Source organism: Streptococcus salivarius, from assembly GCF_002094975.1.
Classification (GTDB): domain Bacteria; phylum Bacillota; class Bacilli; order Lactobacillales; family Streptococcaceae; genus Streptococcus; species Streptococcus salivarius_D.
Map to the genome: position 1 here is coordinate 2,109,287 of NZ_CP015283.1, position 57,671 is coordinate 2,166,957.

Below are 57,671 nucleotides of genomic sequence, written 5' to 3' on the forward strand. Positions count from 1 at the left end.
TTTTGAAACTGATACTCATATCGAGATTCAAGCAAAACTCGATTCCCCTGCACCATCATGTCCTCATTGCCATGGAAAGATGATCAAGTACGACTTTCAAAAGCCTTCTAAAATCCCTCTTCTTGAGCAAGCTGGAACTCCAACACTACTACGTCTGAAAAAACGTCGTTTCCAGTGTAAAAGTTGTAGACGAGTCACGGTAGCTGAGACATCTATCGTTGAGAAAAACTGCCAAATCTCCAATCTAGTCCGACAAAAGGTTACACAACTCCTAACTGAGAAGGTGTCATTAACAGATATTGCCAGAAGACTTCGCGTGTCAACGTCCACTGTCTATCGTAAGCTCGACCAGTTTACTTTCAAGGAACACTATGACAAACTCCCAGCTATTATGTCCTGGGATGAGTTTGGATTCAAGAAAGGGAAATTGGCTTTTGTTGCGCAGAACTATGAGACAAACAAACTCATAACCATCCTTGATAATCGTCGCCAAACCACTATACGAAACTACTTTTTGAAGTATCCATTGAAAGTCCGACAACAGGTACAGTTTATCACGATGGATATGTCGGGGACCTATATGCCACTAGCCAAAAAACTTTTTCCAAACGCCAAAATCGTTCTTGATCGTTTCCACATTATCCAGCACCTTGGTCGAGCATTTTTAAAGACAAGAATTGCTATTATGAACCAGTTTGATAAGAAGTCACTACCCTATCGAGCCTTGAAAAATCACTGGCGACTCTTTCAAAAGGACAGCCGTAAGCTATCGCTCAACTCTTTTTATTCAAAGACCTTCCGACAAACTTTAGTACCACATGAAATCATTGAGAAGACATTGGTCTTTTCAGAAGAGCTCGCTAATGCCTACAAACTTTATCAGCTTTTGCTTTTTCACTTTCAGGAGAAGAGGGTAGATGAGTTTTTTGAGTTAATAGAGGAGAACATGAGCAAGGTCAATCACTACTTTCAAACGGTCTTTAGGACTTTTCTTAGACACAAGCAATACATCAAGAATGCGCTAGAAACTGACTATTCAAACGCGAAACTCGAAGCGACTAACAAGTTGATTAAAGACATCAAACGGTTGGGCTTCGGTTTTAGAAACTTCATCAACTTTAAGAAACGTGTCTTCATCACTCTAAACATAAAAAAAGAGAAGACCTATCAGGTCCTCTCTAGATGTTAGCTTTTCGTCACCCACTACAGTTGACAAAGAGCCAAAAATGCCTTCATTGATTTAGAAAGGCATCTTTTACTGTGATTACTTGTTAATCAAATTTGCTTGCGACTTGTTTTCCAAGGCACCATTTTTAAAGTTAAGGGTAAGGCTACCTGTTTCACCCTTCTTAGCGACAAGGTTCGAAGACCAAAGTGCTTGTGTCATTGTTGCATCTGAAGAAACAGCAATCGAATAAACATCCGGTGTACCAAGAGTTTTGACAGCATCGTCATAGCTAGTTCCATTTTTGAGATTTTCGTACATCTTCAGTGTGATTTTAGGATCACGGACGTAAGAAAAGTTTGAAATTGACTTAACAACAGTGCTATTGTTAAAGAGTTTCGCTGTAACAACAACATTGTCATACTGCCAATTATAAACATCAAGCTTAGCATCTCCTGCCTGCTCCTGACTCGTTGATGAGGGTTCACCAAACCAGCCCTTCAAGCTATCAAGATTTGAGCCTCCTGAAAATTCCTGAGAAGCATTTGCCATGGTAATCTTATCAAAGTTCTGGCGAACATTCCCATGCTTAACGGTTAAAATCTTTGAGGCTTCATTATCCAAAGATCCCTTCGTCTCTGTCTTAGACGAAGATTTTCCACAAGCAGCTAGAGTAAAAAGTGAGAGACCTAAAACGGTCAAAGACAAAAGTTTTTTCATAATAAATTCCTATATATACAAATAAAAGGCTGACGCCTCTGGTTTTTATGGAGCCGGTGGGAGTCGAACCCACGTCCAAACACCTGCCAACATATTCGTCTACAACCATAGGTTATGTCTTTCATTTAACAGATAGACGACACATAACTCAAGCCTTCTATCTGCGAGCCTATAAATCTCTTTTCAACCAGCTAGGCAATGGTCAAACGTAGCTTATAAATCAATAAAACCTCTAAACAAACATAAGCAATCTGCTAGAAGTCACGCGAGCAGGTGTTTAGGCTGCTACAGCGTAAGAATTAGTATTTTTTGCAGTTATATTTAACTGAGCGTTTACGTCGCCACACGAGTCGCAGAATATGCCTCATAATGCCTGTCGAATCCGTAACGACCCCAATATGAGATACTGAGTATTATAGCAAATTTTTTAATCAATTGCAAAAGATTAGCCAAACTGCCTCCCCAATAAATCAACCATGGAATTGCTAATAAAGTAGCTTACTTTGGTTTTAGGATAAGCTAATAACTTTTTTCTGTATGCTTGTCTTTTCCCTTTCAATGCTAAAAGATTTTATAAAATACTTTCACTAAAACTTACCGAGTAAAAAACGTTGAGAGAACAAATCTTTCAACGCTTTTCTTTTTGCACCCTAAGGGAATCGAACCCCTATCTCAAGAACCGGAATCTTACGTGATATCCATTACACTAAGGGTGCTAACAGTATACTATTATAGCATACTCTAAAATAGAAAAAAAGACATGTTTCCATGCCTCTTTTTTTATCTTACAATTCGATATCTCCGAAAAGATCCGCCATTGAGAATCCAGATTGAGTTTCTGGAAGTTCGTAGTCACGTTTTTCTTGACGTTTTGGACGACGTGGACGTGATTGACGTTTTTCGTTGTTTTCGCCTTCAGCGTTAGCTGGACGTTCTTCAAGAGCTTTGATTGAAAGTGATACACGTTCTGCATCAGCGTTTACTTCAAGAACTTTAACAGTAACGTCTTGACCTACTGAAAGAACATCTTTTGGATTTTCAACACGTTTGTGTGAAATTTGTGAGATGTGAACAAGTCCATCGATACCTGGCAATACTTCAACGAAAGCACCGAAGTCAGTCAAGCGTTTAACTTTACCTTCGATAACATCACCAGCAGCAAGTTTTTGTTCAACGCCATCCCATGGTCCAGGTGTTGTTGCTTTAAGTGAAAGTGATACACGTCCTGCTTCTTCGTCGATAGCAAGAACTTTAACTTCAACTTCATCACCTACAGATACAACTGATTTAGGTGAAACGTTACGTTCATGAGACAATTCAGTCACGTGAACAAGTCCGTCAACACCACCAAGGTCGATGAAAGCACCGAAGCTTGTCAAACGAGCAACTTTACCAGTTACGATTGAACCAACTTCAAGTTTAGAGAAGACTTCTTTACGAGCTTCTGCAGCTTCTGCTTCAACAACTTCACGACGTGAAAGGATGAAACGGTTTTCAGCTGGATCAACTTCTTTAATTTTAGCGTCAAATTCTTGACCTACAAATTGTTCAGTGTTACGAACAAAACGAGTATCGATCATTGAAGCTGGAATAAATCCACGAAGACCTTCAAATTCAACTGAAAGTCCGCCTTTAACAGCACGTGTCCCTTTAACAGTAACAACTTCTTCTTCACGACCAACAAGTTTATCCCAAGCTTTGCGAGCTTCCAAGCGTTTTTTAGATACAAGGTAAGTTACAGTATCAGTATCTTTACCAACAACTTGACGAAGAACAAGCACTTCAAGTGTTTCACCAACTTTAACAAGGTCTGCAACGTTTGCGTCACGGTCGTTTGTCAATTCACGACGTGTCAAAACACCTTCGATACCAGTTCCTTCGATAACAACATTTGCTTGATCATTATCTACTGAGATAACTTCAGCTGTTACAACGTCACCTGTGTTAACTTCGCTAACACTGTTTAGCAATTCTTCAAATTCGTTCATTCTAAAAAGATCCTCCAACAAGAGCCAGCCAATTCTGACCCTTGATAACAATATATTTTTAAAGGTACCCGCAAAGACAATGGTTAACATAGACGGTGCCAATGCACCCGATACCTTTTACTGGGGTAGCTGGATTCGAACCAACGCATGAGGGAGTCAAAGTCCCTTGCCTTACCGCTTGGCTATACCCCAATAGCAAAATGCTATAAAAAAACATCTAAGTACTTGATATCGACTATCCCGATTCAGTTTCTTAGACATGGAGAGAGAGGGATTCGAACCCCCGAACCCGAAGGAGCGGATTTACAGTCCGCCGCGTTTAGCCTCTTCGCTATCTCTCCTTAAGAACAAGAAATAGTATATCACAGTTTCTTGACCAAAGCAAGCCTTTACTTTGGATTTTAATGATTAAGATTGTATGATTCAATAATGGCAGCTACTGCATCATCCATTTTCTTGTGGAAACCTACAACATTTTCCTTGTCAACAACGGCAAACTTACCATCAATTTCCACAATTTGTCCGATGACTTTCTTACCAACAAGAAGTTCAAAACCTTCAATAGTTGCTTTATTGACGACTACTTTAGCATCATTAATTTGGATTTCAATTTTTTTATCTTTTTTACTCATAGATTTATACCCGATCCTTGGCTCGAGCCATCCTTTCTTAATGTATCTTCTTAATTCTACCGAAAAAGAAAAAAGCTTGCAAGAGCAAGCCTTAAAATAATCATTTATCTATTAAGAATTAGTCAACTTTGACAATCCATCCTTCTGGTGCTTCAACATCACCAAATTGGATACCTGTCAGCTCATCATAAAGTTTGCGTGTCACAGGACCTACTTCTGTTTCTGAGTAGAAGACATGGAAGTCATCACCATGTTGTACCCCACCGATTGGTGAGATAACGGCAGCTGTACCACAGGCACCTGCTTCGACAAATTTATCCAATTCAGAAATCTTAACATCACCTTGGATAGCTTTCATACCAAAGCGATTTTCAGCCAAGTAAAGCAATGAGAACTTAGTGATAGATGGCAAGATAGATGGGCTGAGTGGTGTAACGAATTCGTTATCGGCTGTGATACCAAAGAAGTTTGCAGAACCCACTTCTTCAATCTTAGTGTGAGTTGCTGGATCAAGGTAGATCACATCAGAGAAGTTATGGTCATGTGCAATCTTACCTGGCAACATACTTGCTGCGTAGTTACCACCAACCTTAGCAGCACCTGTACCATGTGGAGCAGCACGGTCATAATCATCTTGGATAAGGAAGTTTGTTGGAGCCAAACCACCTTTGAAATAGTTACCTACTGGCATAGCAAAAATGGTAAAGATATACTCATCTGCTGGATGCACACCAATGATATCACCAACCCCAATCAAAAGTGGGCGAAGATAAAGTGTTGCACCTGTACCATATGGTGGAACATATTCTTCATTTGCACGTACAACTTGTTTACATGCATCTACAAATTTGTCAACAGGAACTTGTGGCATCAAAAGACGATCCGCAGTACGTTGCAAACGTTTAGCGTTTTCATCTGGACGGAACAATTGAATAGAGCCATCTTTAGTACGGTAAGCCTTGAGTCCTTCAAAAGCTTCTTGACCATAGTGAAGGGCTGGAGATGCTTCTGAAATATGCAAAGTCGCATCCTCAGTCAATTGCCCCTCATCCCATTTACCGTCTTTGTAATATGAGATATAACGGAATGGAAGTTTACGGTAATTAAATCCTAGATTTTCCCAGTCTAAATCAACTGTCATGTGTATGTCCTCTTTTCTGTTACTATGTGCTTTCTAGTATAGTCCTTTTCATTGAAAATTTCAAGGTTATGTTGCAAAATTCTGACAATTCTTTTAAAAACACTTATTTTGCCCATCAAAGAAAAAAACTCTGCCCTCTAGTAAGAGAACAAAGCTTTCTTATCTTTATTTTTCAATAATCTTGGCAGAAAAGACTTCTTTGTCTGCTAATCCTTCAATGAAACTACCGTTGCTAGTACGGTCTGAAAGATTTAGAAGGGACAAGTCAACCTCTGCCGTTTCACCTGTTGTAGCTGTTACAAGCAAGGTCTGAGGAGTCTCTTCCACTGGTGTTGCTAGAAGATCTATCTCACCACCAGCATTTTCCGTAAAGACTGGACCCGCAGTAAAGACACGATGTGGTTTCGTCTTAAGCTCACGAAGAACTTGGAGACCTCGACCAGCTCGCTTAGCCTGTGGAATATCTGCTGTAGCCACACGTTTGAGACTAGCTCTTTGTGTCAGAAGGTAGAAACTTTGAGTATTTGCTACAAAAACAGCCTGAACGGTATCATCATCCTTAAGATTGATTGCCTTAACACCTGCTGCCTTGGCACCAACTACTGGCACTTCGTCCACGTTAAAGCGAAGGGCATAACCCTTTTGAGTGATAATCATGATATCATCCAATTGAATCGGAGTGACTGTAACAATAAAATCACTATCATCCTTGAGTTTAGCGTATTTAACCGACTTAGACTTGTAGGTACGCCATGGCGTAAATTCCTTGCGTTCGAAACGTTTAATCTGACCCAGCTTGGTAGCTGCTAGGTAAGTACCTGTTTCAAAATCATCCAGGATTTCTGCGTAAAGCACTTCTTCATCCTTAGATAAATTGGTGATAGTTTGTGATAAATGCTCTCCCAAATCCTTCCAACGAATGTCTGGTAACTCATGGATTGGACGATAAATCACATTGGCCTGATTAGTGAAAATCAAGAGGTGTTGTGTCGTCTTAGCTTGCTGAACCAGAATCAAATCATCATCATCACGTTTTCCGACTTCGTCAATCGTTGAAGCATTGAAAGAACGTGGGCTTGTACGTTTGACGTAACCACCACGAGTGATGCTGACATAGGTTTCTTCTTCAACAATCAAACTTGCAGTATCAATTTCAATAGTCTTGGTTTCTGCTTGCAACTCTGAACGACGGTCATTACCAAATTTCTTCTTAATGTCACGGAGTTCACGTTTCATGACATTAAACATGGTACGCTCATCACCAATGATAGCAGCCAAGGTCGCGATTTGTTCACGTAAATCAGCTTCCTCATTTTGGAGGGTGACAATATCCGTATTGGTCAAACGATAAAGTTGCAAGGTTACGATAGCTTCTGCTTGTTCTTCTGAAAAATCATAGCTGACCTTAAGATTTTCCTTAGCATCAGCTTTATTTTCAGAAGCTCGGATAAGAGCGATAACCTCATCTAAAATAGAGATAACTCGGATCAAACCTTCGACAATATGAAGACGTTTTTCAGCTTTTTCCTTGTCAAATTTTGAACGAGCAACGATAATATCACGACGGTGGGCAATGTAGCTAGATAAAATCTTTTGCAAGCCTACTTGACGTGGGGTGAAATTATCAATAGCCACCATGTTGAAATTGTAGTTGACCTGAAGATCCGTATATTTCAAAAGGTAGTTAAGAATAGTTTGGCTGTCAGCATCCTTCTTAAGTTCAATAGCAATACGCAACCCTGTACGGTCAGACTCGTCACGAACTTCTGCAATACCTGGAACCTTGTTATTAACACGAACATCATCGATTTTTTTAACAAGAACTGCCTTATTGACATCGTAAGGAATTTCAGTAACTATGATTTGTTCCTTACCACCTTTGAGTTGTTCGATCTCAGTACGTGAACGCACAACAACACGACCCTTACCGGTTTCGTAGGCCTTACGAATCTCATCCTTGCCCTGAATGATAGCCCCTGTTGGGAAATCTGGACCAGGCAAGAATTCCATCAATTTATCCAGTTTAGCAGATGGATGGTCAATCATATAGACAACGGCATCGATGACCTCTGACAGATTATGCGGTGGAATGTCTGTGGCATAACCAGCAGAAATCCCTGTAGCACCATTAACCAAGAGGTTTGGAAAGGCTGCAGGTAAAACGGTTGGTTCCTTCTCTGTATCATCAAAGTTCCAAGCCCAAGGAACGGTGTTTTTATCAATATCTTGAAGAAGGTAGCCAGCAATCTCTGACAAACGCGCCTCTGTATAACGCATAGCCGCTGGCGGATCACCATCCATAGAACCGTTGTTACCGTGCATCTCAACTAAGATTTCACGATTCTTCCAGTCCTGAGACATACGCACCATGGCATCATAAATGGAACTATCGCCATGTGGGTGAAAATTACCCATAATGTTACCCACCGACTTGGCAGATTTACGATAGCCCTTGTCATGGGTATTGCCATCCTTATTCATGGAATAAAGAATACGACGTTGAACGGGTTTCAAACCGTCACGAATGTCAGGAAGCGCACGCTCCTGAATAATGTATTTGGAGTAGCGTCCAAAACGCTCCCCCATGATGTCCTCAAGGGACATGTTTTGAATATTAGACATAAGATTTCTCTTTATTTTTTAGTTTAAGTAATGATTTGAAATAATGTGAAAGACAAATAGTAACTTTCCTACCTAACTGCCACGCTTCATAATGTCTTTCCTTGACTTTGCAACTGTAGAAGAATGGTTTTCACCTTCCTAATTTCTATTTCACCAACCACAAATTGAACGACTGTACTTATCACAATTAAAATGAAAAATACACAAGATAGTGTCAATGAAGTAGAAAGTTCTCCAAAGAATAAGATAAAGTTTAAGAGTGATAAACAAGTCATTAAAGAGGCGTTGATTACGAGAACAGTAGCTAGCGGTATACGAAACAATCTATAATGATAGATACTTTTTAAAAGTGATGTGATACTACAAGCAACACTTAGGGGAGAAAAAACATAGACATGATAGAAAGCCAATAATAAACCCGAGTAGGTTCTATCTGAGAATGGATTATCTATCAAAGATAGAAGGAAGGTTACCACTACTAGTATAGGCAGAAGTAAAAAGCGTGTTTTTATTGGTCGCTTTTTATAAACACTTAAATAAGCTATTGCTCCCCCACAAACAGGAAAGACTACTTGAGAATAGTGAAGTAAAAAACTTAATACCTTAGATAACATAGGTCTACCTCACATTGTCTTTTCCTGACTCAACCATATAATCTTTATTTTTTTCGTTTTCCTTTCTCCCTATTATAGTTTGAGCAATACCACTTGCCGCTAGGAGGATAAAAATAAGGTACATGGATGAATTTGGGAGAAATTCCAAAGCCCCTTGTAAAAAAAGTAGGTTGAGGAGAGCCAGTAATGTAGCGAAAAAACTATTAATCGCTAATAAGATTGAATAATTGGTTTGAAAGCGTGTTAAATGTAGAAGACTTTTTATAAAAGCTATTAGTGAGAATGGTACATAAAACACTGAAAAGACCATCAGGTAGTAAAAAACAAATAATAAGCCTGAGAATGGACTTCCCAAATAATAATAGAGGGGGTTATCCAGCACGAAGATTATGAGGGAGACTATAGATAAGAGAAAAAGGATCAAAAAGCGTGTTTTTATAGGACGTATACCATAAAAAATTAAGTATATAGCAGAAACAATAACCATAAGAATAATAGCAGGAACAGCTACATCTGCATGGTAAGCTAGGTAATCCATAACATTAAAATCCATTTTTCTACCTCCATTGATTTCTAGTCAATGACACTGCAAATAGTTAATAAACGATGTAGAAAATAATCAACTTGTTTCTTTATAATCCCAAATATCTATTGATAGTAAGCGCTCTCCCTAACTCTATCTTATTACATTCCCTTCTGGCCTGCAACTTAAAATGCGCCACTTTCTTCCAAGGTAAATTTAACGTTATCTTCGATCCATTGACGGCGTGGTGCTGCCTTATCTCCCATAAGAACGGAGACACGACGTTCGGCACGCGCTAGGTCGTCAATAGTCACTCGGATAAGGGTTCTTGTCTCTGGATCCATGGTTGTTTCCCAAAGCTGGTCAGCATTCATCTCACCAAGCCCCTTGTAACGTTGAAGAATAGCTCCACGACCAAATTTTTGACGAAGTTCCTCAAGTTCCCCATCCGTCCAAGCATATTCAACAACTTCCTTCTTGCCTTTTCCTTTAGACATCTTGTAAAGAGGAGGCAGAGCAATATAAACGTGTCCCGCTTCAACCAGTGGACGCATATAACGATAGAAGAAAGTGAGCAATAAGGTCTGAATGTGAGCCCCATCGGTATCGGCATCGGTCATGATGATAATCTTATCGTAGTTGATATCGTCAAGGTTAAAATCAGCTCCAACCCCTGCACCAATGGTGTAAATCATGGTATTGATTTCTTCATTTTTGAGAATGTCAGCCATTTTCGCTTTCTCAGTGTTTAAGACCTTACCTCGAAGAGGCAGGATAGCCTGGAATTTACGATCACGACCTTGTTTGGCTGATCCACCGGCAGAATCCCCTTCGACCAGATAAAGCTCATTTTTCTTAGCATTTTTAGACTGGGCTGGCGTCAATTTTCCTGACAAAAGACCCTTGTCTTTTTTATTTTTCTTGCCGTTTCGACTGGCATCACGCGCTTTTCGGGCAGCTTCACGGGCATCACGAGCCTTGATAGCCTTACGCACCAAGTTAGAAGCTAAGTCCCCATTTTCCATAAGGAAGTAAGTCAGATGCTCTGAAACAATACTATCAACAATCGGACGAGCTAAAGGAGATCCAAGTTTGTCCTTGGTTTGTCCTTCAAACTGAAGGTGTTCTTCAGGAACCAAAAGCGAGATAACTGCTGATAAACCTTCACGGTAATCTGACCCTTCAAGGTTCTTATCCTTTTCTTTGAGAAGACCCGTCTTACGCGCATAATCGTTAAGAGCCTTGGTAATGGCAGACTTGAAGCCTGTTTCGTGAGTACCGCCATCCTTGGTACGGACATTATTGACAAAAGAAAGGATATTGTCAGAGTAACCGTCATTATACTGAAGGGCTAATTCCAAGTGAAATTCCTGCTGGTCTCCATCAATATAGATGACTGGTGTCAGCGTTTCCTTGTCCTCATTCAGGTATGACACAAAGTCTTGAACCCCATTTTCATAGTGGAATTCTTCACGAACTTCTTCTTCGCCACGTAAGTCTGTCAATGTCATAGTGACATTCTTAAGAAGGAAGGCTGATTCTTTGAGACGCTCTGAGATGGTGTTAAATTTAAAGTCAGTCGTTGAAAAGATGCTCGCATCAGGCATGAAGGTAACTTTTGTACCTGTCTTATACTTAGGCGCTTTACCAATCTTTTCAAGCCCTGTTACAGGGTGACCACCATTTTCAAAACGTTGGCGATAGACACTACCATCACGGGTAATTTCTACCTCAAGCCAACTAGACAGCGCATTAACAACTGAGGAACCCACACCGTGAAGACCTCCAGAAGTCTTATAACCACCCTGTCCAAATTTACCACCTGCGTGGAGAACAGTGAAAATAACTTCAACTGTTGGCTTCCCCATGGCATGCATACCTGTCGGCATCCCACGTCCAGAGTCAGAAACAGAAACGGAACCATCCTTATTTAGGGTAACAGCGATAACATCACCAAAACCAGAAAGAGCTTCATCGACTGCATTGTCAACAATCTCCCAAACTAAGTGGTGAAGTCCTGTTCCATCTGTTGAGCCAATGTACATTCCAGGGCGCTTGCGAACCGCATCCAACCCTTCTAGTACCTGAATGGCATCATCATTATAATTATTTACATTAATTTCTTTTTTAGCCAAGAGTGACCTCCAAAATTTTCATCCTTATTATTTTATAAGTTTTCAAAAGAATTTGCAAAGGAAATCAGAAAAGTTAAAAGGATATCTTAAGACTGACTGACTTTGTCAATTACTAGGCTGTATGCTATAATTATCTCATGAAAATCTTATTGTTAATCCTAATCGCCTACTTGCTAGGTTCCATTCAGACCGGCCTCTGGATTGGGAAACTTTTCTTCCATACCAATCTTCGTGAGCATGGCTCTGGAAATACTGGAACAACCAATACCTTTCGTGTTCTAGGTAAGACTGCTGGTACCATCACCTTCTTGGTTGATATGTTCAAGGGGACCTTGGCTGTTCTTCTACCTATCTGGCTTGGTGTTACAGAGGTTTCACCTCTAATCATTGGTTTCTTTGCTATTATCGGACATGTTTTTCCAATCTTTGCTGGATTTAAAGGTGGGAAGGCCGTTGCGACAAGTGCTGGGGTTCTTCTTGGTTTTGCCCCACTCTACTGTGTCTTCCTACTCTTGGTCTTTGCCCTAACACTCTATCTAACCAGCATGATTTCATTTTCTAGTGTCACTGCTGCAATTGTTGGACTGATTACCTTGGCTGTCTTTCCAGCCATCCATTTCTTGCTAGATGGCTATGACCTTATTTTCACTGGGGTACTTACCATCATGGCTTTGATTATTATCTTCCGCCACACTGAAAATATGGGGCGAATCCGTAGGCATCAAGAAAACTTGGTACCTTTTGGACTTAATTTAACCAAACAAAATCCAAATAAATAATACAGATCTATCAACCACTAGCAAAAGGCTAGTGGTTTTCTTGTTCTCCTAATCAAACAATGCTTCCCAAGTCAAAGAATAAAGATCCGAAGTCTACACCTCGGATCTTTTTTAGGCTTAAGCTTTAAAGCTGACACCATTTTCTTTCAATTTTTTAACTGTCGCAGGTCCGACACCCTTGAGGGCAAGAACTTCTTCTTCAGTCACAGTAGCAAAAGCCTCTGCTGAAGTCAAACCTTCATTGTAAAGAGTCTCTACAAGGTTTGAACGAAGGCCTTCAACTTCTGGAAGTTCTGCAAAGGCTTCAAGACTAAGGTCTTTAGCTGCTACTTCTTCCTTAGCAACTGTCTTAGTTTCAGCAACAGGTTGTGGTGCTACTGGTGGCACTGGTGGAACAGGCGCAACTGGTGGGACAGGGGCTTTAACATTATTGAAAAGTCCTTGTTTTTTCAAACGGTGTTTAAAAGCTTTCTTTTTATTTTTTACTTTAGCCATGTTTAGTATTCTCCTATTTTAATCGGCGACACCTTTCCATAAAGTACTGTCGCCATTTTCTTTTTCATCCTCTATTAATAGTGACGTTCCCCGAACAAGCCATCTGGCATATCATGGAAACCTTTGCCAGCACGATAGTTGGCAAACTTACCAATTAGGAAATTGTAAGCATCCAATTTGGCTTCATAACGGTAACTTGCATCACGTGCACGCTCATCGCCATCTTCTTCCCAGATTTTCTTGCTAGCGGCCAAGGCCGTTTCGTTTACTTTAACTTGGGTAACAACCCAGGCTTCGAAGTCTTTTAGAAATTCTTGTTCGTAGGTCATATTTTCCTCTTCATTTTAAAAACCAGCTTAACGCTGGCTTCATTTTCTACTAATAGTGTGTAGAGCTCATAGCCTTACAGTCTCCTATTATAACAAATAATTAGAAATTTGACTAGGTTCTAAACTCTGCATATAAGGCTTTAATGTCATTTGGACGTGTGCGGCAGCAACCACCTAAAATCTTAACCCCAAACTGAGCATGCCAATCCTTGCTGTGTTCAACTAAGGTCAGAGCATCCTTATCCTTAGGTTTCCAAGTCTGCGTACTACCATCATAAACCTCACCTGAGTTGGGGTAAGTAATGAGAGCTTTTCCAGCATTTTTAAGAACAGTAAGAGCCTGATTATACAGCAGAGGCGAACTACAGTTAATTCCTAGAGCCAAGATTTGGTCTGACTGGGCAACAAGCTGGGCAATCTCATCTAGAGAAGTCCCATCACTGATAGTTCCTGGTTCTTGGACTGTAAAACTGATATAAGCTTCAGCTTCTGGAAATTCTTCAGCCAGAAGTTCAATCAAAGCTTGTGCTTCCAGACGATTCGGAATGGTTTCCAAAGCCAACAAATCGACACCCTGGTCTAGGAGAATTTGAATTCGAGGACGATGAAACTCCTTGAGAGCCTCTATGGTAATCTGACCATAATCACCAGTGTACTCAGAACCATTGGCCAAATAGGCTGCGTAAGGACCGACATCACCAGAGATCAATGGATAAGGACGATTAGCTTTCTCACTGTCATCCAAAGTTGCCCAGACCTTATCGCGTGCATTCTTTGCCAACTGAACTGTCAAGGCAATAATCTGCTCCGCTTCTTTCTCATTAAGTCCAACGTCTATCAAGCCTGGCAAGGTTGCCTGATAAGACGATGTGGTAATCAAATCAGCCCCAGCAGCTACATAGGTTTCGTGGATTTTTTGAATAACTTCTGGCTTTTCAAGCAGGTACTTGGCTGACCAGAGTTTGCCAGAAATATCATAACCCAAGCTCTCCATCTCTGTTCCCAGAGCCCCATGAAGAATGAGGGGAGATTTATTCTCTAAATAGTCTTTAAATATTGCCATACAAGGCCTCCTTACCATTTTTTAAAGCGAAGGTAGTGATAGAGGTAGCAGAAAATCATGAAAGGAATACCAAAGTAGAGTCCTGCACGCTGCGAACTATCCCAAGCAATCCCGAGAACAGAAATGGCCAAGAGAACGATTGTAATATAAGGTAGGATTGGGTTAAACGGCGTCTTGTAGTCCAACTCATCATCAGAATGTTCTAAATTCCACTGTTTACGGAAGTTGATTTGTGCCATAGGAATAGAGAGCCAGACAACAACAACTGCAAATCCAGCGATTGATACCAAAGCTAGGTAAACTGTATCTGCTGCATAGATACTTGAAAAGAGCGATAAAACTGCTCCTGCCATAGAAATCAAAAGAGCTGTCATTGGAACACCATGCTTATTAATTTTCACTAGCTTTTTATTGAGCATCCCCTCATTGGCCAAAGACCACAGCATACGGCTTGACGCATAAAGTCCTGAATTTCCAGCAGAAAGGATAGCTGTCAAGATAACAAAGTTCATGATGTCCGCCGCAAATGGAATTCCCATCTTGTCAAAGACATCAACGAAAGGTGCTGAAGAAACTCCTGCTTCTTTCATTGGAAGTAGCGAAGCCAAGACCACAATAGTCAAAACAAAGAAGATCACCAAACGACCAATTGTTGTTTTAATCGCCCGAGGAACTGCCTCTTTAGGGTTGTCCGTTTCACCAGCCGCTATACCGATTAACTCTGTTCCTGAAAAGGCATAGTTAACAGCCAACATAACTGACACAATGGCAATACCGCCATTTGGAAAGAGACCATTAGCCGTCAAGTGCTTGAACATAATGGCCTCATGGTGACCATCAAAACTCACCAATTCAAACATAGCCCCAAGACCTAGTATGATGAAAACTAAAATAGCAATGACTTTTATTGACGAGAAGAAGGACTCTGCTTCCGCAAAAGACCTCACACTCAGAGCATTAATCCCAAAAATCACCAAGGCAAAGAATGCCGCAAAAATCCAAGCCGGAACTGATGGAAACCAACGTTGCATCAACATGGCAGCACCGAGAAATTCTGTTCCCAGGGCTACCGTCCAACAAATCCAATAAAGCCAAGCTACCGTAAAGCCGGTTCCCGGACTGATAAATTTAGTAGCATAGGTGTGAAAGGATCCTGTTACTGGCATGGCAACAGCTAGCTCACCTAATGAAAGCATGACCAAGTAAACAACAATAGCTCCCACAAGATAAGATAGGATAGCTCCAAGGGGTCCAGCTTGTGCAATCGTATAGCCTGAACTCAAGAAAAGACCAGTACCAATGACACCACCCAGCGATAGCATAAAGAGGTGTCGAGAAGTCATCTTCCGTTGGAACTGACCCTCATTTTCATAATTATGGTTTTCCATAGATTCCTCCAATATATGTGATAAAACAAGCTTATCACAATATCATTTCCTTGGATAATAAGTGAAAACTATCAAAGAGATAGTTAAAGACTATCACAAGAAAAAAACTCGGATTTCTCCGAGCTTTTCTTACAATTCTGCCAAAATCGTATCCCATGCTTCATCATAACCGTCACGTGTGACAGATGAAAAGACGATGAAATGGTCATTTTTATCAAAATTGAGTTTTTTCTTAATGATAGATTCGTGCTTATTCCATTTTCCGCGAGGAATCTTGTCAGCCTTAGTCGCCACAACAATAACTGGAATTTCATAATACTTAAGAAATTCATACATTTGGATATCGTCTTGAGTTGGTTCATGTCGGAGGTCAACCAAGCTAACAACCACACGAAGATTGTCTCGAGTCACGAGGTACTCCTCAATCATTTTCCCCCATTTGGCACGTTCTTTTTTAGAAACACGGGCATAACCGTAACCTGGCACATCCACAAAGCGTAGCTTGTCGTCAATATTGTAGAAATTGAGCAACTGGGTTTTTCCTGGTTTCCCAGAAGTACGTGCTAGGTTTTTACGACCAAGAAGTGTATTGATAAAGCTTGATTTACCAACATTCGAGCGTCCTGCTAGGGCAACCTCAGGGAGGTCATCCTGGGGATAGTGACTCTTATTTGCTGCACTGAGCAAAATCTCAGCATTGTGCGTATTTAGGACTTGTTCTTCAGCCATAGGTCCTCCTTACGCTGTTTCCAAAACTGGAGCAGCTGTACCGTCAACGGCTTCTTTAGTAATACGAACCTTAGTCACATCTTCCTGGCTAGGAATTTCAAACATGACATCCATCATGACTTCTTCAATGATAGAGCGAAGCCCACGCGCACCAGTCTTACGTTCAATCGCCTTACTTGCAATAGCTTCAAGAGCATCCTGGTCAAACTCAAGTTCAACCCCATCATAAGACAAGAGGGTTTGATACTGTTTAACCAAGGCATTTCTAGGCTCTGTCAAGATACGAACCAAGTCATCCACCGTTAACTGTTCAAGGGCCGCAAGGACTGGCAAACGTCCGATAAACTCGGGGATAAGACCGAATTTTTGGATATCTTCAGCCACAATTTCTTGCATGTATGATGAGTCATCATCAATAGCCTTATTATTTTGACCAAAACCAATGATTTTCTCACCAAGACGTTGCTTAACGATATCTTCGATACCATCAAAAGCACCACCTACGATAAAAAGAATATTCTTTGTATCAATTTGAATCATCTCTTGGTTAGGGTGTTTACGGCCACCTTGAGGTGGAACGCTAGCTACTGTTCCTTCGATAATCTTCAAGAGGGCTTGTTGAACCCCTTCACCAGAAACGTCACGAGTGATTGATACGTTTTCACCTTTTTTAGCAATCTTATCAATCTCGTCGACATAGATGATGCCACGTTCCGCACGTTCAATATTGAAGTCTGCCGCTTGGATCAGTTTGAGGAGGATATTTTCCACGTCCTCACCCACATAACCTGCCTCAGTCAATGATGTCGCATCCGCAATCGCGAAAGGAACATTCAAGCTACGAGCCAAGGTCTGAGCCAAGAAAGTCTTCCCTGAACCAGTTGGTCCAATCATGAGAATATTTGATTTTTGCAAATCAACATCATTGTCTTCACGACTTTCTGTGAAGTTGATACGTTTATAGTGGTTGTAAACAGCTACCGCCAAGGCACGTTTAGCACGGTCTTGCCCCACGACATAATTGTTCAAAATATCCAAAAGTTCTTTTGGCTTTGGTGTTTCAGCCAAGTCAGCCAAAACTTCTTCTGCCATTTCCTCACGAATGATTTCTTGTGACAAGGCCACACATTCGTTACAGATAAAGACGCCATTGCCGGCAATAATTTTCTTTACTTCTTCTTGGTTTTTGCCACAAAATGAACAATAAACCATTTCTTCATTACGATTTCCAGCCATTTATTCCTCACTCTTTTCTAAAATAGGGTGCCATAGAAGGCGTGAATAGTATTGACAAGGTTGGTAAAAGCATTTAAAAAGAGAAAAACTGCTAACCCATAACGTTTCTTGCGAAAGGCAGGAATGGCAGAGAGCACACAAAGTACCCCCAATAATGCAGTAAATAACCCAAAAACACTACGTTGCATGAACCTAGTCTCCTTCTTTTTCATAGCGACTTATGATAAAGTCGTAGGCATTTTTATCATCCTTGGCCACACGTTCGTGTGATACCTCTTTAAATGCCGTCATATCTAGTTGTGGAAAATACGTGTCTCCCTCTAAATCAGCCTCAATAGTTGTCTTGATGAGTGCATCATAATGTCCATCAAAAGCCTTGTAGACACCAGCACCACCAGCAATATAGAGATCCTTATCTTGCTGTTCAAACCAGGCTAGGGCTTCCTCAACACTCGTAACGGTCGTTACACCCTCACAGTCGAAGTCCTCGTCTCGTGTCAAAATCAAGGTTTCACGTCCTGGCAGGCAACGACGGTTCATGCCATCAAAGGTCACACGCCCCATGAGAATTGCTGAGCCCATGGTCGTTTTCTTGAAATGTGCCAGTTCAGCAGGCAAATGCCAAGGCATGGTGTGATTCTTCCCAATAACATGGTTACGAGCTTCCGCCCAAATAGCAATGAGTTGTTTAGACAAAGTATTTCCTTTTCTTTTTAAGTTTACAATCCATTCTAACAAAAAAAGAGAAAAAGAGCTTGGAAAAAACTTTGCCAGCTCTTTATGGACTTAAATTATCAACGTTTATTAAATTGCTAAGTCAAATTTGAGTTGAGGCTTAACAGGATCATAGTCAACCAATTCAAAATCTTCCGGTTTGATATCAAAGAAATTAGTTCCATCAGGAATATTGAGGACTAAACGTGGTTGGCAATCAGATGGCTGACGTTTGAGAAGTTCTTCAGCTTGCTCAAATTGATTGTCATAGATATGGAGGTTGTTGATGAAATAAAAGAATTTACCAACTTTCCAACCAAAGTGCTTGGCAATCATCATCTGAAGAGCCACATACTGCATGGCATTAATATGATGAGCCACCAACATATCGTTAGAGCGTTGCGTCAAAGTGGCGTCCAAATAAATGTCCTCACCCACACGACGAACATCAAACATGGTTTGGAAAGCACAAGGCTGAAGTCCTGCTGTCTCCTCGAAGGCCTCGTAATCCCAAAGGGAGATGACATTGCGACGATTCCATGGATTAGCCTCCAACTGAGCCAGCAAACGGTTAATGATATCGTGCTTCTTAACGACCGCCCCATAACGCTGACCAATTGAACGCTTGTCCCCATTATTGGCAGGCACGCCTTCAACTTCCCAATCATTCCAATAATGCACATTATACTTGTCTTCAAGGACATCTAGGCTGTTTGTCTGGTCTTGATAAATCCAAAACACTTCTTTGATAGCAGATTTGATAGCGATAGGACGAAGAGTGGTAATTGGAAACTCTCCCTTGCTCAAGTCATATTCTGCAAAAGCTCCAGTGATGTATTTGGAATTGGCTGTCGTACCATCCTTATATTTAGGACGTGCTTGCTCTGACCAAACGCCTTCTTCCATGATTTTAGTGATATTTTCTTTAAAAATAGTGTCTGCTTTTGTCATGATTTTCCTCTTTATTCAATGTCACATTTAACGCTCGCAACATATATAGAAACAACTTTACTTCTCTAACATAGCTAGAAAACTACTAGAGTGCCACTTCAATTTTACCTTATTCTGGTGTAAATGAGAAATATAAGCTATGGAATAGCAAAAGTAAGTCGTGTAAAATCCCCCAGTTCCTATCAAAAAATAAGATATAACTAACTATCAAAGTTTTTTCAAGGCGAAAGCGCTCTTTTATGGTAAAATCACTATAGATTAGTATCATCTGGATACTCTACAATGAAGAAAAAAGGAAACATCATATGTCTATTGGAATTGATAAGATTGGTTTTGCGACCAGTCAATATGTTCTAAAAATGGCTGATCTCGCTCTTGCCCGTGGGGCGGAGCCTGAAAAATTCAGCAAGGGGCTGATGCTTGATGCAACCAGTATTACGCCGATTACAGAAGATATCGTGACGCTTGCCTCTGATGCGGCGGCTGATATTTTAAATGACGACGACAAAAAAGCTATCGATATGGTCATCGTGGCTACTGAGTCTTCCATTGACCAGTCCAAGGCTGCTGCTGTCTATGTTCACAGTCTTTTAGGTATTCAGCCTTTTGCCCGTTCTTTTGAAATGAAGGAAGCTTGTTACGCTGCAACAGCTGGACTTAACTACGCTAAATTGCACGTGGCAGCCCACCCAGATAGCAAAGTTCTGATTATCGCTAGTGATATTGCCCGCTATGGTGTCGGATCTTCTGGGGAGTCAACTCAAGGAGCTGGTGCTGTAGCTATGCTAGTCAGTCAGAATCCACGTATTTTGGAACTTGCTGATGATAATGTGGCACAAACTCGTGATGTCATGGACTTCTGGCGTCCAAACTATAGTTCAACGCCTTATGTTCAAGGCATCTATTCAACCAAACAGTACCTTGACAGTTTGAAGACAACTTGGGCAGCTTATCAAGAACGCCATCAGGCTGACTTTGCTGATTTTGCCGCTTTTTGTCTCCACCTTCCTTATCCTAAGCTAGCTCTTAAGGGACTTAACAAGATTATTCCAAAAGATTTGAATCCAGAGAATAAAGAGCGTCTGACAAATAACTTTGATGCTTCAATTACCTATAGTCGTCAAATTGGAAACATCTATACAGGGTCACTCTATCTTGGACTTCTTTCTTTGCTTGAACAGTCGCAAGACCTTAAAGCCGGAGATAAGATTGGCTTCTTCTCTTACGGTTCTGGAGCTGTCTCTGAAATTTTCTCAGGACGTCTGGTTGAAGGTTACAAAGACCTGCTTCGTTCGGATCGTCTAGATATCTTTGCCAAACGTCAACACTTGAGCGTTTCTGATTATGAAAAACTTTTCTATGAAGAGGCTCAGTTGGATGACACTGGTTCTACTCAATTCGCTGATTACCAAACCGGAGCTTTCCGTTTAGCCGAAATCTCTGAACACCAACGTATCTACAAAGGAAATTAATATGACTAAACTCTCTTGGACTGGTTTTTCCAAGAAGACACCGCAAGAACGTAAGGAGCATTTGAAAAAGAATGCTCTTTTGTCTCAGGAAAATCAAGATCTTCTGGATAAGGACCAACAACTTGCCCTTGAAACAGCCAATCAAATGGCTGAAAATGTTATTGGTCGATTCACACTACCCTTTGCCATTTGCCCAGATGTATTGGTAGATGGTGTGACCTATCAGGTTCCCATGGTTACCGAGGAACCCTCAGTTGTGGCTGCTGCTTCCTATGCTAGCAAGCTCATTAAGCGCTCTGGCGGTTTCACAACTACGATTCATGACCGTCAGATGATTGGCCAAGTCGCCCTCTTTGATGTCCCTGATAAGGTTTCTGCTTCAAGCAAAATTCAAGCAGCCAGTCAGGAACTTATTGAGATTGCCAAAGAGGCTCACCCTTCTATTGTTAAGCGTGGGGGTGGCCCTCGCAAGCTCTGGACTGAGACTAAAGGAAACTTCCTCATTGTCTATCTAGCCGTTGATACCCAAGAAGCCATGGGAGCCAATATGGTCAACACCATGATGGAAGCCCTGGTGCCAGAATTAGAAAACCTGTCAGAAGGTCAAAGCCTTATGGCTATTCTCTCAAATCTAGCCACTGAGAGTCTTGTGACAGCGACTTGTCGTCTTAGCACACGCTTCCTCAGTCGAAATAAGGAAGAGGCACATGACCTAGCCAAGAAAATGGAGATGGCCAGCCAACTGGCTCAGGTGGACCCCTACCGAGCGGCTACCCATAATAAGGGAATTTTCAATGGTATCGATGCCCTAGTTATCGCGACCGGAAATGATTGGCGAGCAGTTGAGGCCGGTAGCCATGCCTATGCTAGCAAGGATGGTAGCTACCGTGGTCTATCCACATGGACTTATGATCAGGAAGCTAAGGAACTTGTTGGAGAATTAACCCTCCCCATGCCAATCGCAACCCGTGGCGGTTCTATCGGACTCAACCCTAGTGCTTCTATCGCCCATGATTTGCTTAATCATCCAGATGCCAAAACCCTAGCCAGTATCATCGTCTCTCTTGGTTTGGCACAAAATCTGGCTGCTTTGAAAGCTCTGACTTCAACAGGAATCCAAGCAGGACATATGAAACTCCAAGCCAAATCTCTAGCCTTGTTAGCTGGGGCTAGTCCTGAAGAGATGCCTCAAGTTTTGGCTGAACTTCTCAAGGCCAAACATATGAACCAAGAAACTGCACAAGCAATTTTGGAGAAACTCAGAACCCCATAAGAAGTGATTCAAAAGCATAAAAAATCACTCTGCCTTATCACATAAAAAATAAAGATGTTGGAAATTTTATCTCAACATCTTTTTTATATCTTCCAAGTTCTGACTTGACTTGAATTTCTATAATGTTATAATCTAGTTATGAAAACTAGATAAAGAGGTTTTTATAATTTGACAACACAACAATACCCTCTCTGGGAAGAATTACCAGAGATTGAACTCTATTTGGATCAGGTTTTGCTCTATGTCAACCAGGTCACCCAAAGCACTCTGGGACCAAACGACAAGGGGCTAACCGCCTCTATGGTCAATAATTATGTCAAACACGGCCATGTCGCAAAACCCATCAAGAAAAAATATAATGCTGCTCAGGTAGCTAGACTTATTGTCATCACTAGTCTAAAGACCGTCTTTGAGATTTCTGAGATTGCTAAAACCTTGGAAATCCTACGAACAGATGCTGAAAGCCAAAAGAGCTACTACAATGACTTTGTAGCCTGTATGAATGGTCAGTTTCCTCAAGAAGCTCCACAAGTCATACTCTCAGCCTGTCAGACGCTTCAATGCTACCGAGCTACTCATCAACTTTTGAACGACCTTGAAGGAGGAAATAATGTCTAATACTGCTACTTTTAATACTTCTCCCAACCTCAAACTCAGTAAAAAACTTAGCTTTGGTGAGGAAGTTGCCAACAGTGTGACTCACGCCGTCGGTGCTGTGGCCATGCTAGTCTTACTGCCAATTACTGCTGTTCATGCCAACAACGGCTATGGTATGACTGCTGCTGTCGGGATGTCTGTTTTCGTTATCAGCCTTTTCCTCATGTTTTTGAGCTCAGCCATCTACCATGCTATGGATTACAACTCACCCCACAAGATGGTTCTAAGAATTATTGACCACAGCATGATTTATATCGCCATTGCTGGAAGCTACACCCCTGTTGCCCTCTCATTGGTTGGCGGTTGGCTAGGCTATAGCATCATCATCCTTCAATGGGGAACAACAATTTTTGGCATTCTCTACAAAATCTTTGCTAAAAAAATCAATGAAAAGTTCTCCCTCTTCCTCTATCTGATGATGGGATGGTTGGTTATCTTCATTATTCCAGCTATCGTCACCAAGACAGGGCCAGCCTTTTGGGGACTTATGCTTGCCGGAGGATTGTCATACACGGTTGGGGCAGCTTTTTATGCTAAGAAAAAACCATACTTCCACATGATTTGGCACCTCTTCATCATGCTAGCTTCAGCTCTGCAATATCTGGGTATCGTCTACTTCATGCTTCCTTAAGCTAATACTAGACTTCTAGGTGTTATGGTATAATAAGGCATACGGAGGTAAATCATATGAAAAAAGAACTCAGACGAGATCCAAACAACAAAATTATTGCTGGTGTTTGTTCTGGTATCGCTAAATATCTTGACATTGACCCTGTCATTATTCGCCTCATTTGGGCTGCAGCGATTTTCTTATTCGGAACAGGCTTTCTTTTCTACATCATTTGCTGGATTATTATCCCAGAAGAAAGCAAGTGGTAAGCTATCATTGAATATACAAAAAAGGTTTGCCAATTGGTAAACCTTTTTTAGATTGAAGATAAAGTTTTTGGAATTTCTTTAGATAATATCGGACCTTAGATGAACTTGTCCAGTGGATGATTTCAGGAATCTAGGAAGCTCCACTATGTATTTCATATTAGCAAACAATAACCTTATTCTCGTGAAAGCAAGTCTTCATGGTCTCTAATCCACTTTTTTATTTGGTATAAAAGTGGTAAAAAATCTTTTCCTAAATCAGTTAAACCATAATAAACTGGAGAACCTGTACTAGCTTTTCCTTCACGACTAATGATATTAATTGACTCTAATTCACGAAGATTTTGAGCAAGAACTTTTCGAGATATAGTCTTCAACCTTCTTTCAAGTTCTGCAAAATGAAGTGTCTCATTTTCTAACGTTAAAATAATAAATATAGCCCATTTCCCTAACAAAGGTTGAGCAAGCTTGCGTAAATAGATTTCGTTTTCCATGTTACCTCTAGGTACCTTCTTTTTCTCATTATTAAAGTCTGTTACTATTGTACTACATTCGAAAGGAGCAAAGCATGGTATTTTTTGAAACAAGAGAATTCGAATTTGAAACACGACGTGTCATGTGGTACTGCCCAAAAGGTGGAAGTGACTTTGCCGAGGTTGAAAATATCTGTCAACAGATCACAGATGGTAACTACGAGTCTTGGTATCATGGCTGGAAAAATGGTGCTGAAAAACTATTAAAACGTAGTCAAAGATATTCCTCTAAAATTAGTCGAGGACATGCTTTTTTGCGAGCCAGTCGTTATTTCCAAGCCTCTGAATTTTTCCTTTCCCCTTTGGATAAAAGAAAAATAAACGTCTATCAATTATCAGTTAAATATTTTTATGAGGGACTAAATACGTTAGAAATTCCTTATCGTTTGGAAAACATTCCGTATGATGATATCTCTTTACGTTCTCTTTATTTCACTCATAAGACAAAAACATGCAAAGGAACACTCTTTATCTGTGGTGGTTTCGATGCCTTGTTAGAAGAACTTTATTTTACAAATGTTGTTGCAGGAATCGAAGAGGGGTATGATGTCATCATTTTTGAGGGACCCGGTCAATCCTCTGTCCTTAGAGAACATCATCTTCCATTTATTCCTAATTGGGAAAAGGTTTGCCAAGCCGTAATTAATTACTACGAAAATCAAGTTTCTAAACCTTTTATCGGAATCGGTCTATCCTTGGGCGGTTTGCTAATGGCTCGCGCACAAGGAAATAAAAATGACTTATTTGATAGTATTGTTTTATATAATTATTTCCCAAGTGTCCTAGAATCCTTCAAAAATAATATCCCTAGAATATTCCATCGTTTCATTGGTGATACAATGCCAAGTTTTGTTGAAAAGTTAGCTATGTTTTATATTCAAAGAAATAAGTTTTTAAATTGGCAGGTTGAACATGCAAAGTGGAATTTTGGAGAATCCTCACTATCTTCTTTGATTAATCGCTGTAAGGAATTTAAGGAAGTAACAATTACAGGGCCCGTTCTCGTACTTTTAGCTGCCAATGATATGTATTACGATAAACAACTAGGTTTTAAGTATTTTGAATCCATACCCTCGAAAGAGAAAAAGTTAATTATTTTTGATAAAGAAAACTACTCAAGCGACCTTCACTGTCAGAATGGTTCTGCTTTTGATAGTAATGACGAAATCTTTGAATGGTTAAGTGAAATAGAGTTACCTTAATTTATAGACATATGTAAAAAAAAGTGATACAGATCTAAATTTCTTACCATTTAGGTCTGTATCACTTTCTTTTTTTATTTTCTCAAGCGGAAAATCAAATAGCTGACATTAACAAGGAGTAAAACACTCCAAAGAATGAGAAAGGGAATATTTCCTCGAACAGCATTGTGCCAAATACCTAGGGCGTATAAGGCCATAAAGACTAGTGAGCCTAGAACTGCTGTTCCCTTATTGTTTTGTGGTTGTTTAGACATATGAACCTCCTTTGATTGCTTGGTCTGATCCGGTTTAAAGCCATAAACCAGAGCGAGAAAAAGTCTGGCTTGGCGTTTGACATCATTTGCCAAAGACCTATGAGACTGAGCATAGATGCCTTTTGGATTGTAGAAAGATTTATCAAACTGTTCAGGCGCTTGCTGTCCCCAACGTTTTTTCAATTTGTTGGGTGAACGAAAGCCCCTAGTCATTCGATTACGAAAATCAGGGTCATGTGGTTGGACCGGCTCCACATCCAATTGCCAGTGGCGCTTGAAATTACCATAGTTAAAACTGGCACCATTAACCACTCCACTCTCGGTCACCTGCTCCGCATCGACCTCATTGAGAAAATTTCCCTGACTATCTAGAATAAACTCAATCCGATTATAGAGAAGAATTTTCAAATTAACACTTGGAATCCCATCAGGATAAACCGCCTTGCCATCACAGATAGAAACCTTCTGGTGCAAACGTCCCTGATCAAACATGGTGAAAGGCTTCCATCTGAGATAGACAGCCAAAGCTTCTTTATCTGTCATCCCTGGCTTTTTATAATGCGTCCTCACATACTGGGCCTGTTGACTAGAAATCAGGTAACGTAGCTGATGGATTTGTCTCTCAATAGAGGCATTCTTAGACAAACTATCACCAGGAAAAGCCAGGTCTACCAATTTAACGACATCCTTCCAAAAGGAATCATGCGGTGCCAAGTCAGGATCAAAATAAGATAAAAGGTGTTGGGTTTCTTCAAGCTCTCCCGATAAATCCTCTGGCATCCCTATATAAGCTAACAATAGCTTTAGCACCTGCAATGGCTGGTAGTCCCTTTGCCAGTCCTCCCATAAGTTTCGAAAGGCTTTTGAACCAATGAGCATCACATCTCTCCTCAATAACATACGTAAATTTAATCAATCGTCTCTTTGATGAACCCCTCTATCTTTGCTACTACCTCTTTGGTCTGATAGTGATAAAGATAATGCGGAGAATCATAAAAAGTCACTTCGATATTTTTCTGGTCCTTTGCAAAGCTAGTCGCATAATGCCGCCAGTCCTTCTGGCTAAAACCAGTACCCCCACCATTCGAGACCATCAGTAAGATTGGAATTTGTGAATCAATGCTAGAAGTAACCTTTTTCGCATTTTCCTTAACAGACAGGCTCTCATTTAACATAGCCTTTGACAAAATTTGACGATAGGCTATCCGTTGATAGAGGCGGTGGTCACTACTACTGAGATTGGCATTAGGCACATATAAGCGACTCGGTAAATACCTTAATAAGCCTAATTGACTTCCCCAACGAGCCATACGTAAAATCTGGGGATGTATTGTTAAATGAGAGTAACTTTCTGGTAGGGCCCAATCTAAACCAATGATAGCTTTCACTTCACTAGGATATTTTTCCTGCCACAGAAGTGTCTCTAAGGAGGCCATCGAATGAGAAAGGATAATATAAGGACCTGAGACATGAGCCCTGGCTAGGGCTTGACGTGTCTCTGAAAGAACCTCAGAAACATCTCGGGACTTGGATGTGTCCTCACTGTAACCATAGCCAGCCCTTTCAACAACGACTATCTTATACTGCTTCGAAAACCCATCATACAAGTCTTTAAAATCTAGAATGGGAGAGGCTGTTCCAGCACCAGAAAGAAAAACTAGAGTTTGTGGCCCCTCCCCCTTTACAAAGACACTCATGTCATGACCATTCACAGACACCATTTGCCCCACAGGATTGAGAGAAGCCTTCTCTCTTTGCAAGGCCAATCTATGATAGGTAAAGCTCGCCAGTAACAAGAGCAGGACTGCTCCCAGCAGAAATAAGAGTCTTTTCATAAAAACGTGCATGGTTTATCCTACTAAAAAGTCAGCTAGCTTAGCTAACCGACTTTCTGATTTATTCGGCATCTGGGCGTGATTTGCGAGCAATATCAGCAAGGATATTTTCTACAAATTCTGACACAGCTTCAGTGTGTGTTTGTTTTTGTCCATAGCGACGAACGTTAACAGTTCCGTCTTCCATTTCCTTATCACCAACAATCAATTGGTAAGGGATTTTTTGTGTTTGAGACGCACGAATCTTGTATTGCATTTTCTCGTTACGTTCATCCACTTCAACACGGATACCACGGTCACGAAGTTGTTTAGCAACTTCCCAAGCGTAATCTGTGTGGGCTTCATTTGAAACTGGGATAACAGTCACTTGTTGAGGTGCCAACCAAGTTGGGAAGGCTCCTTTATAGTTTTCAATAAGGATAGCTGTAAAGCGTTCCATTGTTGAGATAACACCACGGTGAATCATTACTGGACGGTGTTCTTCCCCATCAGCTCCGATGTATTTAAGGTCAAAGCGTTCTGGAAGCAAGAAGTCCAATTGGATAGTAGAAAGTGTTTCTTCATTACCAAGGGCAGTCTTCACTTGGATATCAAGTTTTGGACCGTAGAAGGCAGCTTCACCTTCTGCTTCAAAGTAGTCGAGTTCCATGTCATCCATGGCTGATTTCAACATGCTTTGAGCATTTTCCCACATTTCATCATTGTCAAAGTATTTGTGAGTATCTTTAGGGTCGCGGTATGACAAACGGAAACGATAGTCAGTCAAGCTGAAATCTTCGTATACGTCGATGATCAATTGAAGCGTACGTTGAAACTCATCTTTGATTTGTTCAGGTGTTACGAAGGTATGACCGTCATTAAGTGACATTTCACGCACACGTTGAAGTCCTGTAAGGGCACCTGATTTTTCATAACGGTGCATCATACCAATTTCAGCGATACGGATAGGCAATTCGCGGTAAGAATGCACATGGTGTTTGTAAACTTCGATGTGGTGAGGACAGTTCATTGGACGAAGAACAAACTCTTCTCCATCACCCATATCCATTGGTGGGAACATGTCTTCACGGTAGTGATCCCAGTGACCTGAAGTTTTGTATAACTCAACTGAGGCAATTGGTGGAGTGTATACGTGTTGGTAGCCTGCTGCTACTTCCTTGTCCACGATGTAGCGTTCCAAGACACGACGGATTGTCGCACCGTTTGGCAACCAGAATGGAAGACCTTGACCAACCTCTTGAGAAATCATGAACAAATCAAGTTCTTTACCAAGTTTACGGTGGTCACGTTCTTTAGCTTCTTCAAGACGTTTAAGGTAAGCCTTGAGATCTTTTTTATCGAACCAAGCTGTACCGTAGATACGTTGCATCATAGCATTATCGCTATTTCCACGCCAGTAAGCACCTGCAACATTCAAAAGGTGGAAGACTTGGATACGACCAGTTGATGGTACGTGTGGGCCACGGCAAAGGTCAACGTACTCACCTTGACGGTAGATAGTCAAACCACCTTCGTCTTCTGAGTGCTCTTCAATCAATTCCAATTTATATGGGTCATTTTTGAAGATTTCACGCGCTTCGTCTTTAGTCACTTCTTCACGGATTGATGGGAAGTTTTCTTTAACGATTTTCTTCATTTCTTCTTCGATACGAGGAAGGTCTTCGTTAGAAATTTGACCAGCTTCATTGTCAGTATCGTAGTAGAAACCATCTTCGATAGCTGGACCAACACCCAAATGAATATCTGGGAAAAGGCGACGAGCTGCTTGGGCAAACAAGTGAGCCGCTGAGTGACGCAAGATTGGAAGAGCATCTTCGTGATCAGGTGTCACAATTTCGATGCTTCCATCTTCAGTGATCGCACGAGTTGTGTCAATCAATTTGCCGTTAAATTTACCAGCAAGTGCCTTTTTAGCCAAAGAGTTGCTGATAGATTGTGCAATTTCAAAAGTTGTAACGCCAGGTTCGAATTCACGAACAGCGCCATCTGGGAAAGTAATGTTAATCATCGTATTCTCCTTTATTATTGTTAGCATGAATATTATCGAGGTGCTCTTGAAATCAGGAACAGAAACGTTTTACTATCTTAAATATAAAAAAGCGACATCCTCAAAAGGACGTCGCAACGTGGTTCCACCTTAGTTCATGTACGACAAAAAACGAGTCTGTCCTACACCTCTGATTGGCTCTAACGTGGCCACCGTTTTATGTTTGCATAAAAAGTTAATCGAGTAGTCCCAATCATGTCCTCTGCGTGATTTCCAGCACCACACGCTCTCTGAAAGATTTCCCATGACTGATATGTCTCTATGCGTTATTATAGCATGAAACTGTAATTTTTCAAGCTAATTATCTCTTTTATTAATCAATTCTAAGATTTTATCTAACTAGGAAAATCTGGTGGCTTTCCTAATCCAAAAGTTTCGTGATATTTCTGATTTTCTTGACCTGTTTGGCTGATCCTTTGAGGATACGAACAGAGCCATTAACAGGCAAGGTAATAGCCTTAGTTGGCAAATAAGTTACCATACGCGTCAAGCGTTTCATGGTACTATCTTCACCATTCAAATCATTGTGGAAATCCTTAGAAATCGTAAGGTCCAAGTAATACTCATAGACACGTTTTCCAAAGTTTTCCGCAGAAATTTCATAAAGCTTGTCAGCCCACTTAGTTTCGTCTTTTTCTGGTGTTGCAATGGCAGCTTCCAAAATGGCCCCGGCTAAATCATTATCATGATAATAAAGCGTTCCAAACATCTGGTCTGTAATCACATTATCCAAATAAGGATTTCCATGAGCAATAATCGGGGTACCGCTAGCCAAGGCTTCCAGATAGGTCAAGCCTTGAGTCTCACTGGTTGATGCCGAAATGAAGAAATCAGCAGACTTATAATAAAGTGCTGTCTCACTAGGCGCAATCATACCAGTGAAAACCACCTTGTCCTGAATACCTAGTTTTTTGGCTTGAGACTTAAGATCTGGTAGGTAAGGACCGTCACCAGCCACAACCAAACGCACCTTGTCGTCTTCCTCCAAAACAGAAGGGAGAGCAGCCAGCACAGCCTGGATGTTTTTCTCATAGGACACACGAGAAAGGCTCAACAACATGGTCTCATCAGTGGCAATACCAAGCTTGGCTCTCAAGTCTGCCACATCATCTTCAGTAATCTCTGGACGTTGGAATTTTTCAAGTTCAATTCCAGTTGGAATGACACGTTTTTCAGCTGCAACCTTGTACTTGAGCAAAAGGTCATAAACAATCTCACTCGGACAGATGACTCCATCCAAATCGCTCATAAAGCCTCGAACAATGTACTTAACCATACTTGGACGGATAACCATACCTTTGGCAATATAGCGGACATAGTCTTCATACTGAGTATGGTAGGTATGCACAACAGGAATCCTAAGTTCGCGTGCAATGGCAATCCCTAGCAGACCTAATGAAAACTCTGTCTGCGTATGAATAATATCAAGCTTATATTGTTTAGCAATCTCTAGTGCCTTGGAAAAGCCACGATAAGCTACACGGCGATCCTTAAAAGCAAAGAAAGGCACACTCGGAATACGGACAATCTGCCAGTCTTCATAGCGGTCAACATCTCTATCAGTTGTGGTAAAGATAAAGACTGTATGCCCCATTTTTTCCAACTGCGTCTTCAGCGTGCGAATACTAGTCGCAACACCTGATACCTGTGGAAAATAGGTATCTGTAAACAATCCGATACGCATTTAAATCTCCAATACTTCTTTGTAGGCTTCAACAAGCTTTTGGGCGACATCATCAATCGAGCGACTTTCTGCAACCTTATAGCCTTCTTCACGTTTGTCCACTTTACCATCGATAATATCTTGCAAGGCTACTACAAATTCGTCCACGTTGTGCCCAAATGAGGCCGATTTGTCATCAACCCAGCCTTCATAAACAGGAATATCACGCAAGACCACATGCTGGTGACTGGCAAAGGCTTCTAGCACCACAATCCCTTCAGTTTCCTCGTAAGATGGAAAAAAGAAAGCATTAGCACCACTCATAGCTCCCTGGAAGACGGCTCCCTTGAAATAACCTGGGAAGCTGACATTATCAGGATGCTTACCATTGACAATGTCTCGAATCTTCTTAGGAATTAGCCATTTGCTGATACTACCTAACCAAATGAAACGAACATGAGGCATCTTTTCGGCAACCTTGACGAAATCTTCAATTCCCTTGCGTTGGAAATAAAGACCCGCACAAATAACCACTGGCTGTCCTTCCTTGATACCAAAGTAGTCTCGGAAAACTTCTTCCTTACGTGGATCCTTACCGTATTTTTTCAAATCAATCCCATTTGAAACAGCAATGATTGGCGTGGTAACTCCGTAAGACTGAATCAATTTTTTGGAATACTCAGATGGCGTAATCACGTAATCGGCCTTTTGGTACATGTGGGCCAAATATTTCCCAAAAAGTGGGGCCAAGAGGTTAGAACCGATGAATGAATTTTCAAAGTCCTCACGTGTCGAATGACCATGCATGATGACCTTCTTGCCACGGCGTTTTGCAGCATGCAACAACATCAAGCTGCGTGGCCCATAAGTATTAATATGAACGACATCATAATCACCCAAGATGTCCGTTGTATAGGGAATCCCCGCCAAGTCCAAGGCATGCATCTGATGGTGGAGAGCTCGTCCGATTCCTGATTTTTCAAGAACCGATTTTCCTTCAAGATAAAGTAGAACTTTCATACTCTTCATTATAGCTTAATTTAGTAGAAATTTCATCTTGCAGTTGGCTTTATCTTGATTTCTCATTTAATGAGATGGACAGCCAAATACTAAAAAAGATCGAGAATACTCGATCTTTTAGGTCATCATCTTAAACGTCTTTACGGCGACGATGGCTATATGCTACACCCATGACTGCTGCCACTTCTGCTGCCACACCAAGGGCAAGCAAGGCAGTATCGTTTGCTTGACCAGTCTCTGGAAGTTGAGGTCCTGATTTCTCAGAGGATTGAACTGGCTTAGCTGGTTTTGGAGTCACCGGTGGAGTAGGCGGAGTTGGTGGTGTTGGCGGAACCACTGGTGGTTTAGGTGGGACACTTGGTGGTGTCGGTGGTGTTGGCGGTGTAGGAGGTTTTGGAGAAATGTAACTATTGTTAAATTCTGTATCCAAAGGAAGGAGAACGGCTGCTACAAGTAGATTTTCCTTTTCACCTACAGTCTTAGTAACGGTCACCTGGAATTTAGCCACCATGTTATCATAAACCACGTCAGCTTCATTGCCCTTGACTTCTTCAACAGTGTAGTAGTAAACACCTGGTTTGTCGTAGACAATATTTCCAAAACTAATATTTCCTTGTGCATTATTGGTCACTGTTTGGATAACATTACCCTTGTCGTCCTTGAGGACGAAACTAAACTCACCATCTTTGAGGTTACGACCTGTAAGAACCTTGGTCAATTCGAATTTAGCCTTAGCTGGTTGCACGTCTTTAACATAGTTATTGAAAACAGTGTCTTTTGGATTAGCAACTGTTGATACCAAAGCATCACCATCTCGTGTCACTGTAATCCAGACAGTCGCTTTCATACCATCATAGATGATATCTTCGTTAGTTCCCTTAACTTCTTCAACAGTATAAGTGTAAGTTCCTGCCTTATCAAAGTGAAGTTCACTAAACGCAACACGACCATCAGCTGTATTACCAACTGTTTCGACAATATGACCGGCACTATCTTTGAGAACAAATTGGAACTCATTAGCAGTCAAAGTTTGGTTGACACCTGCCTTAGTCAATTCCTTACTGAACTGAATAGTGGCCTTAGCTGGAGTCACAAACTTGTTGTTAAAGATAGTGTCTTTAGGATTAACCACGGTTGAAACAAGAGCATCGCCATCACGTGTTACCGTGATAGAAACAGCAGCTTTCATGCTGTCATAAACAATTGAGTCATCCTTACCTGTAAGCTCTTCAACAGTGTAGTTGTAAGTACCTACCTTGTTAAAGGTTAACTCACTAAAGGCAACCTGACCATCAGCCGTATTACCAACAGTTTCAAGGACTTTTCCAAAACGGTCTTTGAGAACAAATTGGAATTGATCTGCTTTTAGATCTTGTTTAACGCCTGCCTTGGTCAATTCCTTACCAAATGCAATTTTGGCCTTGGCTGGTGTTACCAATTTATTGTTAAAGATAATGTCTTCTGGATAGGCAACCTTAGCAACCAATTTAACTTGGTTATCTACAGTTTCACGAACAACCTGAATGGTGATATTGGCTTCTAGTTTGTCATAGACCACATCTTCGTCATTACCTGGAACCTCTGTCACACGATAACGATAGATGCCTGGCTTACTGAGTGAGAGATCTGAAAAAACGATTTTACCCTTGGCATCATTAGTGGTTTCCCCTAACTCAACAGGATTGGCACTATCAGTCACATCAACCAATTTGAAGGTAAATTCTTTGTCCTTGAGGTTTCTGCCCGCCAAGTCCTTCTCAAGTTCAAGATTGAAATACGTTTGTTGTTCACCACCTGCATTTCCACGACCTCCAACTAAACGTACTTCATAATCATAATTTTTTGTCTCAGCATTCGTGTATAGGTTAACTTTATTCGTAGTATTATTCTGATTAGATGTTAGCTTTCCTAATCGTGTTTGATACCAAATATAAACCATACGGTCTAGCTGATTAAGATTAAGTTCGAATTTAGTATCGTCGTGAGAAAAACTCTTGATTAACTCCATAGCAGATCCCTTGTCAATCCAAGGATCTGCTGAATCAATATAGCGAAGCTGTAGAGATCCATCCACAAATTTTTGGTTATCAGACCAGGTATCAATCAATTGAAGGTTATTTAAAACACGCCTAGCATAATTAACACGCATCCCCCAATTAATCAAAGTAGGATCATTCTTATCTTGACTACCCCACTTAGAAATAATTTCATCTTCTGGGATAGGATTAGCTTTCCCAACTGTAACATCTATAACATGGCCATCAAAATCAAGGTGTAAATGTTCCCCACCTTCAAAATCCTCTGAAAAGAGAGTATCTAACTCTAAATTCATAAATTTCCCGATAGGATAATCTTCAAAATAACGATTAAATGTGGTTTCAATTTTGTTTGTCTTGGGATCAACCTGAGCAATCCCTACAACTTCGTTATTAGGATTGTAAACATTAACACTATAACCCGTCCTAAACTGTAATGCACTTGGTATAGTGAGAATGACCTTATCACCTGAATTAATAGCTATATCATCAGGAAAAGGAATATTGTGATAAACAACCTTGTTAGTCGCGTACTTATTATTACCATTTGGAAATTCCATTTCCACATCAGGATTTTGAATATGGATTTCAGTTCCTATCTTTGTCACCTTGACATCCGCTGAGACGGGATTGATCGAGTTGGTAATCTTAAGTCCAAAATTATCAAAAGACGTTGTGCTACTATTCTTTGCTTCTGCAAGAGCACTAGCTTCACGTGTCTCATTAACGGCTACAGGTGTCTCACTGAGCCCCTCACTAGTCTTATCTTGTGATGTACTCGTTTGTTCAGAGCTTGCAACCGTTTGCTCTTGAACCGCAGCTTCACTAGTAACAGCAGTCACTGAAATAGCACTGATACTTTCTGCATGAACGGTAGGTTCAACTGTCGCTTCATGACTTGAGACACTAGTGCTTGTCCTTTGGCCCCCACCATCAGACTCGCTAGCTTCCTCAAGTACACTCGTCGCTGGTTGCCCTTTAGGCTCCTCAGCTTGCTCTGCTTTGGCGGTACTCACACCAAAAACTGCAAACGAAAGTAAGACCGATGCAACGCCCACCGTAAACTTACGAATGGAGAAACGTTGCCTCGAATCACCGAATCGGTTATTCATGATTCTATCCTCCCATTATTACAAATCTTAACATTTTTGTAACCCTTTTCATTTTGGATTATACACTATTTTCAGAATTTTGCAAGAAAATTATTTACCTATTTGGATGTTTTGTAAAGCTTTCTAAGATATCAATAGATAGTGAATTTTGTAAGCCCTTATATTATAAGCTTTCTTTCGGGACCCCTCTTTTAATATTGTTTTTATTTCTCATTTTATCGCCATAATTTTAATTCAATTTCCGTCTGAAAAATGCTAAAATTCAGATTTTCTCTTAGAAAAATGAGAAGATTATCTTATCTAAAAGCAGAAAAAAACTGCCATTCTTAAATGAATAGCAGTCGTCTTTAAATTAATTAAGAAAATGAGCATAAACACTCATTTAAAGTATTTTAGTCAAGCTCTTTGAGAAACTCTACTAGAATAGCAGCTGATTGTTTCCCAGCCTGAATAATGAATTCATCAAAGGTAATGTTAGCATCATGAGCCGCTGTATCACTCATGGCACGTACAACGATGAAAGGCTTTTTGACACTGTGTGCGGCTTGAGCAATAGCTGCTCCCTCCATCTCTACGGCCAAGACTTCTGGAAAATGCCCTTTAATTGCATCAATCTTGTCTTGACCTGCAATGAAGCTATCACCAGTAGCGATAAGCCCAATCTTAGAATCAATGGAAGCCTGAGCCAAGACCTTTTCGAAAGTCTCTACGAAGGTAGAGTCACTTTCAAAGTATAGTGGTTGCATAGACATTTGCCCATAATCATAGCCAAAGGCTGTCAAATCAACATCGTGATAGGCCAATTTTGAAGCTACAACCACATCTCCAATTTTAAGTCCAGGTGCTACTGCTCCTGCAGAACCAGTGTTAATGAGGGCATCAACACCAAAATGGTCTGCCAAGACAGCCACAGACATGGCTGACATAACCTTACCAACACCTGATTGCACCAAAACGACGTCGTGTTTGCCTAAGCGTCCTGTGTAGTAGGTATTGCCAAGAACAGTTTCTTCAACCTTATTTTCCAATTGCTCCACTAGAAGCACTAACTCCTGCTCCATGGCAGCGATAATTCCGATTTTCATATAGTTCCTTTTCAGCTTGTAATCTTTCCTGAATCAGTAGCTAGGGCTATCTGACTCATAGACTTTTTAGAAATAAAAGACAGCAATGAAGAGAAGAATCAAGAGGACCACAACCCAAAAGAGGATGCGATTAAGCTTGTGTTGAAATTGATTGCGTTTAGCATTCTCAATTCGACGGCTCTTGTAGGCAGAAGGCTGGTAATCAGCCTCATAATCCTCATCGTAGAACTCTTGATCATAGTCCTCATAATAAGGATGTTCCTCTAAATCGATTTCCCCACGCTTGGCCTGCTCAATGATATCGTCGGTCAAAAGTGGTTTTCCCATAGCTTATTTTCCTCCGAAATGAAGTGCATAGTATTGGAGTGCAATGATGGTTTTGGCATCCTGGATAGCCCCTGAAGCTACAAGTTCCATACACTCCTCATAGGTCAATTCATAGAGTTCAAGGAACTCATCATCATCAAGTGGACGTGGATTTTCCACAGGTTTAAGGTTAGTCGCTACATAGAGCTTGATTCTCTCATTACAAAAGCCAATGGCTGTGTAAAATTCATAAATCAATTCGAGATCACCCTTATATTGAGTCTCCTCTTCAAGTTCACGCGCTGCTGCAGCCATTTCATCGCCAGCTTCACCGACTTCCAACTTACCCGCAGGAATCTCGTAAGAAACCGCCTCAATAGCCTTACGGTATTGTTTGACGATAATGATTTTTCCCTCTGGGGTAATCGCTAAAACGGCTACTGCTCCCTTGTGGAAGATGAGCTCACGACCAGCTGTCTTACCGTCTGGTAAGAGGACTTCGTCTACTGCAACTTCAAAAATATGTCCCTTAAATTTTGACTCACGTTTGAGTGTTTTTTCTTCAAAATCCATGAATTGACTCCTTTTACTTCTGACCTCATTCTAAGCTACCCCTACTCTACAAGAGAATCTAGCTCAGATAGCCTTAAGCCTACTTTTGTTGGCTTGGGTGGTGAGGTTTCTTAATGGCATAGCCTTCTTTATTGACCTGACGGCCACGTCCAATGGCTACGCTGTCAGCTGGCACATCATCTGTGATGGTTGAACCAGCCGCTGTGAGGGCGTTAGCCCCAATTTCAAGCGGTGCAATCAAGGTTGAATTGCTTCCGATAAAGACATTGTTGGCAATTTGTGTCTTGAACTTGTGTTGTCCATCATAGTTTACAGTAATTGTTCCGGCACCAAAGTTAACGTCAGAACCAACTTCCGCATTACCAATGTAGGTCAAGTGACCAGCTTTGGTATTTTCACCGATAGTAGACCCCTTAACCTCAACGAAATTACCGATATGAACCTCTTTTTTGAGGGTTGAATCTGGACGAACATGGGCAAATGGACCAACGGTAACACCTTCTTCAACCACTGAGTGCTCAATCATAGAGTTAGTGATAACAGTTTTGGCACCGATAGTTGAATCAACAATATAAGTACCATTAGTAAGCACTGACTCTGCACCAATCTTAGTTTGTCCTTTAAGTGTCACATTAGCTTCAATGACAACATCTGGCTCAATTTCCACATCCACGTCGATATAAGTAGCGTTTGGATTTTGGAAAGTAACACCATTGACCATGTGAGCTTTGTTGATACGACGGCGCATAACATCTTCTGCTGTAGCTAGGGCAACACGGTCATTAACTCCAAGACTTTCTTCAAAGTCACGAAGTGTGAAGGCACCTACTTTTTCACCATTCTCACGGAAAATAGAAATGACATCAGTCAAATAGTATTCCCCTTGAGCGTTATTAGTGTTGATGTTTTTTAGTGCTTCAAAGAGGCGTTTATTGTCAAAAACGTAAGTCCCTGTATTGATTTCTTTGACTTGTTGTTCGAATTCGTTGGCATCTTTTTGCTCAACAATCTTAGTCACTTCACCATTTTCGTTACGGATGATACGACCATAACCAAATGGATTGTCCGCAGTTGCAGTCAAGATAGTGGCAACATTTTTGTGATTAACGTGGAAATCAATAAGGTTTTTAAGACTTTCACCAGTAATCAAAGGCGTGTCACCAGCAATAACAAGCGTTTGACCTTCAAGTCCAGCCAACTCATCTTCAGCCATCATTACTGCGTGACCAGTCCCCAACTGCTCAGTTTGCATAGTGAAGGCAGATTGACCATCCAAAACCTCACGAACAAGTTCAGCCTTGTGACCAATAACAGTAACGTTTTTAGCTGGATCAATGGCTGAAACTGCACGGAAGACATGCTCAAGCATAGTGATGCCTGAAACCTTGTGCAAAACTTTTGGAAGATCTGATTTCATGCGAGTTCCTTTACCCGCAGCAAGGATAATAGCGTAATTACTCATTTTCTTTTTCCTTCTTAAGATTTTTTTGTGATGGTTTCCTTCGTGGCGGTCCTAGCCTTGAGCCCCAAATCTCAGAGCCTCCACCTCCCACTGGGATAGCCTATGAAAGAAAGGGGCCTTGAAAACATAGTCTCTCATTTCTTAGAAAACATGTCCTCATAACTGACGTTTTTTAGGGCCTCTGATTATCTATAATCGCCCTATTATACCATAAATGAAAAGGTTTTGGCAGAATGAAAGGTAATGAAAAAAGAGCTGACGCTCTTTTTTTCTAAGGATAGTTATCCTATAACCATTCTTTATATTTCTTAATATAGATATGCTTCACAAAGGTAACACTAAGCATATACAAAACGATAATAACAAACAAGAGAATGAAATAGAGACCATTTAGATGGCTAAGTTTTAAGAGACTAGCCAATGGACTGTAGGGAAGAGAGGTTACAAAGACAGCAGCAAATAGGGTTGTCACAACAACAGATAGTGCTGGGTGGCTTTGAATAAATGGTAGTTTTGGTGAACGTAACATGTGGATAACCATGGTTTGAGACCACATAGATTCGATAAACCAACCTGTTTGGAAAATGATGATAAAGGCTGCTGCTTCTGGTGAACCATGAACATAGCCATGCCCCAAAATCATTGGCACAATGATGAAGTAGAGCAAGATGTAAGTCAAAATATCAAATACAGACGAAATAGGTCCAAACCAAGCCATGAAACGCATGATAGATTTGGCTTCCCAGATATGTGGCTCTTTAAGAAATTCCTTGTCCACATTGTCAAATGGAAGAGCGATACAAGAAATATCATAGACAAGATTAAGGACAATCAAATGCACAGGTGCCATTGGTAGGAATGGTAAGAAGATGCTGGCAAAGAGGAGAGAAAAGATATTACCGAAATTTGAAGAAACGGTCATCTTGATATACTTGGTCATATTGGCATAGACTTTACGTCCTTCAACAAGACCTTTTTCCAAGACCATTAGATCCTTATCAAGCAAGATAACATCTGCAGTTTCTTTGGCAATATCAACAGCTGTATCCACAGAGATACCCACATCTGACACCTTCATTGATGGGGCATCGTTGATACCATCACCCATATAACCTACCTTGTGGCCATTTTCCTTAAGGCTTAGGATAATTCGTGCCTTTTGGTCTGGGGATAACTTAGCAAAAACTGTTGTCGTTTCCACAGCCTTAGCCAAATCTTGATCTGACATGGTATCAATATCACTTCCAAGTAGGATGTGTGTCACATCTAGACCAACTTTTTCACAGACTGCCTGTGTCACCTTATCATTGTCTCCAGTCAAAATCTTTGTGGTCACACCATATTCTGCCAAAGCTTTGATAGCAGGTGCTGCTGATGGTTTTGGTGGGTCAAGGAAGGCAAGATATCCCGTCAAAATCATGTCACTTTCATCTTCGACACTAAAGACATCATTTTCATTAAGCTGTGATTTGTAGCTAACACCGAGAACACGCAAACCTTGTTCATTCAACTGTGCGACTTCCGCAAGGACTTCATCACGAACATCGTCGGTCAATGGGATAATGTCACCCTTGTATTCCACATAGTTAGAAACAGAGAGCATTTCTTCAAGGGCACCTTTTGTCACCATGCTGACAAAACCATCATTGTCTTTAACAATGACACTCATGCGACGGCGTTCAAAATCAAAAGGGAGCTCATCAATCTTGTGGAAGGTTTGGTCAAGGTCACGAACAATGTCGTGTTTCTTAGCTTCTCTCTCAGTTCGACTAATAATGGCACGGTCCATAAGATTTTTCAAGCCAGTTTGGAAATAAGAGTTAAGATAGGCTCTCCGAAGCACTGAAAGGTCAAGGTCGCCATGGATATCAAGAGGGTACTCAAGAACGATTTCATCCTGAGTCAGGGTTCCTGTCTTATCCGTACAAAGGATGTCGATAGCCCCTAGGTCTTGAATAGCATTAAGTTTTTTGATGACCACCTTTTCCTTGGCCATAATGATAGAACCCTTGGCAAGACTGGCTGTGATAATCATCGGCAACATTTCTGGGGTCAAACCGACTCCCACACTAAGGGCAAAGACGCCGGCTTCAAGCCAGTCCCCATCTGTTAAACCGTTAATCACAAAAACAACAGGAACCATGACCAACATGAGTCGAATCAAGAGCCAAGAAATGGAGTTCATCTCACGTTCAAATGAAGTTGGTTCGTCATAAGTATTGATGGTCTGCTCAATTGCTCCCATCATGGTTTCATCACCAACAACTAAAACCAAGGCTGTTGCACGACCAGAGATAACATTAGTTCCCATGAAAGCGAGGCTCTCACTCTCAAGCAGGCTCTCTAGATTTTGACCATCTGCTTTAGCCAGACAAGCTTTTTCCACAGCATCGCTTTCACCTGTCAAGCCAGACTGTTGAACAAAGAAATCACGAGAATCTAGTAAGACCACATCAGCCGGAATCATATCTCCCGCACTTAGTTTGACCACATCTCCAACCACAATTTCATCAATTGGGATTTCTTGCTCACTGCCATCTCGAAGTACTGTTGCTGTATTGACAATCATGCGAGACAAATTACTGGCAGCCTTGTCGCTACGAAGTTCTTGAATAAAACGGATACCACCAGATATCAAAACTAGAGTGACAATGATGATAGAAGTCGTTGGGTCTTCTTCACCTGGTTTAGCAAGCCAGACATTGGTGATAAAGGAAACCAGAGCGATAACTAAGAGAATAACAGTAAAGGGGTTGATGATAGATTCATAAATCTTTTTGATGATAGAATCCTCTTGTCCTTTGGTAATGACATTTTCCCCATAAAGGTCACGGTTTTCTTCTACTTGGTCTTCCTTCAAGCCATCCAAATGAGTATTGTAGCGAGTAAGGGTTGTTTCAAGTGGCTCTTGAAGAGCAGCAATAAGTCTTTCTTTATTTGTTGACATTGGAATCTCCTTATTTAATCAGGAGCCAATCACTTATGGAGTCCCTAAGACACTAAATCAGCGATTGACTGGTTAGGTGCGGTTCGGGGTGATCGTCGATTAGTCTCATAGGTTTCTCCTTTCAATTTACTAATGGTGGGTGGACCTCAGACAAATGAAAAGAGTCCTACCCATATACAGGTAAGACTCTATAAACTCGAGGTGGATTTTTTAATAGATTCTGTCAAAAAATGGACCGTTCAAGCTTTAGCTCCGCAAGGCGATGAAATGAGCTTAGTCTTGACCTTGGCGATCAGGACTGTTGACCAACGAGTAGTGTCTCCACTGCTTTGCGGTAGTCATCCGTATCCTTGTGGTAGCCTCACCTACCGTATGTCACCGAAAATATTACTCCTAAGACAGTGACTTGTCAAGGGGAAAGTTGACTTTTTGCTTGATTGGATAATAAAAAAGAGGTTACGCTCTTTTTTGTAAAATAATATTTTTTGAGACTTTCCTTAAGTGAGTGCGGACGTCAGCGAACTTCTTCGAAGCTCCATGACTAATTTTTGAGCCTAAGGTCTCAAAAATTCCGAGTTCTAGAAATCCAAGTATTTCTAGAACTTTTCTCACAGCGGAAAGTCTCGTTAAGTGCTCGCTTTGCTCGCTAGAAGCAAGGCAAATCAAGAATACAATTATTTTTCTTTGACAGGTGTTAAGATGATGTCTCCATAATATCATCGCCTAGAGAAATTGTTTTACCATCTTTAAAAATTAAAAAAAGAGCACTTAGCTCTTTCCTACTTTCCTTGCTTGATATAAGTCCCTTGCAGCTTACCATGTAAGATGTAATCCACAGATTTGAGCTCATCAATAGTCCGACAATCGAGGGCACACATGATGAGACGAAGGTCGTCCTTCCAGCCATTGACAATAGCCACAACCTTATCCACAGGGTAACGTTCCACCAATTCAAGGACAGTTCGTGAGAGGCCAACGCCTTTTGCTCCTAGGACCAGACATTTGACCATATCGAGTGGGTTTCGCACGCCACCTGAGGCTAGGATTTCCACATTATCACGAAGGTCTTGGGCTTGCAAGAGGGTCTGAACAGTGCTTTGTCCCCAGTCATTGAGGTAATCACGGTTACCGCCTCGACTATTTTCAATATAGGCGAAGCTAGTCCCACCACGACCTGAGATATCCACAGTCTTGATGCCTTGAGACATGGCATAACGAATGGTTTCCACATCCATACCAAAGCCGACCTCCTTAAGCACAAGAGGAACCTCTACGTTCTGTGCATAAGCCGCCACATTTTCCTTCCAAGTGTGGAAAATACGCTCTCCCTCAGGCATGAGAAGCTCCTGCATAAGGTTAACATGGAGCTGTAAAAAGACTGGATTCATAGCTTCCACCGTCTTAATCCCCAGGTCCACAGACTTATCCACACCGATATTAGTCGCTAGGTCTAAGTTTGGAAACTCTTGACGATAGTCAAAAGATTCTGGTGCTTCTCCCTTTAGAGCAGCACTGTAGGAACCCGTCACCATGAGAATACCTGTTCGACTAGCCACCTCAGCCAATTTACGATTGACTGCACCACCTTTGGCCGAACCACCTGTTATGGCATTGATATAAAAGGGAAAGTTCCAATCTCGTCCTGCAAAATGTGTGGACAAGTCAATCTGATCTAAATCATAAGTTGGTAGAGACTTGTGGATAAGTTCCATATCGTCAAAACTATTGTAGGGCGACTGGTACTTAAGGGCATAACGGATGTGATCGTCTTTACGATTTGTCATAGGTTATTTCTTTACTTTCTTGCGTGATTATTATCTACTAAGCTGATTCCTATACCTCATACAAGAGCTCTATTCCTACCTGCTGCCAACGCTCAACTAGAGCATCTCGGCTAGATTGGTCAAAGGAAAAGGCGATACCACAGTCGCCACCTCCAGCTCCAGAGGACTTAGCAATGGCATCGAGTCCTTGCTCTGCTTCTTTGAGTTTTTTCAGCTTGTCCACATAAATATCTGGACTCAGTGATTCCAACTGGTCACTGACAGTTTGAAGGTTGCTCTTAAGCAAGTTCTTATCTCCTGTTTCCAGAGCCTTGATGGCAGCTTGAACAGCAACTTCGGTTTCACCTAGATACTTGCTTGATATACGAGATTTGGCCATCCTAACCATGTCTTTTGAGATAGCAGCTTGCTTGGTCCACCCCACCAAAAAATGAGCTTTGAGAGCTGGCACTACAGGTCTGATACGATAGCCCCAGTCTTTCTCCAAAAGTTCTGATAGAGTCATTTGGTCTATAAGCTCTGCTATTTTTGCACGGTCAAAAGAGCGATAGGAAACCAGATCCTCGTATACAATACAAGCTAGGTCCCCCATAGAACCGTTGTCTCCTTGTTTGAGGAGGGTGTAACTAGCTAATTTAAAGAGAATGTCTTCGGACAAGTCTTTCTGTAGAGCCGCTGCCAAGGCCTTGAGAGTCAATACCACAACTGAACCAGATGAGCCAATACCAAACTTAACCCCATCTCGCTCTAATTTTCCTGTGATGGAAAGGTCCAGAGCGGGCAAATTCTCACCACAATAGGCTTCAAAAGTATTCAAGGCCTCTTGAATGAGGGCATAATTTGCGTCTGGCTCACGGTTAACACTATAGTCAAACATATCAGAAGATAGCTGTGTGCTTGGTGCTTCCTTGACCTCTGCTGACATAAAGATAGGGATGAACTGGATTAGGGCTGTCTGCCCAGGTGTTAGAACCGAATATTCTCCAGCAATGTAGAGTTTTCCACCAGTTTTTACCCTGACTCGACTGACCGACTGCTTAGGCATCTGGCAACTCCTTGGTGCGTGAAACAATGACCTCATAGTCCTTACGGAAGTGGTCTGCTAGGCGGTCCAGGTCTTCTTCCAGACAAAGCACCTTAACATTTGGTCCTGCATCCATAGTGAAATAACACTGTTCACCAGAGGCACGGAGGGCCTTAACCTTGTCCATAGCCTGATAGGAAGCATCCGTCAGATATGAAAATGGAGGGTTGGCCGTACTTGTGGTTTGGTGCATACGAAGGGCATTTGCTTCAGTGAGCTCACCGACCGCTTGGAAATCATTAGCCTTGAGGTAGCCTAACATATCCTTGTAATCCTGCTCGGACTGTTTAATCCACTCTGGAAAGGATGTCGATGTTTCGGTGCACAATTTCATACCATCACGGCTTGATACGGGTTTCTTTTGATCTGTCAAAACCAGCATAATCATGGCCAATTTAAGGTCTGTTTCCACTTGGTAAACATCACCACTATCCTTATCCCAAGCTGCCAATGGTCCAAAGAAAGAACGCGATGATGAGCCTGAAGCAAACTTGGCAATTTGAGCCAATTCAGACTGCGTTTTTCCGACTTGGAAGAGTTCGTTAGCCGCCTTAACTAGGGCAGAAAGACCTGAGGAACTTGATGATAAACCTGCAGCTGTCGGCATGTTGTTCCAAGTTTCAATCTTGACATGTTGGTTAGGATTTGTACGGAAGAGATCTAAAACCTTGCTGGCCTTGATTGTTTCTTTTTCCTCTTGGAGCTCGTCATCGATATACATGACATCTCCAGTCGCATCCTCAGGCAGAAAAGACAACTTGGTTTCCGTATACATATTCTCCAAAGTCAGTGAAATGCTGCTGGTTGAAGGAATCATACGCTCCGCATCCGCCTTACCCCAGTATTTGACTATAGCAATATTTGCGTACGATTTGACGCTTACAGGCTTTCTATCCACGTGTTTACGGCTCCTTTTTCTTGAAGTTTTTTAACAATCGTTTGGGCTTGATCCTCGGTACTTGTTAGGGCAATAATGCAACCACCCAGTCCACCGCCTGACATCTTGGCACCCAGTGCACCATGCTCCAGAGCAGTTGCTACTAGAAGGTCCGACAAGTCACAAGATACCCCTAAAGATTTAAGGTGATTATGGGCTTGAGACATGAGCTGACCAAGAAGCTTTTGATTCTTGGCTTTGAGGGCTCCTTCAGCTTGCTGACTTAATTCGCCCAGTCGGTTTAGGTCTGATAAGGCATCTAGTCCTATAGCCTCAACCTTTTCCACGGCCTCACGGGTATTTCCATGGATGCCCGTATCAGCAATGACTAGATAGGCACCTAGATTAACCTCGATTTCCTTGAAACCAATGTTTCGTGTAAAGCTAATGGCTTGGTCACTCAAGCAGGTCTTAGCATCTAAGCCGCTAGGTTTACTATGGGCAATAGTCTCCGCCTGATGGACCAGCATTTCCAAGGTCTCCTGGCTAAGCTCCTGGTCGAAATAATCAAAGACCGCACGAATAGCCGCAATGGCCACTGCAGCAGACGACCCCATACCACGCTTTTCAGGGACACTAGACGAAATATCATAACTGATAGGCTGATTCTTGATTTTCAGATAGTTAAGAGCTGAAAAAATAGCCGTCGTCAAGGGATCTTGAGCCTTAAGAGTTAAAGGAATCTCAGCCGCCTGAATCTGACAGACAACCTCAATATCCTTAAGAGGAAGAGCAAGGGCAGGATGACCATAAACAACCGAGTGCTCCCCCATCAAAATAATCTTACTGTGGGCCTTGCCCACTCCTACTTTCTTAGTCATAAGCTATACACACTCACAGACCAGTTGGCATACGAGTATCTTTCTAAGTTTTTCATACAGTTTCTAGTGGTGACTCAAGGTCTATCAACCTCCCTGAGTGGATTAAGAGTATCAATCTAAGGAATTTTCCTATGTCACTTCTATCTTATCATCAAAGCGCAAAAAAAGCGACATCTAACCTAGAGTGTCGCTTTGCATTAGAGATATGATCTTATTTTGATATTTCTATCTTAAACTAGTACAATACCAATGAGGTTTTAAAATGATTAATGTCGAAAAACTAATTAAACAGAACTCCGAACTAATGGCACTATTAAAGATTATTCACTCTTTCCAACTAAATGACTGTTGGCTTTGTGCTGGAACTATACGCAATTATATTTGGGACTACTTAAGTACCGGAAATACATTTTCAAATATCAATTTATCTGATATCGATGTCATTTTCTTTGATAAAAATATATCATATGAACAAACTCTTGAAATAGAGAATCAAATAAAGAGAAGACATCCTGAATACAATTGGGAAATAAAAAATCAGTATTATATGAATATACATAGTCCTAATACTGAAAAGTATATCAGCTCTACAGATGCTGTTTCAAAATTTCCCGAAAAATGTACTGCCATAGCTGCTAGACTAAATGACTATCAGGAACTAGAGGTATTTATTCCTTTTGGAACAGACGATTTGATTAACTTCAGAGTATCACCCACACCGCATTACTTTTCAGATAAAGAACGACAAACGGTCTATAACGAGAGAGTAAAAAAGAAAAATTGGAATACAATATGGCCAAACATTTCTATAGAATTTATCAAATAGATTATACGCCCTATTGTAAAATGAAGTGCAACACAAAAGACATGTTCATCTGATATACTAGAGTTGCGAAAAACAGTATAAAGGAAGATGAACATGTCCACTAATTATTCTACCACAAATCAATCATACAAGCACTTATCTGAAGCTGAGCGAGGGGAAATTGAAGCTTATTTAAGCGTAGGACTCAAACCTGCTGAGATTGCTCGTAGACTAGGGAGAAATCGCTCTACTATTACTCGTGAAATTAATCGTGGTTCCATAACACAAGTGAAAAAAGTAAATGGGCAAAAGGTCTATTACCAACACTATTATGCAGATGCTGCTCATAACCGTTATCGTCATGCTAGAGAAGCCAGCTATTATTTGAAACTGGATTCCGTATCGGATGACTTTCTGAGAGCATTTACAGAAGCAATGAGAGAGAAACCAAGGGTGCATAGCGTGGATACCTTTGTTCATACCTATAGACTCCAACATGTAGATGCAGTTGTTCCTTCAACCAAGACGCTCTATAACTATATCCATCAAGGATTGTTAGAGATTAAGGTCATTGATTTGCCAAGAGCAGTGCGGATCCGTAAGAAATTTACCAAGCGCCCCTCTACCAAGAAACATCTAGGAAAGTCAATTGAAGAAAGGCCAGAAGAAATCAATAATCGTTCCCGTTTTGGAGATTGGGAAATCGATTCTGTTCTGGGTGGAAAGACAATAGGAGAACCTTCTATTCTAACCTTGGTAGAACGACAAACACGCTATGCTGTCACAAAGAAACTCGTGGAAAAGAAAGCAGAGTATGTCAATCAAGCAGTCTTAGAGTGTATGAAACTTTATCCCATTAAGTCCATAACTGCAGATAATGGAAACGAATTTTCATCATTGAGTAAGATAGAGGGATTAGATGTTTATTTTGCACATGCCTATTCATCTTATGAACGAGGTACAAATGAGAATTTCAATGGACTACTAAGAGAGTTCATTCCGAAGGGGTGTTCGTTAAAAGAACTAAATCAGAATCTTTTAGAGGACTATACAAAGGCTATCAATGAAAGACCTAGACGAATTCATGGCTATCAGTCCGCAAAAAAGCTGTTTGAGCTAACTCAAACAGCTTGAAAGATACTCACTTAATCAGAGGAACATCTTTGTTGCACTTGACTTGACAATTAGGGAAATAGATTATACTATGACTTGAGATTTATTTTTTACAAGACTTTCCGCTGTGGGAAAAGTGCCTGAAGTAGTTTCAGGCACTCGGAATTTTTGAGAGTAAAACAGTTCGGGGAACTGTTTTAGCCTGAGCCTAAAAATAAAAAAGTGAAGGGGCTCAAAAATTAGTCTTGGAACTTCGAAGAAGGTCGCTGACGACCGTACTCACCTAAGGAAAGTCTTAAAAAAATTTCTCTTCTACATAAAAAAGAGCCTCTCGGCTCTTTTCATTTTAAATCGCAAACAAATCGTTTAGGTTCTCAGCCATAGTTGGGTGAGTGAAAATTTGTTTAGCTAAATCTGTGTATGGAATGTGATGATTCATAGCTAGGGTAATTAGATTGATAATTTCATGAGATTCTTGACCAAAGAGGGTTACACCCAAGATTTCCTTAGTTTCAGGATTTACCACAGCTTTGAAGGCACCACGCAAATCACCGTTAACATGGCCACGAGGCATGCCAGCAACTGGAAGTTCCTTGACTGCAACCGGTCCACCTGCTGCTCTGGCTTGATCTTCAGTAAGACCAACCTGTGCCAAAGGTGGGTTGAGGAACATAGCAGTTGGAACAGCTCCACGTGTTTCAAGGTTATAGCTACCATCACCAGTTAGGTAATTAAAGACAATACGGAAATCGTCTAGTGAGATATAGGTAAATTGAAGGCCACCATTAACATCACCAACTGCAAAGACACCAGGAACACTTGTTTCCAAATGCTTATTGACCTGGATGCCACCACGTTCAGTCAAGGCAATATCAGTATTTTCCAAGTGAAGGGGTTCGATATTAGGCTTGCGTCCTGTCGCATAGAGGAGTGCATCAAAACGGAACTCGCCTTTGTCAGTAACAACGACAACTTCATCACCGTCATTTTTCACTTCGGAAGTTTTAACACCTTGCTCAAAGACAATGCCGTCCTCTTCCATGTATTCCTTGGCCAACTTAGCAATAGATGGTTCCACACGTGGCAAGAAGCTAGTAGCTGCATCCAAAACAGTCACTTGGCTTCCCAAACGGTTATAAAGGCCAGCAAATTCAAGGCCGATATTACCACCACCAAGGACACCTAGACGTTTTGGCAAGGCTTCAAGGGTTTGAATACCAGTTGAATCGTAGACATGCTTAGTTGTTGTCAAGCCAGGAATAGGCAAGACATTAGACACGGCACCTGTGTTAATGACAATAGTCTCAGCTGTTAGCTCTTGGCGGTCATCACCAGCCACTACTTCAATAACCTTATTTGACACAAAATGTGCCTCTGCATCAATGACATCAACGCCATTGTCTGCCAACATTTTATAATTCTTAGCATTAAGACGACCAGTCACTGCACCACGTTCTTTCATGGTATCGTCAAATGACCAGCCCTTCTCAGCCGCAACAATCATAGTCTTAGTTGGGATACAAGCAATATTAATGCAAGTACCACCATACATCGCTTTACTGCGCTCGATGACAGCAACTTTCTTACCAGCTGCATTCATCTTAGCAGCCAGAGTTTTACCGGCTTTACCGAAACCGATAACAATCAAATCATAGTTTAACATTTCTGTATCCTCCTATCTACCGCCATTCTATCATTTAATTTTTCAGACTGCACATATTTGAACTGGAAATAAAAAGAGGCTACAGCTTTAGTTGAAACCCCTTTCTCATCTGTTTTTAATAGATTTCCATAAGTCCATTGCCTAAGTGTTTTCTCGCAGAAATTCTAATATCATTTTATTAAATTGCTTACTTTCGATAAAGGCTGCATGCCCCTGTTTGCTAAATTCATAATAGGAAGCATTTGGAATGCTATTTGCAAGTTCCCTTGCACCATCCACTCCCAGAACCAAATCTTTTTTAGCTCCCAAGACAAGAGTCGGGCAGGTGATTTTATCAAGGGACTTATGGCAATCAAACTCAAGAATTGACTTGGCTAAACGGACAAATCGTTCTTGTTTTTCAACACTCACAGTCTTCAAAAATAGTTTATTAATCACATATAATTTCTTTAACATAGGAGACGAAAATGTTTTACACATTGAATCCTTATTGAGCTTAGCCATCTCACCATTTTCTGCCATCTCAATCCAGCCTCCGATGGTTTTTCTACTGATATCATTATTTCGAGAGAATGTCAGAGCTAACACCAGACTAGTCAACTTTTGAGGATACTTAATAGCAAACAACTGAGCAATCATACCACCTTGTGACATGCCTATGATAGAGGCCTTAGCAATATTTAATTCTTGTAAAGAATGGTAGAGGTCATCATCCATATTCTCAATTGAAATACCTTCTTCAATATGGTCTTTTCTATCAAAAATATAGACCTTGTACTCCTTAGCATATCGATAAAATAATAAGTAAATGGCAAGGTCAGACATATCACTTAAGCCTTGCAAACTTAATCCCGTAATGATAACGAGAACCTTATCTCCTTGACCAAATGTGACATAGTCAACGCCCTGGTCTGACAAATGATTTCTGTGAATGCTAAACATTATCTAAACTCTTTCATTGCAAGATTTAAGTATTATCATGCGTCCGGTGCATTATTTGATGCCATGATGATGATACTTACCAAGACAACAAAGGTAACTTGCCAAAGAATGAAGGCCATGAAATCCCCACCTTTAAAAATAAGCAGGTCACAAAGTAAAATAGCCAGCAGCACAGCATTTTTTCTAAAAAGTTGGTCACAGTTTTTCCAAAAAGTCTCAAAAGAAATATTGGCTCCTATCTTACGAACAAGCTTCACATGATAAATAATCTCAACCAGGGATGCCACAGCTACTGTAGTTAGCAGTCCGGTCAAAGAGACATCCATACGAAAACCAAAATAAAGAACGACAAGCTGAGAAAAAACAATTGCTGTAATTACACGAATATGGTTGGCCACGATAAAACCTCCTAATGGCAAAGAAATTCTATATACTCTTAAAACTTCCGAATCATAGAAAATCATTATGGTATTAATCAACATTAATAAATTTCAGATGGTGTAAATAATAATATTTATAATTTATGATTATTGTTTAACTAATATCAAGATCTGAAGAAACTATTTCTCCTAATTCATCATTGCTAATTGTTGCCAAATCTCCCAATCTATTAGCCTGATTAACAATACTACGCTCAAATAAGTTTCTTATCTCTCGAGCATTAGCAAAATTCTCTGTTTTTTTAGAACATATAGTGCTTAAAAACACCTTTAAATAGCTAGTTGCATCCTCTGATAACCATAAACCATATTTATGACAAAATAAGTTAAAGATGTCTAACAATTCCTTTTCGGTATAATCCTCAAATAAAATACTCTTATTAAATCTAGATTTTAGTCCAGGATTTGATAATAAAAATGCTTCCATTTGCTTAGTATAACCTGCAACAATAACAACAAAATCATCTCTATTATCTTCCATTGCTTTTAGAAGAGTATCAATAGCTTCTTGACCAAAATCAGTTTCACCCTTTGCTAAGGAATAAGCTTCATCAATAAACAGTACCCCGCCCATAGCTTCATTGATTTTTTCTTGAGTTTTAATGGCAGTTTGTCCAACATAACCTGCAACTAGACCAGAACGATCAACCTCAATAAGTTGACCTTTTTCTAACACACCCAATTGTTTATAAATCTTCGCAATCAATCTTGCTACTGTTGTCTTTCCTGTTCCTGGATTTCCTAGGAAAACCAGATGATTAGAAGTCTTAGGTGTACTTAACCCTCTTTCTTTTCGAATCTTATTGACTTTCAATAGATTTATCAAAGACGAAATTTCTTTCTTTACACTCATAAGTCCAATTAAAGAGTCGAGTTCTTCTTGAAGGTCCTCTAATGATTTCTCTGATTCCATATCCTCAGAGGACTCTCTAGTTAAAGAAATATCTGGGGTAATTTTTTCGGCGTTCTTTATGTAATTTTGATTTTTTGAGGAATCTAACTTTTCTTGTTTTTTAGCATCTTCCTTATAATCGTTTACAATTGCCAAATATTTAAGAAATTTATTCTTATCAATATGATTCCTATCTAAACTGTTTAAAATGTAGTATTTTCCAATTTCAGCAATGAGTGTCACATACAAGGATGATAGGGTAATCCCCTTATTGCTGAACATTTTCATATCAAGTAAAGATAAAATTTTAAAAGACACAGGTAATTCATTATTACATGCTCTTGGGAGAAGTGGACTGTATTTTGCGTCGAGATACATCAATTTGAAGAATGAAATCCTATCTTTAGATTCATCTTTTGAAATATATTCTATAAACGTTAATATATCCACGATAACCAATTCATCTATAGATTTTATACTGACATCTCCAGAGGAATGTTTCTTAATGCTATCACAGGCCATCAAAAGATTGTTTACCGCATTTTTAATATCAATATTCATAAATAAAATCCTAATTATAATAATTCAATTTGCTTATGTATTTCATTATATACTCTTGATATCTCTTCAGTTTGCTTATCTTCAAAAGCTTCTGCTAAAGCATCTTCCAGATTCTGCTTTAATTCGTTAATATTAAACTCTCGAAGATTATTGAGAATAGCACCGTCCCTAATTGCCATAATTAACTCTTGATTATCTTCAATTTCTTGTTTTTGATAATTAACTTGATTAAATAATTCCTGACAATAAATATCTACCTCTAGAGTATTAAAACCTACTTCAAAAAAGGCATGATCCTGAAGTTTTTGTATAAAATCAGGCATCGATAGTTTACTATATATACTCATCCATTTAGAGTGGGACGAATGCCATGCATCACCATCGGATAAGATTTCCCTATTATTAAGATAATAAAGTTCATCAAAATACTTAATTGAAGTTGTAAACATTGATAAAAGTGAAAAAATTGAAAAGATAGTTTCTTGCTTATCTGTGACTATATCTTTTTTTAAACTATCATACAGAAGATTTAAAACATTATATATATTGTCAACCAAAACTCTCATTTTGTCTTCAGAATAAGGTTTTTGTCTTTTTCTACAATCAAGCATATCCGTGTATTCCGAAAGTACCTTACCAAATTCAAAATTTGTATTAACGTTATTCCCCTGTTTCATTGTATCTTGCAGTTGATTTAATTGGTTAGTTATATCAAAACTCAGTTTGTCAAGTTTCTCATACATTATAGCAAATCCAGCAGCAGTGGTAGCTAGAGTTAAACCATTGAGAATCAAACCAAGATTTTGTGATTTAGCAACACTCTGAATTAATTGTAGGTTATTCTGAAGCAAATTATTATTCTGAGCAACTATATTGACAATCTTTTCCGCAGTCTTTTTAGCCTCACTCTGTTCAAGCCCATTTAATACAACCTTCTGAAATGCCTTGAACTTACTATTTCTGCCACGCATGACGATTTCCATAATATTGTCATTATTTAGGAAAGGTTGTAATTGCTCAATTGATTCTATATTTAAAATACCTACCATGGTACTATTCTCCATCTACATTATGGTTAATAATTTCAAATAAAACTATTGTCGCTATGATATAGTTACAAATTTCGAATGAAAAGTCTTTATTTTGAACAAAAAATACATTCTTTGTCTCAAAAATATTTTTAGTGTTTTTAGGTGTCTTAGATTTTTTCATTGACTGAATTATTTTACTATAATCCAAGCTAGAAATTGAATAATCAAAATTAGTGATAGTATCATTTTGATTAGTTATCTCGGCATAGAGACAAAACATAATTCGTGAATAATCTCGTAGTCTATTATAATCAAGATCATTTTGTTTTTTGTACTCAATTATTTTATTATAATATTTTCTTGCTCTAGGGATATCTTCGATCTCAGCATTCTTTTTCCTAGGACTCTTTTCTATATATTTTGAAACTTTATCATCTAGAGATTGCATAAATTTTTGTAGTAGAGTAGAAAAATCCTTGTTGTTGCTTAACTCTACTTTTTCAAAGTAATCATAGAGTTTTTCAGCAAAAATATCCCTAGTGACTTCAGAATCATCAAGAAAATTAAATTCGAAAAATTCGCTAAAGAAATAAGTTTTAAATTCAAAAAAACTATCACTATCAAGAGATAGAATTGTGTTTTTGAGTAATTCTTTTTTATCCATTATTTATCCATTCTTTTCATATATTTTCTATAGCATGAAAGCTAATTTTATATAATAATTATACCATGAGAGCACTATCATTAATGACAGAAAAAAAATTAGCTTTACCCATTATATACTAAAAGGAGTCACTCCAAATCATGGTGCGACTCCTTTTGTTTATGATAAGTTACTCTGTTTAGGCCAATTCGTCAATTGATGTATATTCTCTGTTTAGACCCTTTGCAACTGGTTTGCTAGTGATATGACCTTGGTAGGTTGTAACCCCTTGACGAAGACCTTCGTCGTCGTTAATTGCCTTTCTGAATCCTTTTCCTGCAAGGGCTTCGATATAAGGCAAAGTGACGTTGGTAAGGGCAATGGTTGATGTACGTGCCACAGCTCCTGGGATATTAGCAACGGCATAGTGAAGGACACCATGTGTTTCATAAACAGGCTCATCGTGAGTAGTCACACGATCCGCAGTTTCAACAACCCCACCTTGGTCAACGGCAACGTCCACAATAACTGAACCTGGACGCATTTGTTTAACCATATGGTCAGTAACAAGTTTTGGTGCTTTTGCCCCTGGGATAAGAACTGCACCGATAACCACGTCAGCATCACGAACGCTCGCTTCAATGTTGAGCGGATTTGACATCAGTGTTTGAATTTGGCTACCAAAGACCTCTTCAAGGACAGACAAACGTTTGGCACTGATATCAAGGATAGTCACTTGAGCTCCCAGTCCAAGGGCGATACGGGCTGCATGTGTCCCTACGACGCCACCCCCGATAATAGTCACTTTACCTTTAGGAACACCAGGCACACCACCTAGGAGAACGCCAGAGCCACCCTCTTGTTTGGTCAAGAAATGTGCACCGATTTGAACAGCCATACGTCCTGCTACTTCACTCATTGGAACCAAAAGTGGTAGGTGACCTTCTTGGCTACGTACTGTTTCGTAAGCCACACCTGTTGTCTTCGCATTAACCATAGCATCTGCCAATTCTGGAGCTGCTGCCATGTGCAAGTAGGTAAAGAGTAAAAGGTCTTCACGAAGGAAGCCATATTCTGCAGCAAGAGGCTCCTTTACCTTAACCACGAGCTCAGCTGCCCATGCTTCTGCAGCAGTAGCAACAATTTTAGCACCTTGTTTTTCGTAGTCTGCATCAGTAAAGCCAGAGCCAAAACCTGCATTGGTTTCAATAAGGACTTCATGACCTTTAGCTACAAGACTTTGCACCCCAGCAGGCGTTAGAGCCACACGGTTCTCATTATTTTTGATTTCTTTTGGAATACCAATTAACATACGTTTCTCCTTATTCGGAAGTTATAAGGTAAAACATCATAAAGATGACTTGACCACTTCCTATCTATTTTTTGAAATGATAACGCTTTCATTTTATCTAAAAAGCTCAAAAATAGCAAGTGAAAAATTCTTACTCCTTTTTAAGTCCTGAAATCTTGCTTCTAAAATACGACAAAAGAACCCAACCAATCGGCTGGGTTCTTAAGTGTAAACTAAATGATCAAAAGAATATTTCTACTTAGGCACTTCCTCCTTTTCAATTTCAAAAGTGGTATCAATTTAAAGTCCTAAAACCTTATTTAAAACTCTTAACAAAATAATAAAAGAGTCCTTGGTCTGCTAATTGCTTATGTCCCAAGAGAAACTCAAGATGCCACTGAACACCTATAAATGGAGCGTCAGTGAAACTCTCAACACCCTCTATAACCTCATCCTCGGAACTCCTAGCAGTTACCTTCAAATGCGGAGCTAGTTTTTTCAAACTCTGACGGTGAACAGAATTGACCTCCTGCTTTCTTAACTCCATCCGCAAATAATGTACTCACAGATAGATGGATGATGGGACTTCCTCCTTCGACAGGTTTTTCATCACTAGTAATACCGATTAAGGGAATGGTCATTTTTCTTGCTCCTTAAAATAGTCAAGTAGAAAGAGGGCGTTTTCCACATAGTAATTCACAGCTACTGGCAAGGCCTCGTCTTTCACAAGGAAATCATCATGGTGCCAGTCTGGTGCATTATCTTCACCATTTGAGCCAATAAAGGCAAAGACTCCTGGTATTTCCTTTTGATAAGCCGCAAAGTCTTCGCCCCCTGTTGATGGCAAGGTTTCAATCACTTCTGCGAAGGCCTTAGAATTTTCAAAGATGAGTGGTGTGAGCGTCTGGTCATTGTAGGTCACGTAAGGTGAATTGCCCCAAGTAATGTCAACTTGAGCACCGAACTGGTCTGCTGTCGCCTGAACGACCTTTTCAAAACGAGCAATGACATCTTCACGAACCTTAGGCTCAAAGGTACGAATCGTTCCTTCAAAAAAGCCTGCTGCTGGAAGAACATTCCAAGTATTTCCAACTTCGATATGAGTAACTGACAATACCGCTGATTCAAAAGGCGATACCGTACGAGCCACAATCTGTTGCAAATTGTTAATGATAGTCGTAGTGACCAAGACCGTATCTACACCCAAATCAGGACGGGCTGCATGGGAAGAAACACCCTTAACATCAACCCTAAACTGCTCCACACCAGCCATGATAGCCCCCGAACGAAGACCAATCTGACCAGGTTTCAAGTGAGGATTATTGTGATAACCGATGATAGCTGACACACCGTCAAGACCACCCGCTTCAATGACCTGATAGGCCCCTTGGAAATTCTCCTCGGCTGGTTGGAAAATCAATCGAACGGTCCCCTTAAGCTCTGCTTCTCTTTCTTTTAAAAGCTGAGCAGCTCCAAGCAGAGAGGTCTGGTGAAAGTCATGACCACAAGCATGCATAGCCCCATTATCGCTGGCATAAGGAAGTCCTGTCTTTTCCTTAATCGGTAGGGCATCAATATCAGCACGCAAAGCAATAATCGGATGACCTGACCCAATCTCAGCGATGAGTCCCGTCTTCAAGGGATAATTTAAAGGCTCAATACCTAGATTTTTCAAATAACCTTTCAAAAAGACTGTCGTCTCATGCTCCTCCTCAGAAACCTCTGGATGTTGGTGAATCTGATGACGCGTCTTTGCTAAATGATCATAAAATGCTTCTGTCATAATGAACCTCCCTCTCTGATTAGACCTGCTCATTGCCCTGACTTACTTAAGTTCTCAATCGAATTGATACCATCATACCACCAGAAACAAGGCTTGAAAAATTAAAAAAACTTATAGAATGTCATAAGTTTTACTTATACCCCTAGAAAAGTCCGTCATTACGGGCCTTACAGTATTAAGCCTAGTGATAGGATGGACCTATAAGGAGATTGAAAGTTCCTATCATACCTTAATAAGAAGAAATGACTAGCCCAAATAAGTACGCAAAATCTCTTTTTCCGCTTCCGTTAACGCTCGATAGGAA

The 57,671-nt window shown here is 40.5% G+C and carries 50 protein-coding genes, 3 tRNA genes, 1 other RNA gene, 2 pseudogenes and 1 riboswitch (2 of these 57 running past the window's edge); of the genes and pseudogenes, 10 read left to right on the plus strand and 46 right to left on the minus strand.

Annotated elements, in window-relative coordinates:
- A pseudogene (locus V471_RS09940) lies at positions 1 to 1,182 on the plus strand (ISL3 family transposase); it begins 68 nt to the left of the window's first position.
- An 82-nt stretch (positions 1,183 to 1,264) separates the two neighbouring features.
- On the opposite strand, the gene V471_RS09945 reads toward V471_RS09940, so the two are convergent.
- From V471_RS09945 to parE, 11 genes and pseudogenes are all read right to left on the minus strand, one after another.
- Positions 1,265 to 1,885, minus strand: a complete 621-nt coding sequence (locus tag V471_RS09945) for a DUF3862 domain-containing protein (RefSeq protein WP_002885892.1) — start codon at positions 1,883 to 1,885, stop codon at positions 1,265 to 1,267.
- 45 nt (positions 1,886 to 1,930) lie between these two features.
- Positions 1,931 to 2,280: a transfer-messenger RNA gene (gene ssrA / locus V471_RS09950) on the minus strand.
- A gap of 249 nt (positions 2,281 to 2,529) precedes the next feature.
- Positions 2,530 to 2,601: transfer RNA gene (locus V471_RS09955), tRNA-Arg, on the minus strand.
- Between the two features lie 69 nt (positions 2,602 to 2,670).
- On the minus strand, positions 2,671 to 3,873 hold the full coding sequence (gene rpsA, locus V471_RS09960; protein WP_003094841.1) for a 30S ribosomal protein S1: 1,203 nt from the start codon (positions 3,871 to 3,873) through the stop codon (positions 2,671 to 2,673).
- Positions 3,874 to 3,993: 120 nt separating this feature from the next.
- Positions 3,994 to 4,065, minus strand: a tRNA-Gln gene (locus V471_RS09965).
- 68 nt (positions 4,066 to 4,133) lie between these two features.
- Positions 4,134 to 4,214 (minus strand) — tRNA-Tyr (locus V471_RS09970).
- A 60-nt stretch (positions 4,215 to 4,274) separates the two neighbouring features.
- Positions 4,275 to 4,505 (minus strand): DUF2969 domain-containing protein, encoded by a 231-nt coding sequence (locus tag V471_RS09975; RefSeq protein WP_002886057.1) that lies wholly within the window; start codon positions 4,503 to 4,505, stop codon positions 4,275 to 4,277.
- Between the two features lie 118 nt (positions 4,506 to 4,623).
- Positions 4,624 to 5,655: pseudogene (locus V471_RS09980) on the minus strand (branched-chain amino acid aminotransferase); the annotation flags it as partial.
- A 156-nt stretch (positions 5,656 to 5,811) separates the two neighbouring features.
- Positions 5,812 to 8,268, minus strand: coding sequence for a DNA topoisomerase IV subunit A (gene parC, locus V471_RS09985; protein WP_084871472.1), 2,457 nt, complete (start codon positions 8,266 to 8,268; stop codon positions 5,812 to 5,814).
- A gap of 618 nt (positions 8,269 to 8,886) precedes the next feature.
- Positions 8,887 to 9,435 carry a hypothetical protein gene (locus V471_RS09995; RefSeq protein WP_084871474.1) on the minus strand — a complete coding sequence of 183 codons (549 nt, stop codon included), beginning with the start codon at positions 9,433 to 9,435 and terminating at the stop codon, positions 8,887 to 8,889.
- 155 nt (positions 9,436 to 9,590) lie between these two features.
- Positions 9,591 to 11,540: a DNA topoisomerase IV subunit B gene (gene parE, locus V471_RS10000; protein WP_084871475.1), complete on the minus strand. Its 1,950-nt coding sequence runs from the start codon at positions 11,538 to 11,540 to the stop codon at positions 9,591 to 9,593.
- Positions 11,541 to 11,677: 137 nt separating this feature from the next.
- Between parE and plsY the strand changes: the two genes are divergently transcribed.
- Positions 11,678 to 12,319 carry a glycerol-3-phosphate 1-O-acyltransferase PlsY gene (gene plsY / locus V471_RS10005; RefSeq protein ID WP_014633423.1) on the plus strand — a complete coding sequence of 214 codons (642 nt, stop codon included), beginning with the start codon at positions 11,678 to 11,680 and terminating at the stop codon, positions 12,317 to 12,319.
- Between the two features lie 117 nt (positions 12,320 to 12,436).
- On the opposite strand, the gene V471_RS10010 is transcribed toward plsY, so the two are convergent.
- From V471_RS10010 to V471_RS10045, 9 genes are all read right to left on the minus strand, one after another.
- Entirely contained in the window at positions 12,437 to 12,814 is a 378-nt protein-coding gene (locus V471_RS10010; protein ID WP_002885939.1) for a helix-hairpin-helix domain-containing protein, read from the minus strand.
- Between the two features lie 74 nt (positions 12,815 to 12,888).
- Positions 12,889 to 13,143 (minus strand): DUF1912 family protein, encoded by a 255-nt coding sequence (locus V471_RS10015; RefSeq protein WP_002886199.1) that lies wholly within the window; start codon positions 13,141 to 13,143, stop codon positions 12,889 to 12,891.
- Positions 13,144 to 13,255: 112 nt separating this feature from the next.
- The gene (gene mmuM, locus V471_RS10020) at positions 13,256 to 14,206 is read right to left on the minus strand and encodes a homocysteine S-methyltransferase (protein ID WP_049553995.1); all 951 of its coding nucleotides are present in this window, start codon (positions 14,204 to 14,206) and stop codon (positions 13,256 to 13,258) included.
- An 11-nt stretch (positions 14,207 to 14,217) separates the two neighbouring features.
- Positions 14,218 to 15,594: an amino acid permease gene (locus V471_RS10025; RefSeq protein ID WP_049553996.1), complete on the minus strand. Its 1,377-nt coding sequence runs from the start codon at positions 15,592 to 15,594 to the stop codon at positions 14,218 to 14,220.
- 129 nt (positions 15,595 to 15,723) lie between these two features.
- Positions 15,724 to 16,323, minus strand: coding sequence for a ribosome biogenesis GTP-binding protein YihA/YsxC (yihA, locus tag V471_RS10030; protein ID WP_002885996.1), 600 nt, complete (start codon positions 16,321 to 16,323; stop codon positions 15,724 to 15,726).
- A 9-nt stretch (positions 16,324 to 16,332) separates the two neighbouring features.
- Positions 16,333 to 17,559 (minus strand): ATP-dependent Clp protease ATP-binding subunit ClpX, encoded by a 1,227-nt coding sequence (gene clpX / locus V471_RS10035; RefSeq protein ID WP_002890340.1) that lies wholly within the window; start codon positions 17,557 to 17,559, stop codon positions 16,333 to 16,335.
- A gap of 17 nt (positions 17,560 to 17,576) precedes the next feature.
- Positions 17,577 to 17,747, minus strand: coding sequence for a hypothetical protein (locus tag V471_RS10995; RefSeq protein ID WP_002886174.1), 171 nt, complete (start codon positions 17,745 to 17,747; stop codon positions 17,577 to 17,579).
- Between the two features lie 4 nt (positions 17,748 to 17,751).
- Positions 17,752 to 18,255, minus strand: coding sequence for a dihydrofolate reductase (locus V471_RS10040; protein ID WP_045001870.1), 504 nt, complete (start codon positions 18,253 to 18,255; stop codon positions 17,752 to 17,754).
- Between the two features lie 108 nt (positions 18,256 to 18,363).
- Positions 18,364 to 19,224: a thymidylate synthase gene (locus V471_RS10045; RefSeq protein ID WP_014633426.1), complete on the minus strand. Its 861-nt coding sequence runs from the start codon at positions 19,222 to 19,224 to the stop codon at positions 18,364 to 18,366.
- A gap of 305 nt (positions 19,225 to 19,529) precedes the next feature.
- Between V471_RS10045 and V471_RS10050 the strand changes: the two genes are divergently transcribed.
- The 5 genes from V471_RS10050 (at position 19,530) to V471_RS10070 (ending at position 23,505) form a co-directional block, all read left to right on the plus strand.
- Positions 19,530 to 20,696: a hydroxymethylglutaryl-CoA synthase gene (locus tag V471_RS10050; protein ID WP_014633427.1), complete on the plus strand. Its 1,167-nt coding sequence runs from the start codon at positions 19,530 to 19,532 to the stop codon at positions 20,694 to 20,696.
- A gap of 1 nt (position 20,697) precedes the next feature.
- On the plus strand, positions 20,698 to 21,969 hold the full coding sequence (locus tag V471_RS10055) for a hydroxymethylglutaryl-CoA reductase, degradative (RefSeq protein WP_084871476.1): 1,272 nt from the start codon (positions 20,698 to 20,700) through the stop codon (positions 21,967 to 21,969).
- 168 nt (positions 21,970 to 22,137) lie between these two features.
- Complete coding sequence (locus V471_RS10060) at positions 22,138 to 22,587, plus strand: DUF1836 domain-containing protein (RefSeq protein WP_002885964.1); 450 nt, start codon at positions 22,138 to 22,140, stop codon at positions 22,585 to 22,587.
- Positions 22,580 to 23,257, plus strand: a complete 678-nt coding sequence (gene trhA / locus V471_RS10065; RefSeq protein WP_002886236.1) for a PAQR family membrane homeostasis protein TrhA — start codon at positions 22,580 to 22,582, stop codon at positions 23,255 to 23,257. Before V471_RS10060 ends, trhA begins: the two co-directional genes overlap by 8 nt.
- A 56-nt stretch (positions 23,258 to 23,313) precedes the next feature.
- Positions 23,314 to 23,505: a PspC domain-containing protein gene (locus tag V471_RS10070; RefSeq protein WP_002886147.1), complete on the plus strand. Its 192-nt coding sequence runs from the start codon at positions 23,314 to 23,316 to the stop codon at positions 23,503 to 23,505.
- Between the two features lie 173 nt (positions 23,506 to 23,678).
- On the opposite strand, the gene V471_RS10075 is transcribed toward V471_RS10070, so the two are convergent.
- Positions 23,679 to 23,996, minus strand: a complete 318-nt coding sequence (locus tag V471_RS10075) for a winged helix-turn-helix transcriptional regulator (protein ID WP_070849625.1) — start codon at positions 23,994 to 23,996, stop codon at positions 23,679 to 23,681.
- Positions 23,997 to 24,070: 74 nt separating this feature from the next.
- Between V471_RS10075 and V471_RS10080 the strand changes: the two genes are divergently transcribed.
- Entirely contained in the window at positions 24,071 to 25,237 is a 1,167-nt protein-coding gene (locus V471_RS10080; protein WP_084871477.1) for a dipeptidyl aminopeptidase, read from the plus strand.
- A 74-nt stretch (positions 25,238 to 25,311) separates the two neighbouring features.
- Here the strand turns inward: V471_RS10080 and V471_RS10085 are convergent, their stop codons facing one another.
- From V471_RS10085 to mvk, 15 genes are all read right to left on the minus strand, one after another.
- Positions 25,312 to 26,370, minus strand: coding sequence for a DUF3114 domain-containing protein (locus tag V471_RS10085; protein ID WP_084871478.1), 1,059 nt, complete (start codon positions 26,368 to 26,370; stop codon positions 25,312 to 25,314).
- A gap of 29 nt (positions 26,371 to 26,399) precedes the next feature.
- The gene (locus V471_RS10090; RefSeq protein WP_045001872.1) at positions 26,400 to 27,338 is read right to left on the minus strand and encodes an alpha/beta fold hydrolase; all 939 of its coding nucleotides are present in this window, start codon (positions 27,336 to 27,338) and stop codon (positions 26,400 to 26,402) included.
- Between the two features lie 49 nt (positions 27,339 to 27,387).
- Positions 27,388 to 29,334, minus strand: coding sequence for a threonine--tRNA ligase (gene thrS, locus V471_RS10095; protein WP_014633430.1), 1,947 nt, complete (start codon positions 29,332 to 29,334; stop codon positions 27,388 to 27,390).
- Between the two features lie 400 nt (positions 29,335 to 29,734).
- Positions 29,735 to 31,057, minus strand: coding sequence for a glycosyltransferase family 4 protein (locus V471_RS10100; RefSeq protein WP_014633432.1), 1,323 nt, complete (start codon positions 31,055 to 31,057; stop codon positions 29,735 to 29,737).
- Complete coding sequence (locus V471_RS10105; protein WP_021144521.1) at positions 31,058 to 32,056, minus strand: LTA glycolipid anchor biosynthesis glycosyltransferase, IagA/BgsA family; 999 nt, start codon at positions 32,054 to 32,056, stop codon at positions 31,058 to 31,060.
- 130 nt (positions 32,057 to 32,186) lie between these two features.
- Positions 32,187 to 35,204: a Spy0128 family protein gene (locus V471_RS10110; RefSeq protein ID WP_084871479.1), complete on the minus strand. Its 3,018-nt coding sequence runs from the start codon at positions 35,202 to 35,204 to the stop codon at positions 32,187 to 32,189.
- Positions 35,205 to 35,596: 392 nt separating this feature from the next.
- The gene (locus V471_RS10115; RefSeq protein WP_004182967.1) at positions 35,597 to 36,289 is read right to left on the minus strand and encodes a 5'-methylthioadenosine/adenosylhomocysteine nucleosidase; all 693 of its coding nucleotides are present in this window, start codon (positions 36,287 to 36,289) and stop codon (positions 35,597 to 35,599) included.
- Between the two features lie 66 nt (positions 36,290 to 36,355).
- Entirely contained in the window at positions 36,356 to 36,616 is a 261-nt protein-coding gene (gene macP, locus V471_RS10120) for a cell wall synthase accessory phosphoprotein MacP (RefSeq protein WP_013990959.1), read from the minus strand.
- Positions 36,617 to 36,619: 3 nt separating this feature from the next.
- Positions 36,620 to 37,168, minus strand: coding sequence for an NUDIX domain-containing protein (locus tag V471_RS10125; protein WP_045768981.1), 549 nt, complete (start codon positions 37,166 to 37,168; stop codon positions 36,620 to 36,622).
- A gap of 79 nt (positions 37,169 to 37,247) precedes the next feature.
- Complete coding sequence (gene glmU / locus V471_RS10130; protein WP_004182969.1) at positions 37,248 to 38,630, minus strand: bifunctional UDP-N-acetylglucosamine diphosphorylase/glucosamine-1-phosphate N-acetyltransferase GlmU; 1,383 nt, start codon at positions 38,628 to 38,630, stop codon at positions 37,248 to 37,250.
- Between the two features lie 286 nt (positions 38,631 to 38,916).
- Complete coding sequence (gene mgtA, locus V471_RS10135; RefSeq protein ID WP_084871480.1) at positions 38,917 to 41,577, minus strand: magnesium-translocating P-type ATPase; 2,661 nt, start codon at positions 41,575 to 41,577, stop codon at positions 38,917 to 38,919.
- Between the two features lie 226 nt (positions 41,578 to 41,803).
- Positions 41,804 to 41,957: riboswitch (M-box (ykoK) riboswitch) on the minus strand.
- A gap of 399 nt (positions 41,958 to 42,356) precedes the next feature.
- A complete protein-coding gene (gene fni, locus V471_RS10140; protein WP_084871481.1) occupies positions 42,357 to 43,361 on the minus strand; it encodes a type 2 isopentenyl-diphosphate Delta-isomerase in 1,005 nt (334 codons plus the stop codon).
- 49 nt (positions 43,362 to 43,410) lie between these two features.
- Positions 43,411 to 44,406, minus strand: coding sequence for a phosphomevalonate kinase (locus V471_RS10145; protein WP_084871482.1), 996 nt, complete (start codon positions 44,404 to 44,406; stop codon positions 43,411 to 43,413).
- Positions 44,399 to 45,343, minus strand: a complete 945-nt coding sequence (gene mvaD / locus V471_RS10150; RefSeq protein ID WP_084871483.1) for a diphosphomevalonate decarboxylase — start codon at positions 45,341 to 45,343, stop codon at positions 44,399 to 44,401. Before mvaD ends, V471_RS10145 begins: the two co-directional genes overlap by 8 nt.
- A complete protein-coding gene (gene mvk / locus V471_RS10155; RefSeq protein ID WP_084871484.1) occupies positions 45,325 to 46,203 on the minus strand; it encodes a mevalonate kinase in 879 nt (292 codons plus the stop codon). The genes mvaD and mvk overlap by 19 nt, the downstream gene beginning before the upstream one ends.
- A 262-nt stretch (positions 46,204 to 46,465) precedes the next feature.
- Between mvk and V471_RS10160 the strand changes: the two genes are divergently transcribed.
- Positions 46,466 to 47,029, plus strand: coding sequence for a nucleotidyltransferase family protein (locus tag V471_RS10160; protein ID WP_049527830.1), 564 nt, complete (start codon positions 46,466 to 46,468; stop codon positions 47,027 to 47,029).
- Positions 47,030 to 47,122: 93 nt separating this feature from the next.
- Positions 47,123 to 48,142 (plus strand): IS30-like element IS1139 family transposase, encoded by a 1,020-nt coding sequence (locus tag V471_RS10165; protein WP_171021848.1) that lies wholly within the window; start codon positions 47,123 to 47,125, stop codon positions 48,140 to 48,142.
- Positions 48,143 to 48,467: 325 nt separating this feature from the next.
- Here the strand turns inward: V471_RS10165 and V471_RS10170 are convergent, their stop codons facing one another.
- The 10 genes from V471_RS10170 to V471_RS10215 all read right to left on the minus strand — a co-directional run.
- A complete protein-coding gene (locus tag V471_RS10170) occupies positions 48,468 to 49,784 on the minus strand; it encodes an FAD-containing oxidoreductase (protein WP_002886137.1) in 1,317 nt (438 codons plus the stop codon).
- A 141-nt stretch (positions 49,785 to 49,925) separates the two neighbouring features.
- Positions 49,926 to 50,726, minus strand: a complete 801-nt coding sequence (locus tag V471_RS10175) for an alpha/beta fold hydrolase (protein ID WP_084871485.1) — start codon at positions 50,724 to 50,726, stop codon at positions 49,926 to 49,928.
- A gap of 35 nt (positions 50,727 to 50,761) precedes the next feature.
- Positions 50,762 to 51,124, minus strand: a complete 363-nt coding sequence (locus V471_RS10180) for a hypothetical protein (RefSeq protein WP_014633448.1) — start codon at positions 51,122 to 51,124, stop codon at positions 50,762 to 50,764.
- Positions 51,125 to 51,260: 136 nt separating this feature from the next.
- A complete protein-coding gene (locus tag V471_RS10185; RefSeq protein ID WP_084871486.1) occupies positions 51,261 to 52,619 on the minus strand; it encodes an AAA family ATPase in 1,359 nt (452 codons plus the stop codon).
- Positions 52,620 to 52,633: 14 nt separating this feature from the next.
- Complete coding sequence (locus V471_RS10190; RefSeq protein ID WP_084871487.1) at positions 52,634 to 53,668, minus strand: hypothetical protein; 1,035 nt, start codon at positions 53,666 to 53,668, stop codon at positions 52,634 to 52,636.
- A gap of 4 nt (positions 53,669 to 53,672) precedes the next feature.
- Positions 53,673 to 54,314, minus strand: a complete 642-nt coding sequence (locus V471_RS10195) for a hypothetical protein (RefSeq protein ID WP_084871488.1) — start codon at positions 54,312 to 54,314, stop codon at positions 53,673 to 53,675.
- A gap of 178 nt (positions 54,315 to 54,492) precedes the next feature.
- Positions 54,493 to 55,605, minus strand: coding sequence for an alanine dehydrogenase (gene ald, locus V471_RS10200; RefSeq protein ID WP_084871489.1), 1,113 nt, complete (start codon positions 55,603 to 55,605; stop codon positions 54,493 to 54,495).
- A gap of 295 nt (positions 55,606 to 55,900) precedes the next feature.
- The gene (locus tag V471_RS10205; RefSeq protein ID WP_084871515.1) at positions 55,901 to 56,131 is read right to left on the minus strand and encodes a gamma-glutamyl-gamma-aminobutyrate hydrolase family protein; all 231 of its coding nucleotides are present in this window, start codon (positions 56,129 to 56,131) and stop codon (positions 55,901 to 55,903) included.
- A 90-nt stretch (positions 56,132 to 56,221) separates the two neighbouring features.
- Positions 56,222 to 57,367 carry an amidohydrolase gene (locus V471_RS10210; protein WP_084871490.1) on the minus strand — a complete coding sequence of 382 codons (1,146 nt, stop codon included), beginning with the start codon at positions 57,365 to 57,367 and terminating at the stop codon, positions 56,222 to 56,224.
- A 246-nt stretch (positions 57,368 to 57,613) separates the two neighbouring features.
- A protein-coding gene (locus V471_RS10215) for a 16S rRNA pseudouridine(516) synthase (RefSeq protein ID WP_049529392.1) crosses the window boundary here: on the minus strand, positions 57,614 to 57,671 show its end. The gene runs 662 nt beyond the window's last position; 58 of the gene's 720 nt are visible here — the last part of the coding sequence; its start codon lies beyond the right edge, outside the window — the gene reads right to left on this strand; it ends in the stop codon at positions 57,614 to 57,616.

Bases quoted from the DNA above. Each gene is read 5' to 3' on its own strand.
- V471_RS10175 (WP_084871485.1), bottom strand. From the start codon at position 50,726: ATGTTTAGCATTCACAGAAATCATTTGTCAGACCAGGGCGTTGACTAT.
- V471_RS10195 (WP_084871488.1), bottom strand. From the start codon at position 54,314: ATGGATAAAAAAGAATTACTCAAAAACACAATTCTATCTCTTGATAGT.
- V471_RS10050 (WP_014633427.1), top strand. From the start codon at position 19,530: ATGTCTATTGGAATTGATAAGATTGGTTTTGCGACCAGTCAATATGTT.
- V471_RS10160 (WP_049527830.1), top strand. From the start codon at position 46,466: ATGATTAATGTCGAAAAACTAATTAAACAGAACTCCGAACTAATGGCA.
- clpX (WP_002890340.1), bottom strand. From the start codon at position 17,559: ATGGCTGGAAATCGTAATGAAGAAATGGTTTATTGTTCATTTTGTGGC.
- V471_RS10055 (WP_084871476.1), top strand. From the start codon at position 20,698: ATGACTAAACTCTCTTGGACTGGTTTTTCCAAGAAGACACCGCAAGAA.
- V471_RS10015 (WP_002886199.1), bottom strand. From the start codon at position 13,143: ATGACCTACGAACAAGAATTTCTAAAAGACTTCGAAGCCTGGGTTGTT.
- macP (WP_013990959.1), bottom strand. From the start codon at position 36,616: ATGGGAAAACCACTTTTGACCGACGATATCATTGAGCAGGCCAAGCGT.
- V471_RS10190 (WP_084871487.1), bottom strand. From the start codon at position 53,668: ATGGTAGGTATTTTAAATATAGAATCAATTGAGCAATTACAACCTTTC.
- trhA (WP_002886236.1), top strand. From the start codon at position 22,580: ATGTCTAATACTGCTACTTTTAATACTTCTCCCAACCTCAAACTCAGT.
- V471_RS10995 (WP_002886174.1), bottom strand. From the start codon at position 17,747: ATGCAACGTAGTGTTTTTGGGTTATTTACTGCATTATTGGGGGTACTT.
- V471_RS10090 (WP_045001872.1), bottom strand. From the start codon at position 27,338: ATGCACGTTTTTATGAAAAGACTCTTATTTCTGCTGGGAGCAGTCCTG.
- rpsA (WP_003094841.1), bottom strand. From the start codon at position 3,873: ATGAACGAATTTGAAGAATTGCTAAACAGTGTTAGCGAAGTTAACACA.
- thrS (WP_014633430.1), bottom strand. From the start codon at position 29,334: ATGATTAACATTACTTTCCCAGATGGCGCTGTTCGTGAATTCGAACCT.
- V471_RS10025 (WP_049553996.1), bottom strand. From the start codon at position 15,594: ATGGAAAACCATAATTATGAAAATGAGGGTCAGTTCCAACGGAAGATG.
- mvk (WP_084871484.1), bottom strand. From the start codon at position 46,203: ATGACTAAGAAAGTAGGAGTGGGCAAGGCCCACAGTAAGATTATTTTG.
- V471_RS10110 (WP_084871479.1), bottom strand. From the start codon at position 35,204: ATGAATAACCGATTCGGTGATTCGAGGCAACGTTTCTCCATTCGTAAG.
- mmuM (WP_049553995.1), bottom strand. From the start codon at position 14,206: ATGGCAATATTTAAAGACTATTTAGAGAATAAATCTCCCCTCATTCTT.
- V471_RS10100 (WP_014633432.1), bottom strand. From the start codon at position 31,057: ATGCGTATCGGATTGTTTACAGATACCTATTTTCCACAGGTATCAGGT.
- V471_RS10105 (WP_021144521.1), bottom strand. From the start codon at position 32,056: ATGAAAGTTCTACTTTATCTTGAAGGAAAATCGGTTCTTGAAAAATCA.
- V471_RS09995 (WP_084871474.1), bottom strand. From the start codon at position 9,435: ATGGATTTTAATGTTATGGATTACCTAGCTTACCATGCAGATGTAGCT.
- ald (WP_084871489.1), bottom strand. From the start codon at position 55,605: ATGTTAATTGGTATTCCAAAAGAAATCAAAAATAATGAGAACCGTGTG.
- V471_RS10210 (WP_084871490.1), bottom strand. From the start codon at position 57,367: ATGACAGAAGCATTTTATGATCATTTAGCAAAGACGCGTCATCAGATT.
- V471_RS10205 (WP_084871515.1), bottom strand. From the start codon at position 56,131: ATGGAGTTAAGAAAGCAGGAGGTCAATTCTGTTCACCGTCAGAGTTTG.
- V471_RS10125 (WP_045768981.1), bottom strand. From the start codon at position 37,168: ATGGATTTTGAAGAAAAAACACTCAAACGTGAGTCAAAATTTAAGGGA.
- fni (WP_084871481.1), bottom strand. From the start codon at position 43,361: ATGACAAATCGTAAAGACGATCACATCCGTTATGCCCTTAAGTACCAG.
- mgtA (WP_084871480.1), bottom strand. From the start codon at position 41,577: ATGTCAACAAATAAAGAAAGACTTATTGCTGCTCTTCAAGAGCCACTT.
- V471_RS09975 (WP_002886057.1), bottom strand. From the start codon at position 4,505: ATGAGTAAAAAAGATAAAAAAATTGAAATCCAAATTAATGATGCTAAA.
- V471_RS10115 (WP_004182967.1), bottom strand. From the start codon at position 36,289: ATGAAAATCGGAATTATCGCTGCCATGGAGCAGGAGTTAGTGCTTCTA.
- V471_RS10070 (WP_002886147.1), top strand. From the start codon at position 23,314: ATGAAAAAAGAACTCAGACGAGATCCAAACAACAAAATTATTGCTGGT.
- V471_RS10145 (WP_084871482.1), bottom strand. From the start codon at position 44,406: ATGCCTAAGCAGTCGGTCAGTCGAGTCAGGGTAAAAACTGGTGGAAAA.
- V471_RS10010 (WP_002885939.1), bottom strand. From the start codon at position 12,814: ATGGCTAAAGTAAAAAATAAAAAGAAAGCTTTTAAACACCGTTTGAAA.
- V471_RS10170 (WP_002886137.1), bottom strand. From the start codon at position 49,784: ATGTTAAACTATGATTTGATTGTTATCGGTTTCGGTAAAGCCGGTAAA.
- V471_RS10080 (WP_084871477.1), top strand. From the start codon at position 24,071: ATGGTATTTTTTGAAACAAGAGAATTCGAATTTGAAACACGACGTGTC.
- glmU (WP_004182969.1), bottom strand. From the start codon at position 38,630: ATGAGTAATTACGCTATTATCCTTGCTGCGGGTAAAGGAACTCGCATG.
- parC (WP_084871472.1), bottom strand. From the start codon at position 8,268: ATGTCTAATATTCAAAACATGTCCCTTGAGGACATCATGGGGGAGCGT.
- V471_RS10185 (WP_084871486.1), bottom strand. From the start codon at position 52,619: ATGAATATTGATATTAAAAATGCGGTAAACAATCTTTTGATGGCCTGT.
- V471_RS09945 (WP_002885892.1), bottom strand. From the start codon at position 1,885: ATGAAAAAACTTTTGTCTTTGACCGTTTTAGGTCTCTCACTTTTTACT.
- V471_RS10045 (WP_014633426.1), bottom strand. From the start codon at position 19,224: ATGACAAAAGCAGACACTATTTTTAAAGAAAATATCACTAAAATCATG.
- V471_RS10085 (WP_084871478.1), bottom strand. From the start codon at position 26,370: ATGCTCATTGGTTCAAAAGCCTTTCGAAACTTATGGGAGGACTGGCAA.
- V471_RS10165 (WP_171021848.1), top strand. From the start codon at position 47,123: ATGTCCACTAATTATTCTACCACAAATCAATCATACAAGCACTTATCT.
- V471_RS10075 (WP_070849625.1), bottom strand. From the start codon at position 23,996: ATGGAAAACGAAATCTATTTACGCAAGCTTGCTCAACCTTTGTTAGGG.
- plsY (WP_014633423.1), top strand. From the start codon at position 11,678: ATGAAAATCTTATTGTTAATCCTAATCGCCTACTTGCTAGGTTCCATT.
- yihA (WP_002885996.1), bottom strand. From the start codon at position 16,323: ATGGCTGAAGAACAAGTCCTAAATACGCACAATGCTGAGATTTTGCTC.